We start from the raw sequence: 55,708 nt of genomic DNA on the forward strand, positions 1-55,708 counted from the left end.
GCCGAAGCCGAAGGAGTGACTGACGGCGGCGGTGACCCGCTGCTCGCGCACCGTGCCGGTCACGCAGTCGATGTCGTAGGGGGAGCCGGACGCGCAACCGGAGCCGCCCGCGGCCAGGTTGGCGATCGGCGGCACCTTGGAGTCCCGGATGGCGAGCGCGGTGAGCGCGGCCTCCACGGCGCCGGCGGCGCCGAGGGTGTGGCCGAGCACCCCCTTGGGGGCGGTCACGCTGGGGCCGTGCGGCAGGACGCGTGCGATGAGCTCGGCCTCGGTGCGGTCGTTGAGGGGGGTGGAGGTTCCGTGGGCGTTGACGTGGTCGACGTCGGCCGGGGACAGCCCGGCCTCGGAGAGCGCCGCCCGCAGGGCCGCCTCCGCGTACTCCCCGCCGGGGGACGGCGCCGTCGGATGGTGCGCGTCCGAGGTGAGGCCGGCTCCGGCGAGGTGCGCGTATCCGCGCCGCCCGCGGGCCGCCGCGTCCGCCGGCCGCTCCAGTACGAGCACTGCGGCCCCCTCGGCGATGACGAAACCGTCCCGGTCCGCCGCGAACGGCCTGGAGGCCAGGGCCGGCCGGTCCACCCACCCGGACAGGGCGCCCATCCGGGCGAACCCGGTGGTGACCACCGGGGTCACGGCGGCCTCCGAGCCGCCTGCGATCGCGATGTCGCAGGCGCCGGAGAGCAGCAGGTCCCGGGCGACGGCCAGGGCGGTGGCCCCTGAGGAACAGGCCGTCTCGGTGGCCAGGGAGGGGCCGTGGGCGCCGAGGTCCGCCGACACCTCGCCGGCGGCCATGTTGGGGATGAGCATCGGGACGAGGGAAGGCGAGACCAGGTCGGGTCCCCCCTGGTGGTGGCGCAGGGTCTGGGTCTCCAGATGGGCGGCCCCGGCCAGTCCCGAGCCGATCACCACGGCGACGCGCGCCCCGTCCCAGGAGGCGGGATCGAGTCCCGCGTCGGCCACGGCCTCGCGGGCGGCCAGGACCGCGAGCTGCGTGAAACGGCCCATCCGCCAGGCCTTGCGGCCGCCGATGCGTCCCTGTTCGGGGGTCATGGCGGGGATCCGGCAGGAGAAGTCGACCGGGCAGCCCTTCAGCTCGGGATCGGTGTCCGCGGCCGAGCGGCCCCGGAGCACTCCGGCCCAGGTGTCCTCGCGGCCGATCCCGGCCGGGGTGATCAGCCCCAGGCCGGTGACGGCGACGGCGCGCGGGTGCGGGGAGCCCGTCACAGGGCGTCCCGCTCGGTCCGCTTCGAGTGGAGCACGGCCACGAGCTCGCCGATGGTGGTGCGCTTGGCGGCCTCGTGCTCCTCGACCTTCACACCGAGCTCCTCCTGGAGGGCGAGGGCCAGTTCGGCGAGGGCGAGCGAGTCCAGGTCGAGGCTTTCCAGGGTGGCGTCTGGCACGACGCTCTCGAGGGAGACCTCGAACTTCTCGGTGAGCACGGTGGTGAGGACGGTCTGGACGGGGGGCATGGCGTGGTGTCCTTCCGGGACGGGTGGCGATCGGTGAGCGGGCAGGGTGAAGCGGACAGGGGGAGGTGGGCAGGCGGGAAGCAGCCAGGGGACAAGCGGCAAGGGGACAAGCGGCAAGGAGGAGGCGGCCAGGCGGCAGCAGGGAGCCGGTGCCGGGTAGCAGAGGAGGGATCGGCACTCACGGCCGGGAAGTCGGTCCCCGGGCCCGGGCCTCGGGGGCGAGGGACCGGTGTTCTTCAGGGAGCTGCCCTCAGGGAGCTGCCCTCAAGGCGCCGGTTCGATTCCGGGCACCGCACGGTCGAGCCGCGGCCAGAGCACGGCCGCCGACCCCCAGGTGAGCCCGGCACCGAAGGTGGTGAGCAACACCCTTTCCCCGGCGTGCAGTTCACCGCGCGAGGCGGCGTCGGCCAGGGCGAGCGGGATGGACGCGGCGCCGGTGTTGCCGACCCGCTCGATATTGGTCACCTGGCGCGGACCGGGGACGGGAAGCCGCTCCCCGACGGCCTTCACGATGCGGGCGTTGGCCTGGTGGGCGCAGAACCGGTCCACGTCCTCGGGCGACCAGCCCGCATGCTTCAGTACGGTCTGCGAGGACTGGGTCATCCGGGTCACCGCGTGCTGGAACACCTCGCGCCCCTGCATGCGGAAGTGCCGGTCGTCGGGGCCGTACGCGTCCGGGGCCGACCGCTCCCGGGCCCCGCCGCCCCGCACCTCGATCAGGTCGTCGCCCGAGCCGTCGCTGCCGAGGTCGAAGGCCAGGATGCTCCCCGGCTCCCCGGAGCGGCCCCGGCGCAGGACGACGGCACCCGCGCCGTCGCCGAAGACGATGCCGGCCGAGCGGTCCTCGGGGTCCAGGAGGGTCGAGTACAGATCGGCCGCCACGAGCAGGACCCGGTCCGCGCAGCCGGACAGCAGGGCGCCGGCGGCGGTGGCGAGTCCGTACAGGAAGCCGCTGCACGCGGCGTTCACGTCCCAGGCCGCGGCGCCGCCCAGACCCAGACGGGTGGCCAGCTGTGGGGCCATGGCCGGCATGGGCCGGTCCGGGGTGGAGGTGGCCACGAGCACGGTGTCCACCGGAGCGCCGCCCGCCACGGCCAGGGCGCGGCGCCCGGCTTCGAGGGCGAGCTCGCCGGTCGAGACGCCGGGGTCGGCCCGGCGCCGCTCGCGGATCCCGGTGCGGCGGTGCACCCAGGCGTCGTCTACGCCCCAGGCCGAGGGGAGTGCCGCGTTGGCGACCACCCGGGGCGGAACGTATCCGGCGATGCCCTCCAGCACCGCCGCGGGCGGGGTGGACCGGGTGGCCATCGATGTCAACTGGTCTTCTGAGCAAGGCAAGAGGGAGGTCACGCACGTCTCTCAGGAGGGATCTCGGGGGAGCGGCACGACTGTAGGGCGGGTCAAGATCACGGCGGGCGCGGAGGCGAAGGGGAACGGATGTGCTGGAGGCCCGGTCCGGCTTCATCTCCGCAGCTCAGAGGCATGAAGGAAGAAACGTTACGGCCGATGGTCCATCGGGGTATCGCCCCAAAGGCTGAACCGGGTACGGCTGTCCAGGCGTCCTGCTGACGTCGGGTGGCGTCGCTCCCGGTCCATCAACCGCTTTCGCGGGCCGAGGGCAACGGTGGCGGCGGGGTTCCGCTGTTGAACGTGTTGCACGCGCACGCGCCCCTCCCCGGCCCGCTCCGAGGCACGCGACCACGGGGAGTGGCCGGGAGCGACCGGGGAAACGGCGGGGAGGGAACACGAGGGGCCGGGAGGGAACGGGCCTGAGGAGGCGTCAAGGGGCAGACGCACCCGCGGCCGTCAGTCGACCTGGAGCTCGCCCATCCGGCTCCAGCCGGTCGCGCCCTCGATGGTGGTGCTGACGATCTCCGGCGTCCGGGTCACCAGGGGCCGCATGGTCTCCAGGGCCGCGCGGAAGTGCGTGGAGGTGACGTGCGCTTCCGCGGCGTCGTCCCGGAAGGCCTCGACCAGGACGTAGGTGTCCGGCTCTTCCAGGCTGCGGGACCACTCGAACCACAGGTTGCCCGGCTCGGCGCGGGTGGCCTGCGTGAACTCCGCGACCAGCTCGGGCCACTGCGCGACGTACTCGGACTTGACGGGGAATTTGACCACAATAAAGATCATTCGAGCATTGTAGGCGTGAGCCTCCCAGGCCCTACGGTGCCGTCGCCGGTGCCGCCGTCGGTGCCGGGAAGGCCGTGGCGGTGAGTGCCGCCGCGAGGTCCTCCTTGCGCATCCGCTGGTCGACGTAGATCAGGGCGATGACCAGTTGCGGGAAGCTGAACTGGAACAGTGCGCTGATGACACCGCCGAGCAGCATGGCCGCCGCGTAGATCACGAATCCGACGATCAGGGTGCTGGGCTCCGGTACGGGATCGCCCGCCGCCGGCAGGGTCGGGAAGAGTCCGAACATGCCCACGAAGCCGAACGGCATCTGGATCGCGTACCCCACGGCCGTCGCCACGACATACCCGAGCAGCGAGATGCCGAACACCCGCCACCAGCCGTCGCGGACCAGGTGCGAAGAGCGCCGCAGGGCCGCGACGGGGCCGAGTCCTTCGCACACCGCCGCGGCGGGCGCGAGGCTGAACCGGGCCATGAGCCAGACCGAGAAGGGCACGCACAGGAGCGAGCCCAGCAGGAGCAGGCCGAAGGCGGCCGGCAGGCCGGAGCCGTCCGGATCCGTGGACATGATGATCAACGGGAGGCCGATCCCGTACAGCAAGAGCGCCGGCCCGCCCGCGACCAGCGCGATGAGCAGTACGGCGGCGAGCACCGACGGCAGCCGCGAGCAGCTGCGGCGCCACAGTGAGCCGAAGGTCACGGTGCGGCCGAGCACCGCCTCCTGGATCAGCGCGGGGCACAGGGCGCTGAACATCGCGGCGCCCAACGTCATCACGACGAGCAGCACCACGCCCGCCGGTACGAACGACAGGAAGAAGGCCGCCACGTCCGAGCCCGCGGGGTCTTCCCCCGGAGCGAGATCGAAGACGGCGGAGAACCGGTCGTAGGCCACCGCGAAGGTGACGGCGAGGGTGGCGGCCACGAGCAGGATCCCGATGCCCTGGACGACGGCCATCGCGCCGATCAGGGGCTTCCAGTACCGCCGGAAGGTCCCGAAGGCCCCGCTCAGCACCTCGCCCGTATCGAGCGGGCGCAGCGGTATGACCCCCGGTTGCGGGGCGGGAGGTGGCATCCAGCCACCTCCCCACTGCGGCGGTACGGGCTGGCCCGGGTGGTGACCCCATCCAGTGTGGTGCGACATCGGTGTTCCCCCTCGAATGAAGGGATACGGTAACCCGCCCGCGAAAGCCCTGGCCAAGGCCCCCCGGTCCTCAGGAGGCGTCCCCGTCCAGGGGGACCACGAGCCCGATGCTTTCGGCCGCCACGGCGACGGCGTAGTCGAAGAACGCGGCCTCGTCCCGGACGCTGTCGTGGGTGCGACTGAAGACCTGGAACACCAGGAGGCCGATCAGGCTGCTCCACAGCACGATCCCGCGCTCGATGACGTCCGAGAACGGAGCCGGGGGCAAGCCGCCGAAGGCCTCCACCGCGGCCGGCAGCAGCAGAGGCGGCCCGGGCACCGTCCGCCGGGGCGGGGTGAGTTCGCCGCCCTCCAGGGCCGCGCCCACGATGCGGGCGAGGACGCCGGGCGTGCGCGAGGCGGGCAGGACGGTGTCCTGCGGGGCGTGGTAGCCGGGTACGGGCGATCCGTAGATCAGCGTGAACTCGGCGGGGTGGTCGAAGGACCACTGCCGCAGCGCACGCGTGACCGCGAGCAGCCGGGCACCCGCCGGTGCGCCGACGCCGGCGGCGGCCTCGTCCGCCTGCTCCATGGCGGCGCCGGACGCGTCGTAGGCATCGATGACCAGCGCGGTCAGCAGGTCGTCCCGGTGCGGGAAGAGGGCCTGCACCTCGCCGGTGGCGCGACCGCAGTCCCGCGCGACCGACTCCGGGGACAGCCCTCCGCCGCCCAGCTTCACGAGGTGCACCCGCGCGGTGTCCTTGACCAGTTCTGACAGGATCGCGTCGTCAAATGTCGAATTCGTTGCGCAATCATCCATGCCGAAACCGTACCCGTCGGCGCCAACTGCCGTGCGTGCGGCCTCCGCAGGCCCCGGACCGAGGCCCTGCCCCGCTGCGGCGCCCGAGTGCGCTGATGTCGTCGTACGCCGTCCCTCCCGGGTGCGTGAAGATCGCAGGTGGGTACGACCGCAGACGGAGGGCTCCATGGCATCCAGGGACACGGGCACTGGTCCGGGCACCGGTCCGGGCACGAGTACGGGCACGGATACGGACCGGCCCGGCCGGATCGAGGCCCACGGCATCGACCACGTTCCCGACCGGGAACGCCACGGCCGGGCCCGTGAGCTGTTCCCCGTCTGGGCCGCGGCGAACGTGAACTACCTGAGCATGGTGGTCGGCGGCGCGCTGGTCCTCATGGGCCTGAGCCTCGGGCAGGCGATCGCGGTCATCGTGCTGGGCAGCCTGTTCTGGGCGCCGATCGGCCTGCTCGCCGTCTCGGGCCCGGCCTCGGGCACGCCGAGCGAGGTGATCGCCCGCGCGATGTACGGCATCCGTGGCAACCGGGTGAACATCGCCGTCAACGGCTGGCTGCTCTGCATCTGCTACATCGCCCTCAACCTGGCCGCCGCCGCGGTCGCCGCCTTCGTCCTCGTGGAGAAGGCGGGCATCGCCACCGACAGCGGTGTCAAGGTCGCCGTCGTGGTGGTCATCGCCGCCCTCACCCTGGCCATCGGCGTCTACGGACACGCCACCATGGTGAAGCTCTACCCCCCGATCGCCATCGCCCTCACGGTCACGTTCGCCGTCGTCGCCGTCTTCGTGTGCACCCGCGCCGACCTCGGCCACCAGCCCGCGGAACCACTGACCGGCGGCGCCCTGTGGGCCGCCCTCGCGGCCGGCCTCACGCTCATCGCCTCGGGCCCGCTCTCCTACACCAACAGCGCGGACTTCTCCCGCTACCTGCCGCGAACCACCTCCCCGATGGCCGTCGCGGGCTGGACCGCGCTCGGCGGATTCCTGCCCGGCGTCCTGCTCACCTCGCTCGGCGCCCTCGCCGCGACCGTCGTGGACATGGCCGAACCGCAGGCCGGACTGGAGGTCATCCTGCCCTCCTGGTTCTCACCCGTGTTCCTGTTGGCGATCGTGCTCGGCACGATCGCCAACAACGCCATGACCGCCTACAGCTCCGGCCTCGCCCTCCAGGCCGCCGGCGTCCGCGTCCGCCGCTCCGTCGGAGTCCTGGTCGACGGAGCGCTCGGGGTCGCGGTGACCCTGTACGCGCTCCTCGTCTCCGACTTCCTCGACACGGTCGGCAACCTCCTCCAGCTGACCGTCGTCGTGCTCGGTCCCAGCACGGCCGTCTACGCCACCGACATCCTGCTGCGCGGCTGCCGCTACGACGGCCCCGCACTCACCGACGAAACCCCGGGCAGCCCCTTCTGGTACACCGGGGGCGTCAACTGGGCGGGCGCGCTGGCCCTGACGGCGGGCATCGCGGCAGCAGCCCTCTGCGTGGACACCCTGTACACGGGCCCCGTCGCCCGGGCCCTGGGCGGCCTGGACCTCTCCCTGCCCGCCGGCATCGTCGTGGCGGCCGCCGTCTACTGGCTCCTCGTGCACCGGTCCCTACGGGGCCCGGCCGCCGCGCCGCCGGCCTGACCCGGGGACCCGCGGCGGGGACGAGCACCCCCTACGACGGGGCGTGCAGCTCCCCGCTCCGCGCCACGCGGGCGTACCAGCGCGCACTCGATTTGGGCGTGCGCTCCAGGGTCTCGTAGTCCACGTGGACCGCACCGAACCGCTTGGCGTACCCGTACGACCACTCGAAGTTGTCGAGCAGCGACCAGAGGAAATAGCCGCGCACGTCCACCCCGTCGGCGATCGCCCGGTGCACGGCGTCGAGGTGGGCGTGGATGTAGGCGGTGCGGAGGGGGTCGTGCACCGTGCCGTCCGGACCGACCTCGTCCTCGTACGCCGCGCCGTTCTCGCTGACCACGAGCGGCAGCCCGGGGTACCGGGCGGCGGTCCGCGTCAGCAGTGCGTACAGGGCGCTCGCGTCGACCGGCCAGCCCATCGCCGTACGCTCGCCCGGCGCCCGGTGGAACGCCACGCCCTCCGCGCCGGGCCACGGCGAGTGCTCGCTGTTGCCGTGCCCGTCGTCCTGCGGCACTCCCTCGCCCTCCGCCGCCCGCGAGACGACCGTCGGGGTGTAGTAGTTCACGGCGAGCAGGTCCAGGGGCTGGTGCACCGCCGCGGTGTCACCGTCCCGTACGAAGGACCAGTCGGTCAGGTGCGCGGTGTCCGCGAACAGGTCCTCGGGGTAGGCGCCCTCCAGCATCGGGCCCAGCCAGATCCGGTTCCCCACGGCGTCGATGCGCCGGGCCGCCTCCCGGTCCGCGGCCGACGGGGTCAGGGGGCGCACCTCGTGGAGGTTGAGGGAGACCGCGACCTGACCGTCACGGGGCAGCGCCGCCCGCAGGGCCCGGACGGCGAGCCCGTGACCGAGGTTCAGGTGGTGGGCCGCGCGCAGGGCGGCGACCGGGTCGGTCCGGCCCGGGGCGTGCACGCCGGAGGCGTAGCCGAGGAACGCGCTGCACCAGGGCTCGTTGAGGGTGATCCAGTGCTTCACCCGGTCTCCGAGGGCGTCGGCGACGAGGCCCGCGTACTCGGCGAAGCGCTCGGCCGTCGCGCGCTCGGGCCAGCCGCCCGCGTCCTCCAGCTCCTGGGGGAGGTCCCAGTGGTAGAGGGTGAGGGCGGGGGTGACACCGGCGGCGAGCAGCTCGTCCACCAGCCTGCGGTAGAAATCGAGGCCCTTCTGTACGGCCGGCCCCCGGCCGGTCGGCTGGACGCGCGACCAGGAGACGGAGAACCGGTAGGCGCCCAGGCCCAGTTCGGACATCAGCCGGACGTCCTCGGGGAAGCGGTGGTAGTGGTCCACGGCCACGTCTCCGGTATGGCCTTCGAAGACCTTGCCCGGGGTGTGCGAGAAGGTGTCCCAGATGGACGGGGTCCGGCCGTCCTCACGGGCGGCGCCCTCGATCTGGTAGGCGGCGGTGGCCGTGCCCCACAGGAAGCCGGGTGGGAAGGTGCGGGTGGCGGTGAGCGGCCGGGTCTCGGACGCGGTCATAGGGGAGGGCTCCCAACGCTGGTTCGGATGAGGTCAGTTCTTGACGGCGCCGGCGGTGATGCCGCCCACGATGTGCTTGCCGAGCACGGCGAAGACCAGCAGCAGCGGCAGCGTGGAGATGAGCGCGCCGGTCAGCACCACGGCCTGGTCGACCGTGTGGTCTCCCGCGCCGAGTCCGGCCAGGGCGACCTGGAGGGTCGGGTTCCCGTCCGGGGTCAGCGCGATGAACGGCCAGAAGAAGTCGTTCCAGGCCTGGACGAAGACGAGCATGCCGAGGACCGCCATCGCGGGCCGGGCCACCGGGAACACCACGTGCCAGATGATGCGCAGGCTGTGCGCGCCGTCCATCCTGGCCGCCTCCACCAGCTCCACCGGCAGTGCCTCGATGAGGTACTGGCGCATGAAGAACACGCCGAAGGCGGCGACCAGCGAGGGCAGGACGACCGACTGGAGCTGATCGACCCAGCCGAGATCCGTGATGATCTGGTAGAGCGGGATCACGCTGAGCTGCGGCGGGATCGTCATGGTCGCCACCACCAGACCCAGCAGGGCACCCCGTCCCTTGAAGGGCAGTTTGGCGAAGGCGAAGCCGGCCAGGGTGGAGAACAGGACGGTGGACAGGGCCACGAGCCCGGCCACGACGGTCGTGTTGACCAGCGCCTCGCCCATGTCGACCTGGTTCCAGGCGAAGGCGAGGTTGTCGAAGAGCCGGGGGCCGGGCAGCAGCGGGGCCGGGGCCTCGACCACGCGCTCGCCCGTGTGGGAGGCGGCCACGAGGTTCCAGTACAGCGGGAAGAGGGAGACGAGGGCCGCCAGGCCGAGGAGGACGTACGTCAGCGGTCCCGCATGGTGCTGACGGCCCGCCGACTGGCGCAGCAGCCTGCGGCGCGGCGCCGCCGTGGTGGGCGCGGCCGCGGCCACCGGCGTACGCGCGGACGTGGACGCGGATGCGGGCGTATCGAGAGTGCGGGCCATGAGCTCAGCTCCCCGGCTTCTTGCGCTTGTGGTGCGAGCGGGTGATCAGCGTCTGGACGCCGCCGATGAGCAGGAGGAGCAGCAGCATGACCCACGCGATGGCGGAGGCCTGGCCCAGCGCGCCGGTCACCCAGCCCTTCTCGTACATGAGCAGGCTCAGCGTCTGGAACTGGTTTCCGCTGCCCCCGCTGATGCCGACGCTGCCCCCGAAGAGCATCGGCTCTCCGAAGAGCTGGGTGGCGCCGATGGTGGAGACGATGACCGTGAAGAGGATCGTCGGCCGGATGGAGGGGATGGTGACGCTGAGGAACTGCCGCAGGCGCGAAGCCCCGTCCAGCGCGGCGGCCTCGTAGAGGTCCTGCGGTACGGCCTGCATCGCCGCCAGGTAGATGAGGGCGTTGTAGCCCGTCCAGCGCCAGGTCACGATCGCCGAGATCGCGATCTGCGCGGGCCACTTCGAGGACTCCCAGGCGACCGGATCGAAGCCCACCCAGCCGAGCACCGTGTTGATCAGGCCGTAGTCGGTGTTGAAGAGCTGGGCGAAGACGAGCGTCGCCGCCGCGATCGAGGTGGCGTACGGGGCGAGGACCGCGACGCGGAAGAAACCCCGGGCGCGGAGCCGGTAGTTGAGCAGGTGCGCGAGGCCGAGGGCCATCAGCAGCTGGGGAACGGTGGAGATCACGCCGATGGTGAAGGTGTTGCCGAGCGCGTTCCAGAAGAACTCGCTGGTCGCCAGGGAACCGTAGTTCTCCAGCCCCTTCCACTGCGCGCTGCCGCCGAGTTCGACGCGGTGGAGCGAGAGCCAGCCCGTGTAGATCAGGGGGAAGAGCCCGAAGGCCGCGAAGGTGAGGAAGAAGGGGGCGACGAAGACGTAGGGGACCGCCTTCAGGTCCAGGCGGTAGAGCGTGCTGCGCAGGCCGGTGGGCGGCGGGGAGCCGCCACTCGTCGCCCGTACGGAGGTGGCCACGGGGGCGTCCTTCCGGGTCGGTGCGTACGGAGATGCGTACGGGAGGGGTGCCTCAGGAAGGGACCGTGCGCACGGGCGGGTGCGCACGGGGGGTGCGGGCGGCGGCGGCCCGCCGCGCGCGGGCGGCGACGGGCCGCGCGCGGCCTCCCGCTACTGATCGATCTTGTCCTCGACCAGCTTCCTGACGTTCTCCCAGGCCTTCGCCGGGTCGGTGCCGCGCTGCTCGATGTCGAGGATGCCGTTGTCCGTGAGGAAGGTCTTCACCTGGCCGTCCCAGCGGCTGATCGGGGCGGGCGTGATGCCGGCCGCGGCCTCCGAGTAGATCTTGCCGACCGGGGTCTCGCCGAAGTACGGCAGCTTGGCGTCCTGGACGGCCGCCGAGGTGAGCGTGTCCTTGGTGGAGGGGATGTTGCCGTTCACGCCGAAGACCTTGGCGTGCTGCGCCGGTGCCGTGAGCCAGGCGGCGAGCTCGGCCGCCTCCTTGACGTGCTTGCCCGACTTCGGCACGGCGAGGAAGGAGCCGCCCCAGTTGCCGGCCACGGGCGGCGCGGCGATGTCCCACTTCCCCTGGTTCTCCGGGCCCGCCTGGTCCTTGATGATGCCCGTCATCCAGCTGGGGCAGGCGACGGTGGCGAACTTCGCGTTCTTGAAGGCCGCGTTCCAGCTGCCCTTCTCGTCGAACTGGCGCAGTTTGCCCGTCAGTTCGCCCTTCGCCGCCGCCACGGCGGTGTCCCACGCCTTCTTCACGCCCGGGCTGTTCTCGTAGTCCAGCTCGCCCTTGGCGTCGGCGTACTGCACGGGCTGGCTGGAGATCACCGCGTTGAACAGTCCGCTGGCGGAGTCGTGGAAGGAGGTCCCGGCCGGGGCGCTCTTCTTGTACGTCTCGCCGGTCTGGATGAACTTGTCCCAGTCGCCCGCCCAGAGCCCCGCGACCTCGGTGCGTTCGGTCGGGAGCTTGGCCTGGGCGAAGAGGTCCTTGTTGTAGCAGATGGCCATCGGGCCGATGTCCGTGCCGAGTCCGATGACCTTGCCGTCGGCCGTGGTGGCCTGCTTGACCTTCCAGTCGAGGAACGCGCCGAGGTCCGCGCCGCCCGTCGTGCCGAGGTCGGTCCACTTGTCCGCCATGGCGGAACCGGTCGCCTCGGCGATGTAGCCCACCTCCAGGGCCTGGATGTCCGCGAGGCCGCTGTCGCGGGAGAGGCGCAGCTTGAGCGTGTCCCAGTACTTCTGCCCGTCGGCGACGTTCGACTCTTCGATCTTGATGTTCGGGTGGGCCTTCTCGTACTCGGCGTAGAGCTTGGCCCCGGTGGCGTTGTCGTAGCCGAAGGAGCCGAAGGTTCCGATCCGCAGCGTGATCTGCTCGTCGCCGGCCGCGCCGCCGCCCTTGCCGCCGTCGCCGTCGCTGCCGCAGCCGGTGAGCAGGGCCGTGCCGGTCGCCACGACGGCGAGTGCGGTCACCGCGTTGAGTGCGGTGCGGCGTCCACGCCCGCGTCCGTGTCTGCTGCTGGAAGTGCGCATTCCACTCTCCTCGTCCAAGGTGGTGCTCGTTGTGCGCCAGGGGGTCCGGTGGGCTGTTCGCGGCTCGGCGAGGGCCCGGCCCGGACCTGATGTGAAGGTCGTTCTCGCATCCCGGAGTGGGAGCGCTCCCACGTCGTTGCCGGAAGGTTGCTGCTTGGCGGGTGCGGGTGTCAAGACGTGAACGCGAATTCGTGACGTGGTGGCGTTTGGTGCGCCCCGATCCCCGCTTCCCCGTGCACCCTTGCCGGGTTCCGCATGCGGACGTGGCGGCGCGGTGGGATCATGAGTAATGTGGGAGCGCTCCCATTTGAGCTTCCCGTGCGCCGGATCGGCGTAACGTGTTCCGCGTGAGATGGGGGCGGGGATCCGCTTCTTACCTGATCAGCCGCGCTCCGGCCCGGCACGCACCGGCCCGGCGCGCGAGGGCGCACGAGGGGAGTTCGAGCATCGTGAGCGGACGGCAGAACGGCAGACCCACCCTGGAAGAGGTCGCGGCCCTGGCCGGAGTCGGCCGGGGCACGGTCTCCCGGGTGATCAACGGCTCGCCGCGGGTGAGCGAGCAGGCCAAGGACGCCGTCGCCCGCGCCGTGGCCGAGCTGGGGTACGTACCCAATCAGGCGGCCAGGGCCCTGGCCGGGAGCCGGACCGACGCGGTCGCCCTCGTCATCCCGGAGACCGAGGCCAGGCTGTTCTCGGAGCCGTACTTCCTCGACCTGATCCGCGGGGTCAGCGCCGAACTGGCCGAAGCCGACAAACAGTTGCTGCTCACTTTGGTCCGGACCGAGGCCGAGCGCCGCCGGTTCGAGGACTACCTGGCCGCCCAGCGGGTCGACGGCGTCCTGCTGGCCTCCGTCCACGGCGACGACCCGCTGCCGGACCGGATCGCCAAGCTGGGCCTGCCCGTCGTCATGAACGGGCGGCGCTCCGAGGCCGAACCCGTCGCCTACGTGGACTCCGACAACATCGGCGCGGGACGGGCGGCCGTCGCCCACCTGGTCGGGCGGGGCCGGAGCCGGATCGCGACCATCAGCGGGCCGCTGGACATGTACGTGGCCCGCGCGCGCCTGGGCGGCTACCGCGCGGGGCTCGCCGAGGCCGGGATCCTGCCCGACGAGTCGCTGGTGGCGACCGCCGACTTCACCGAGGAGGGCGGCCGGCTGGCGATGCGCGAGCTCCTGGAGCGCGCCCCCGGCCTGGACGCGGTCTTCGCCGCCTCCGATGTGATGGCGGCCGGCGCGCGCGGGGTGCTCCGCGAGGCCGGACGGCGGATCCCCGAGGACGTGGCCCTGGTGGGGGTCGACGACTCCGCGGTGGCCCGCCTGATGGATCCGCCCCTGACGAGCGTGCGCCAGCCGATCGAGGAGATGGGCCGCACGATGACCCGGCTGCTGCTCCAGAAGATCGCGGAAGGGGCCGGGGCCGGCTCCGTGTCGCCGGAGGGGAAGGGCGAGGAGCCGCGCAGGGTCCTGCCGACGGAACTGGTCGTGCGGGACTCTTCCTGAGGCCGGATCCTTAGAGGCCGGTTCCCCCTCCGACGCCGATCCCCCTCCGAGGCCGATCCTCCTGAGCGTGCCGCGGCCGGAGCCGTACGGAAACCGCTGGTCTCCGTACGGCTCCGGCCCATGAGCGGGGCGGGGTGGGCGGGCCGGTCGGTTCACCGGCGGTGCGTCACAGCGCCGGGTGGGCGTTCTTCACGAGCTCCTGGAACTGTGCCGAGAACCATTGGCCCGACAGCGGCGCGTCCGGGAGGGACCCCGACATGCTGTTGCCGTTGCGCGCGTTGCCCGTGTACGTCGGGTCGCACATCCGGTCGAAGCCCTTGCCCTCGTTGTTCGGGATCTCCTTGCTCGCCCCGTCCGACTCGCCCGGCGGCTTGATCCACACGTAGGCGTCGATGCCCGCCGCCGGGGCGGCCTGCGGCCGCTCGCCGAGGCCGGCGCCCGACTGGTTGCACCAGTTGCCGAGGTGGATGCGCCGGTCGTAGCGACCGCCGTTGACGTAGGTGTCCACGCTCGTCAGCGCACCGGGTCCGGTCGGTCGCGCCGTACCGCCCCAGCCGTTGCGGGAGGTGTCGATCAGCATGCCGAGGTTCGCGTCGAAGCCGAGGGAGACCAGCTTGGTCCGCATGGCCTGGGCGTACGAGAGCTCGTCCGTGTACCGGTTCCAGTCGACCCACTTCGACTGGCGTACGGAGGTGCCGTTGACGGAGTCCTCGATCTTGAAGTGATCCTCCTTCAGGGCGCTGTAGTTGGCCGTGTTCACGATGAAGCCGTGGACCTTGGAGAGCGTGGAGCCCTCGGCGGTCGCCGCCTGCTTGAACATGTCCGCGGAGGAGCCGAAGTTGTCGTCCCAGCCGAGCCAGCCGTGGTGGCCCGCGTCCACGTAGTTGTAGACGTTGGCGATCGAGCCCAGCTTGTTCAGTGCGTAGCCGACGCCCTTGACGTAGTTGCCGTTGGCCTTCATCACGTCGCAGTTGGCCGTGGCCGTCGGGCGCCCGGTCACGTTGGTCACCAGGTTCGGCAGCGAGTCGATCTCGACGGTGGTGACGATCCGCAGCCCCGCGTACTTGGCGTCGGCGAGGATGGCCGCGATCGGGTCGATGTAGGTGGTCTTGTACTTGTCGATCTCGGTCGGTCCCAGCTCGCCGTTGGAGGCGAGCGCGGCGCAGTCCCGTCCGGGCAGGTTGTAGATCACCAGCTGGACGACGAGCTCGCCGCTGCCCTTCTGTGCCAGCGCCGCGTCCAGGTGGGCGCGCAGACCCATCGAGCGGCTGGTACCCGCGATGGCGGCGGTGCGGTCCAGCCAGACGCCGGTGGGCTGGTTCGACACCTTGGTGCCGCCCGGCTCGGCGGCGGCCTTGGCGGACCACTCGGGGTTCACGTACACCTTGGCACCGGCGTACGGGTTGTCGGCCTTGCCGCCCGACGGCGGCGGGGTGGTCGGCGGTGTCGTGGGCGGGGTGGTGGGCGGTGTCGTCGGGGGAGTGGTCGGCGGCTGGGTCGGGTCGGTCGCGCCGTTGCAGGTGACTCCGTTGAGCTTGAACGTCGCGGGCACGGAGTTGGTGCCGCCGTGCGCGCCGTTGAAGCCGAAGGAGGTCGAACCGCCCGTGGCCAGATTCCCGTTGTACGAGAGGCTCTTGGCGGTCACGGCCGCCCCGGACTGGCTGATCGCGGCGTTCCAGCCCTGGGTGACCTGCTGGCCGTTCGCGTAGGACCACTCCAGGGTCCAGGAGGCGACCGGGTCACCGGTGTTGGTGACGATCACGTTCGCGCCGAACCCGGTGTTCCACTGGTTCGTGATCTGGTACTCGACCTTGCAGCCCGCGGTGGCGGCGCCGGCGGAGGTGCCGAACACGGTGGCGGTGGCGCCGGCGGCGGTGACGAGACCGAGGGCCGCCAACAGGGCGGTGCGCCTGGTCGTACGGGACGTGGTGCGGGGAGTCGTGCCGAGTGCTGTGCGGCTCATTTTGGTGGAATGCCTTTCAGTTCAGGGCGCGCAGGTGGTCGCGCAGCCCGGTGCCGAATGCGGTGGGGGTTCCGTCGTACGCGGTGATCAGGGCCGGACCGGAGTTGCAGTTCCAGGTGTTCCAGGTCCAGCCGAGGTACGAGAGGGAGCGGTCGTCGAACCACTTCATGACGCGGTCGATGAACGCGTGCGCGCAGGTGTTCTCCCCGATCTCGCCCGCCACGAGGGGGACCCGGGCGGCGACCGGGGCGAGAGTGGAGTCCCAACATGCTTCGCTGGCACAGGAGTTGAAGTTGTAGACGTGCCAGGCCGCGGCCAGATTGCCCGTCGGATCGGTGGGGGAGTGGCTGAGCCACTGGCTCAGGTCGTTGGAGTAGGCGATGCCGGGGACGAGTACGAGATTGCGGGCGCCGGTCGCGCGGACGGCGTCCACCAGGTCCTGCATGCCGGCGACCTCGTAGCCGATGCCCGGACACGTGCCGCCGTCGCGCCAGCAGGTCCATGCCTGGGCGGCGGTGGGGGTGGCCCGGTCCGGATAGGGCTCGTTGAACAGGTCGAAGACGACCCGCCGGTCGTTCTTGAAGGTGTTCGCCACCGAGGTCCAGAACGCCGGGCTGTACCGGGCGTCCGGCATCGGCTTCTGGCAGGAGGCGTGGACGTCGGCGCACCCCGAGGAATTGCCCGTGTACTGGCCGTACGTCCAGTGCAGTTCGACGACCGGGGTCATGCCGTGCGCGAGGACCCGGTCGACCAGCCCCTTGACGGCGTCGGCGTAGTGCGCGCCGCGGTACTCGGGCTTGATGCTGTCGAGGCCGAGCCAGCACTCCTCGTTGAGGGGGATGCGGACGGTGTTGGCCTTCCAGTCGGCGATGGCGCGCACCGAGGCGTCGTCGACGGGGCCGTCGAAGATGCCGTGGCCCTGGACGCACATGAACTCGCCCCCGGAGCGGTTGACGCCGAGGAGACGTCGGGTGGCACCGTTCCGATCGGTGAGGCGGTTGCCGGTGACGCTCAACTCGGGAGCACCGGAGGCCGGTTGGGTGGGCGTAGGTGTGGGTGTGGGTGTGGGTGTCGGGCCCGTGGGTGTTGGAGTGGGCGTGGGCGTCGGGGTGGGATTCGGGGTGGGTCCGGGCCCGGAGCCGGGGGTGCAGGCGGCTCCGTTGAGCGTGAACGCACTGGGCGCCGTGTTGGCGTCCGACCAGGAGGCGATGAAGCCGGTCGTCACGCTCGCGCCGGTGCCGAGCGCGGCGTTCCAGCTCTCGTTCACGGCGGTGACGGCCGGCCCGGTCTGGGACCACTTGGCGCCCCAGCCCTGACCGATGGCCTGACCGGCCGGGAAGCCGAAGCCGAGGCTCCAGCCGTTCAGCGCGGCGCTGTTGTTGGTGACGGTGACCGCACCCTGGAATCCGCCGGCCCATTGGCCGACGACCGAGTACGTCACCGTGCACGAGGGCGAGGCCGCGGCTCCTGCGGCCGTACCCGTGACGGCGAGCGCACAGCTCACCATCGCGAGCGCTGCCGTCGTGAGCAGCGCGGACGTGCGTGGGGGGTGTCGCATGAGCGAGTCCTTGCAGCGAGGGCGCGCTGGTGACGGCGCGCCGACTGACGGATTCGCTCCCACTGGTTGGGGCCAGACCGTAGCGGCAACTGGCGTCAAGCAACAGAGGAGTTGAGGAAATTCATGGGGGAGGGGCTTCGACTCTTCACGGACCTTGACGGCGCTGAGTCCCGTCTGCACAGTGGGAGCGCTCCCACTGGTTCAGGGCTTGTGCCCATCCTTCCTGTACGCCTTCATCCCCCAGTCGAGAGGAGACCCCTCCCCATGCCGATCCGGCGCCCGGGCCGGCCGATCCCCCTCAGTCCACGCGTGGAGCTTCGAGGCGGCCGACGAGTTCCTCGACGAACGCCTCCAGGTGGGGCGGGCGGGCGCCGGTCCGGGTGGCGACGAACCACGTGCGGGTCAACGGCTTCGCACCCATGCGGACCAGGGCCAGATCGTGCGAGGCCGCGTAGGGGGAAGCCACCCAGTTGGGCAGGACGGCCAGGCCCTGGCCGCCCGCCACCATCTCGATCACCAGGTCGGTCACCACCGGCATCGTGGTGATGCGGGCGGGCCGCGCCCCGGCGGGGATCGGCAGCGGCATCGACGGGATGCGCTTCTGGTCGTAGAAGTCGTAGAGGACCAGGTCCTTGCCGTCGAAGTCGCGGGCGGTCACGTGCGTGCGGGACGCCCACGGGTGCCCGGCGGGCACCACCGCCACCATCTCGTCCTCGAACAGCCGGGTCAGGGACACCCGGTCCATCTGCAAGTCCGGCTTGGTCACCAGGGCCACGTCGACCAGGTCGGCGAGCAGGGCCGGGATCGGGGCGTCGTCGGCGACGGTCTCGATCCGGACCTCGATGTCCGGTTCGCGCGCCCGGAAGGCGCGCAGGACCGGCGGCAGCCACGGGAAGGTGGTGCTGCACTGCGCGGCGAACCGCACGCGCCGGTCCCGCCCGTCGCGCAGCTCCCGCAGGTCGCGCGAGGCCGATTCCAGCTCGCCGAGGACGTGGCGGGCGGCGACCAGGAGCCGGCGGCCGGCGGCGTTCGGGATCAGGCGGCGGCCCTTGCGGTCGAAGAGCGGCATGCCGAGGCGCGCCTCCAGCCGGGTGAGCCGCTGGCTCAGTGCCGGCTGGCTGACGTAGAGGAGTTCGGCGGCGGCGGTCAGCGAGCCGGCCTCGGCCGTGGCCTCGAGGAGTTCCAGGTCGCGCAGGTCCACATCCATAACGCTGGATTATCACATGCTCCATATTCCGTCGTGGTGTTATGGATCGAGGGCTCCTAGGTTTCTGGTGTCGGCCACCGGAACTCCCGGCCGCCGCCCACGAAAGGGACACCTTCCATGAGCGTCACCCGCACCACCACGGCCCTCGTCACCGGCTCTTCCAGCGGGATGGGCCTCGACATCGCCCGTGCCTTCCTGGCGGCCGGCGCGAACGTGGTCCTCAACGGCCGCGACCCCGACCGTCTCGCCAAGGCCGCGGCCCTCCTCGGGCATCCGGAGCGCACCGCCTGCGTCGCGGGCAGCATCGCCGCCCGGGAGACCGGCGAGGCGCTCGTCCGCACGGCGCTGGAGCGCTTCGGGCGGATCGACGTCCTCGTCAACAACGCCGGAACCTTCGAGCCCAAGCCCTTCACCGACGTGACGGAGGACGAGCTCGACGGCTACCTGACGGGGAACCTCAAGGGCACCTACCTCACCACGCAGGCCGTCGTACGGGCCCTGCGCGCCCAGGGCCAGGGCGGCAGCATCGTCAACATCGGCACCGTGCTGGTGGACCACGCGCTGGCGGGCTTCCCGGCCACCGCGCCCGTGGTCAGCAAGGCCGGTGTGCACGCGCTGACGACGAGCCTCGCGGCGGAGCTCGCCGCCGACGGGATCAGCGTCAACCTGGTCGCTCCGGGCATCATCCGCACCCCCCTGCACGAGGCCGCGGACGTGGACTCCTATGGCGGTCTCGCCCTGCAGGACCGGGTCGGCGAGGTCGCCGAGATCTCCGACGCCGTGCTCTACCTCGCGGGCGCCGGGTTCGTGACCGGCCACGCCCTGCGGGTGGACGGCGGCCACGTCACCGGCCGTCGCATCTGACGCCCCTGTCCCCGTCCCCGTCCCTGCCCCAACCTTCACCAGAGCCGACCGGGCCCCGCGCCCAACCTTCACCCGAGCCGACCGGGCCCCCGCGCCCGACCGTCACCGCCAAGAGAAGAGGAACCCCCGTGCCGTACGTCAACGTCAAGATCACCCGCGAAGGCGCCACCGCGTCGCAGAAGGCCGAGATCATCGCAGGAGTCACCGACCTGCTGGTCAAGGTCCTCGACAAGGACCCGGCCACCACCTTCGTCCTCATCGAGGAAGTCGCCCTGGAGGACTGGGGCGTGGGCGGCGTCCCGACGGACGAGTACCGCCGCCGCAACCGCGCCGGCGTCTGAACCCCGCGCCTGGGGCATGAGCCCGAACCCCGCGGTGGGGCCTGTGGCCGGCCAGGGCCCCGTACCGCCGGCGATGCGGGTCAGGCCGGGCGCAGGTCCGCCGCGCACAGGTCCGGGCCGATGAAGGGCAGCAGCCTCACCGTGGTGCCGCTGGATTCCAGCAGGCCGTCCAGGACGCCTTGATGGACGGCGCACACGACCTCGGGCCGGGCCCGGGCCAGCTCCCGGTACGGGCACTCATGCAGCAGTACCCGACGGGTCCCGGGGTCGGGTCCCGCTCCGTCCCGGGGTGCGAAGCCCATCCGGGCGGCCGCGGCGAACACCCGCTCCGCCGCGGGCCCGCTCCCGGACAGCCGCCGCCCCCAGCCGAGGCCGGCCTCGCGGGAGGCGCCGGGGCCGCCTCCGACCGCCTCGGCCAGGGCCTGGGCGAGCTCCCGGTAGGGAGTGTCCGCCGGTTCCTCCTCCGGATCGGGCCGGGTGGCCGCGTACCGCAGCCGGGGACGGCCCCGGCCCGGCCCGGCCGAGGCGGTGGCCGCGACCAGGCCCGCTTCGTCCAAGGCGGCCAGATGGTGGCGGACGGTGGCGACCGAAAGCCCCGTGGCGGCGGCCAAGTCATCCACGCCGAGCAGGCCGTCCGCCTCCCGCAGCAGGGCCATCAGACGGCGCCGCGAGGGTACGGCCAGGGCGTGGTGGACGCGCTGGGCCTCCACATCGCGGGGCATTTCGGGCATGACCCAAATATAAACGATGCCCATGGGTTAAAAGGGGAGGAAGCTGCGGCCGGCCCGTGCGCAACCGCCCCCGCCGGGGCGGATTCCGCGGACTGTTATCGTCCGGTCATGCCCGAGCTGATCACGCCCACCCCCCGTCTGTACGCCTCCTGGCTCGCCGCGCAGGAGGAATGGGGGCCCGACGCCCACATGGACGGCGCCGGGCTCGGCTCCGACGACGACGTGGACAGCCCGGAGGGTTTCGCCGCCTGGACGGAGCGGCTGCGGACGTACGGGGACCGCACGGTGCCGCTCGAACCCGGACGCGTCCACGCCACCTACTGGTGGATCGCCGAGGGGGACGATTACCTCGGCGCCATCGACCTGCGGCACTACCTGAACGGATTCCTGCTCGACGCGGGAGGCCACATCGGCTACAGCGTGCGCCCCTCGGCCCGCCGCCGGGGACTGGCCACCTGGGCCCTGGGCGAGGTCAAGCACGAGGCCCGGCTGCTGGGGATCGACCGGGTGCTGCTCACCTGTGACCCCGGGAACCAGCCCTCGATCCGCACGATCGAGGGCAACGGCGGCGTGCTGGAGGACGTCCGCGAGACCCTGATCGGCCCCAAGCGGCGCTACTGGATCGACCTCTAGCCCGCTACCGCGCCGCCGGATGGTGTGGGTGAGGCGGATGGTGCGGGAGCGCCGGCGCCGCGGGTGCCGGGCCCAGGGTGGTCGTGCCCGGGGCCGCGCGGTGGCCCAGACCCGTGCGGTAGGCGTCCAGCGCCGCCTCGGTGCGGCCGGCCCGGCGCAGCAGATCGCCCAGGAGCCGGCACAGGTCCGCGAGGTCGCCCGTCGCCCCGCTGCGCTCCAGCAGCGCCAGGGCCTGCACGTAGTGCTCCTCGGCGGACTCGTGCGCGCCCCGCTCCTCCGCCATGAGGCCGAGGAGCCGGTGCGCCCCGCCCGCGTGGACCGCGCCGTGGCTGTCGCCGAGGGCCAGCAGCGCCGAGAGCAGCCCGGCGGCTTCCTCGTGCCGGCCGAGCCGGCGCAGTACGTCGGCCAGTTCGACCTCCACCTGCGCCGTGTACAGGGCCGCCCGCCCGGCCGAGAGCATGTCCCGGGCCGTGCGCAATTCCCGCTCGGCGGAGGGAAGGTCCCCGTTCTGGGCGTGTACGTAGCCGCGCATCCAGTGGCAGTGCGCCAGATCGGTCCGCAGCTGTAGCTGTCCGTAGATCGCCTGGGCCTTGGCCAGGGAGGCGTCGGCGTCGGCCACGCGTCCCTCCGTCAGGAAGGTCCGCGCGACCTGCCGGTGCATGCCCGCCACCAGGGCCGGGTCGGTGACCCGGGGGGCCAGCGCCAGGGCGAGTTCGGCGGCGTGGGCGGCGCGGGCGTGGGCGCCCATGTCGATGTACGGCCCGATGACGGCGGCGTAGAGCAGGACCAGCGCCTCCGGGTCGGCCAGCCCGCTCGCCCCCAGCTCGTCGATGGTGGATTCGAGCAGGTAGCAGGCGTAGCGCAGTTCCCCGGCGAGCAGGTGTGCCACGGCGCGGCCGCGGATCGGGCGGGCGCGGCGGGGGAGCGGCTCGTCGGCCAGGAGTCGTTCGGCCGCCTCGAAGTGACCGATGGCGGCGGGGAGTTCACCCGTCTCCAGGGCGCAGTCGCCGAGCCCGAGCAGTGCCCCGACCCGCTCGTCGGTGAGCCCGAGGTCCTCCGCTTCGGCGAGCAGCCGCCGGTAGTGGACGGCGGCCTCGCCCGCGGCGCCGGAGGCCAGGAGCTGCTGCGCGTCGGTGAGGGCCAGGCGCAGCTCGGTTGCCAGCCCGGCGGGGCGTCCGGTGGCCAGCTCCTCGTAGGAGGTGCCCAGCCGCCCGGCCAGGAAGCGCAGTGCGGCCTCCGAAGGGCGCACCTTGCCCGACTCCAGTGTGGAGACATAAGCCGGGGTATAGGCGGGCTCCGCCAACTTGCGTTGGGTCAGGCCGAGTTCGGTGCGCATGCGCTGAACCCTGCGGCCGATCTCGGCCGGTTCGTCCATGGGATCCCCCTGGTTGCTCGAACTGCCCAGTATTCAGGGGCGGCAGGGCATTGCGCACCCGTCGTGCGCCGCCTAATTTAAGCAACCGATTCACTGCACTTACATCTTTGCTTAACTCCCCTCGTCACAGGAGGACTTCATGCACCACGTCAGACGCCCGGCCGCCACCCGGGCGGTCCTGCGGGCAGCCGTCGCGGCGGCCTGCGCGACCGCCGCGCTGCTGGCCGCCGGACCCGTCCGCGCGGCCGATGCCCCGGTCGCGCCCCGGCTGGTGGTGGAGGTTCCGGGTCCGGAGCGCGGAGACGACGCCGGTTCGGGCCACGCCCGGGTGCCCGCACGGGCGGACCGTCCGGCCGGGACCGGCGCCCGGCTCTCCGAAGCGGAGCGGACGGCGGACGGCGAGGTGGTCAAGCTCGTCGACAACGGCCCCACCGCCGACCGGCTGGACGTGGTCGTCATCGGCGACGGCTACACGGCGGCCGAGCTGGCGAAGTTCCACACCGACGCCGAGGCGAAATGGGCCGAGGTGACGGCCGTGGAGCCGTACGCCACGTACCGCAACCTCTTCAACGTCTGGACGGTCGACGCCGTCTCCCGGGAGTCGGGCGTCACCGGCGACCCCGACCGGGCGGCCGTCCGCGACACGGCCCTCGGCGCGTACTTCTGGTGCGAGGAGATCGAGCGGCTCCTGTGCATAGACCAGCCCAAGGTGGACTCCTACGTGGCCAGGGCGCCCGAGGCCGACCTGGTCATCGTCCTGGCCAACAGCGCCAAGTACGGCGGCGCCGGCTACAACGAGCCCAGCGCCACCCTCGGCTACGAGGGCATCTCCACCGCCTCGGCGGACAACGCCAAGTCCGGGCAGGTCGCCATCCACGAGACGGGCCACTCGCTCGGCAAGCTCGCCGACGAGTACTTCTACCCCGGTGTCCCGGACTACGAGAAATACACCGGTCCCGAGCCCGCCGAGTCCAACTCCTCCAAGCTGTCCGCCGACCAGATGGCCGCCCGGCGGGCCAAGTGGCACCGCTGGCTGGGCGAGACCTCCCCCGACGGCGGCACCGTCGGCGCCTACGAGGGCGGCGGGTACTTCGTCACCGGGCTCCACCGCCCCACCGACAACTCGCTGATGCGGGTCCTGGGCAAACCCTTCAATCTGCCCGGCGTCGAGGCGATGATCGGCGGCTTCTACCAGCACGCCCGGACCGTCACCCCGCTCACCCCGACGGACCGCACCCTGCGGACCCGGCACACCGCGAAGGCGGCCGTACCCCGGCTCACCGGCAGTGACGGCCGCCAGCTCGCGGTGCGCTGGTACCTCGACGGCCGGGAGGTCAAGCGACTGGCGGGCCGGACCGACGTGACGGTCGCGGAGCTGCGGCTCCCCGACCTGCGCACCCACACCCTGTCGGTCACGGCCGAGGACCGGACCCCCTCGGTCCGCGACCCGGAGATCGCCCGCACGCTGCGTTCCACCGTCGACTGGAACGTCCGCCGCTAGGCAGCGGCAGGGGCGGCCGAGCGGCCGAGCGGCCGGGCGGCCGCGACGGGCGGTACGCACGACGGCGGCGCGGGAGCCCATCGCTCCCGCGCCGCCACCGTCACCCACCTCGACAGGCCCTACGCCGGCTCACCCACGGGTGCCCCGGCCGGGGCGTCGGCCCGCTCGCCGCTCCGCGGCAGGCGGCGCAGGGCCACGGCCAGCGCGGCCGCCGCGTACGCGCACAGCACCGCGACCCCGGCCCACCAGGGCAGCGGGAAGTACCCGGCGGACGGTGCGTAGTGGGCGGTGACCTGCCGATACTCCACCAGCGTCTGCTGGACGGCGAAACCGGCCGCCGGAGTCACCCGGAGCAGCCACTGCGCGAGTCCGTCGCTCAGCAGGGGGACGGTGCTCACGGCGTACGGGACCACGACCGCCGAGACGGCGACGAGCACCGCGAGCCGGCGGCGCCGGAACACCGCGCCGAGGGCCAGGGCGAGCACGGCCGTGAGGGCGAGCACCGCGGAGACGCCGAGGACCACCCGCGCTCCGGTGAGTGCGGACAGCCCCACGACGGGAACCCCGTTGGACTTCAGGACCGCGATGCCGACCGGAACCACGATGCCCACGGAGAGCAGCCCGGTCACGAAGGTCACGGCTCCCACGACGACGGCCCTCGCCCCGAACACCGCACGGGTGAGCGGCGCGCCGCCGCCCGCCTCCCGGCTGCCCGATCCGCCGTCGGCGAACCGCACCGCCACCACGAGCACGATGAGCAGGGCGAGGCTCAGGCCGGTCAGCATCCCCTCCACGGGGCGGCCGCCCGTGGTGGCCACGGGCCCGATGTCACCGACGCCGGTGACGGTGATCGTGCCGTCCTTCTCCACCGCCCCGGACGCCTGGTGGTACTTCTCCCAGTCGGTGGTGTTCATCTCGCTGACCGTCCCGGGGCGCCAGTCACCGCCCGCGGCAGCGCCCTCCAGGCCGACGTGGTCGAAGGAACCGGAGGCCTGGGTGAAGCGCACCTGTTCCGTGACCCCGCCGAGGCCGACCGGACGCAGCGTCAGGTCGCCGGGGGAGGTGGCGAACATGCCGACCTGCGCGGTGTCGGGCAGCCCATCGACCTTCACCGCGGCCACCTTCACCCACCGCTCGCCGTCGGAGGACTCGTAGCCCGTGATGCTGTCGCCCGCCCGGGTCAGCCGCAGCCACACCGGCGCCTGCCGCGAGACGGAGCCGCCGTTGACGGAGCTCCCGGCGATGTCCTCGTCGTAGTCGTACTGCATCCGCACGCCGTGCTCGCCCGTGACCATCAGGGCCGCGTACGAGGAACCCTGGCGGACCCCGTCCTTGATGATGATCCCGGCCTTCGCCCACGGCACCAGGCCCGGGACGATCTGGTCGTGGTGGGGCGGCGGATAGGTGATGGTGCCCGTCATGGACGTCATCCGGACCGTGATGCTGCCCTCGCGCCCCAGATCCCGGTGCATGAAGGCGAACTGGTCGCTGACCGCGGTGCCGTCCGGACCCGTGGGGTCGGCCGGGCAGGTGCCGGCGCAGGAGGCGTGGTTGCCGAAGGCGTAGAGCAGGCCGAGGGCGAGGACCATCAGGGCCGCCGTGACCAGGGAGATCAGCCGGGCCGGACGCAGGAAGCGGGTCCACTCCTGCCGGAGGAGTTCGTTGTGTGTGAGCATGCTTCGGTTCTACGCAGCCGCCCGTAACGGGGTCCGAACCGTCGCTGTCATGACGCTGTTAGGTGCCGCGGGGCATGCTGGACGCCATCGGACGGGACGGGGAGAGAAGCCATGGCCAGACTGCGGAGCAGGACCGTCGGACGGCGGTTCACGATTCTCTACGCCACGGTGTTCCTGCTGTCCGGGATCGGGCTGATCGCCCTGATCTACCTGTTCTCCCGCTCGGACTTGACCGTGACCGCCCCCGGACAGCCGCCCCCGGGCGGGTCGGCCACGGGCGTCGCGCAGCACGTCCTCGACCTCGAACGACAGCTCGCGGACGTCCACGCCCAGCAGTCCAGGCAGCTCCTGTTCGGCTCCCTGATCGCCATCGTCGTCATGGCCGCCGTCTCGCTCCTGCTCGGCCGGATGCTCGCCGGGCACGTCCTGCGCCCGCTGCGCCTGATCACCGCGGCCACGCGGCGGATCTCCGCCGACACCCTGGACCAGCGGCTCGCCGTGGCCGGGCCCGACGACGAGGTCAAGGAGCTCGCGGACACGGTGGACGGCCTCCTGGCGCGCCTGGAGGCCTCCTTCGCCGCGCAACGGCGCTTCGTGGCCAACGCCTCGCACGAACTGCGCACCCCGCTGACGACGATCCGGGCTTCACTCGACGTGGCCGTCGCCAAACCGCAGCCCGCGGCGCAGACCGTCGCGCTCGCCGGCCGGGTGCGTACCGAACTCGACCGGGTGGACCGCCTGTTGGAAGGCTTCCTCGTGCTCGCCCGGGCCCAGCACGGGGTCCTGCCCGACCGGGTTCCCGTATCGCTCGCCGAGCTGGCGGGAGAGGCGCTGGCCGCCAGGGCCGCCGCCGTCGCGGAGAAGAACCTGACCGTCGAGCACGGGCTGACGCCCCGGGCGTGGACACGGGGCAGCCCGGCGCTGCTGTCCCGGCTGGTGCAGAACCTGATCGACAACGCGATCGTGCACAACCAGGGGGGCGGCTGGATCCGGATCACCACCGAGGACGACGCCCCCTGGGCCCGCCTCGTCGTCGAAACCGGCGGGAGCGTCCTCGATCAGGAGCAGGTGGACCGGCTGACGCAGCCGTTCGAGCGGCTCGGCACCGACCGGACCGGCTCGCAGGAGAGTTCCGGACTGGGGCTGTCGATCGTCGCCGCCATCGTCTCCGCGCACGGCGGCCGCCTCGACCTCCGCGTCCGGCCGGAAGGCGGACTGAAGGTGACGGCCGCGATGCCGGCCGCGATGCCGGCCGCGGTGCCGGCGGCGGACGCCCCCAACGGCTCGGACGGCTCGGACGCCCTGATCGGGGGGACGCCGTGAGGATCCTGGTCGTCGAGGACGCGCGCTCGCTCGCGGAGGTCGTCGCCGAAGGACTGCGCGACCAGGGAATGGCCGTCGACCTCGCGCACGACGGGCTGGCCGCCGCCGCCAAGCTCGACGTCAACGCGTACGACGTGGTGGTCCTCGACCGGGACCTGCCCGGCATCCACGGCGACACGCTCTGCCGGATGATCACGGAGCGGGACGACCGCGCGATGGTGCTGATGCTGACCGCGGCCGGAGCGCCCGGCGACCGGGTCAGCGGCCTCACGCTCGGCGCCGACGACTACCTCGCCAAACCCTTCCACTTTCCGGAACTGATCCTGCGCATCCGCTCCCTGGCCCGCCGCAGGCCCGCGGCCCGGCCCCGCACCCTGCGCGCCGCCGGAATCGAACTCGACCCGGTGCACCGCACCGCCCTGCGGGACGGGACCCGCCTCGAACTCTCCGTCAAGGAGTTCGCCGTCCTGGAGGCGCTGCTCCGGGCCAGTCCGGGCTTCCTGAGCGCCGAGGACCTGCTCGAACAGGTGTGGGACGAGAACGCCGACCCGTTCACCAATACGGTCGCGGTCACCGTGGGCCGCCTGCGCCGCAAACTGGGCGGTCCGCAGATCATCACGACGACCCCCGGCGTGGGCTACCGCATCGCCGCCCCTCCGGAAGGGACTACTTAGAGCGGGTTCAGTTCCCCCAGTCCCAGCGTGCGCAGGGTGTGGTTCGCCATGTGCAGGTGGCCGACCGCGTTGGGGTGGGCGGCGTCGTCGAGCCAGGAGATCGGGTCCGACGTGCCGTGGTGCTCCAGCCAGTGGGCCTCGTGGTCGACGAGCAGTGCGCCGGTGTCCTTCGCGATCTCCCGTACGGCCCGGCAGTACGCGGGGAGTGACGCGCGCCGCTCCCGGCCCGCCAGGGCGACCAGCACCGGTGTGTGCAGGACGACCTGGGTCCGCGGAGCCGCTCCCGCGATGATCCTCCGCATCGCCTCGTGGAAGCCGGGGAGTCCCTCCTCGCCGGCGATGCAGTCGTTGGTGCCGAGGGACACGGACAGCACGTCCGGTTCGAACCGGCCGATGAGGTGGTCGTGGAGCGCGAGGACGTCCGTCGCGCCCCATCCGGAGACTCCGGTGTTGACCACGATGTCGGTGGGCCGGTTCAGCTGCCACCGGACCCGCTCGTGCACGTGCTCGACCCAGCCGCGGGCTCCGTGGGTGTGCAGCGCGGCCTGGGTGATGCTGTCCCCGGTCGCCACCCAGGTCATGGGGCTCTCCGTCAGCCGGATCATCGGTGTGTTCCTTCCCCGTCCGGTCGCCGCGCGCCTCCGTCGGCCGCGGTGCCCCGTCGACGGACCATGCTGCCCGCCCAAGATCATTCGTACAATGCCCTGCCGGCCGGCAGCTCCGTGAAGACCGGGACGGATAATGGCACGGCACGTACCGAGCGGAGAGTTGACGAAGCGATGACGCTGAACGAAGGCCGGCGGGTGCGGCTGGCGGCCGACACCCGGCTGACCGACTGGGTCGCGATGACGGAGGACCCTTCGGGTGCGGCGGGGGCCGTCGCCGGTTCGCTGTCCCTGGCGGCGGGTACCGAGGGCACCGTCGTGCGGGTGGTCGAGCACGACCGGCAGACCGAGGAGTCCCGCGAGTACGAGAGGCTCAAGTCGCTCCTCGACGCCTACGGCGCGGGCATGCCGGCGGAGAGCAAGAAGCAGCTGGAGGAGAAGGTCGCCGGTCTGGAGCCCGCGTGGGCCGCCTACCGTGCGGAGCCCCTCCGAGTGACCGTCCGGGTGCGCTTCGACAACGGATTCATCCTCGACGACGCACACGAGGACGTCTTCGACCCCGCCTGACGACAGGCCCTAGGGGGCCAGGGCCGCGTCCACCGCCGCCTCGGCGTGCAGGCGGGCGGTGGGGAAGAGCGGTACGGGGCTGTCCGCGGGGCCGATGAGGAGCTCGATCTCCGTGCACCCCAGGACGACTCCCTCGGCGCCCCCGGCGACCAGGTCCTCGACGACCCGGCGGTAGGCGGCACGCGATTCCTCGCGGACGACGCCGAGGCAGAGCTCCTCGTAGATCACCCGGTGTACGCGTGCACGTGCCTCGGGGCCGGGGACGATCACGTCGAGCCCGCCCGCGGCCAGGCGGCCCCGGTAGAAGTCCTGTTCCATCGTGAACGCGGTGCCCAGGAGCCCCACCCGGCGCAGTCCGGCGCCGCGGACGGCGGCGGCCGTGGTGTCCGCGAGGTGCAGGAGCGGGACGGAGACGGCGGCCTCGACCTGGTCCGCGACCTTGTGCATGGTGTTGGTGCAGATCAGCAGGAGCTCCGCGCCCGCCGCTTCCAGCGACCGGGCGGCGCCGGCCAGTACCTCGCCGGCTTCCTCCCAGCGGCCCTGGACCTGCAACCGCTCGATCTCCGCGAAGTCCACGGAGTAGAGCACGCAGCGCGCGGAGTGGAGTCCGCCGAGGCGCTCGCGGGTCCGCTCGTTGAGGATCCGGTAGTACTCCGCCGTCGACTCCCAGCTCATACCGCCGATCAACCCGATCGTCTTCATGCGCCAAGCATAAGGGGAAGTTCGCTATGGCCACTCCTCCATAAGCCTGCCTTTGGGTTCATGAAGGGCGGGGCTCAGTGCGTCGAGGACCCGGTGCAAGGGACGGCGCAGGGCAACGGCGACGGGCCGGGGATCCGCGCGGGCGTAGGCGGCCAGCCCGTCGCGGGCGGCGGTCACGGCGGCCGCGGGGTCGTCTCCCGACAAGGCGTCCTCGACGGCCCGCGCGGTGAGCGAGGCCAGTTCGGGAACCCGGAGCCGGGCCCGCGCGAGCTCCGCCGCGAGGTCGTCCCGGCAGGTGAACGCGTCCACCTCACCGGCCAGGGTCGCCACGTGCACGGCGAGCCCGTCGGCGGTCGCGATGCGCTCGGCCCGCAGGCGTACGGTGCCGCGCTGACGGCGGCGCAAGGGGTTGAACCGCAGGGCGCGTTCGGCGTCACGGGCGCGGGCGGCCCCCGCGTGCACCGCTTCGACATGGGCGTGCACCCGGGTGAGGTTGTCGCGGGCGGCGGCCGGACCGCCGCCCAGCACGGCCGCGGTGCCGGTGAGCGAACGGCTCAGGCGCGCGGCGCAGTCGCCGGCGACGGCTGCCAGGACGCGCTGGGGGTCGGGCGGCCACAGCAGCGGAGCGAGGAGGATGGTGACCGCCGCGCCCGCCACGGTCTCCCACACGCGGTCCAGGGCGTAGGAATCGGGGGAGGTGTTGGCGAAGACCAGCAGCGAGGACAGCGCGACCTGGATGTTGTTCGTGCCGCCGGCCCGCAGGACCATGCCGACGCCCAGGCCCAGGGCCACCACCAGCGCCAGGGTGAGGGTGGAGGGCCGCCACAGGTTCAGGACGCCGATGGCGATCAGCACGCCCGCGACGACCCCCAGGATCCGCTGCAGCGAGGTGCCCAGGGCCGTCATCGGATCACCGCGCAGGGCCACCAGGGGGACCATCGCCGCGAACACCGGCGGCTGGTCGGCGCCCAGCCACAGCGCGGCCTGCCAGGCCGCGGCCACGGTGACCACGATCCGGGCGGCGGCCGGACCCTCGGTGCGCAGGAGCTCCCGGGCCCGGCGTGCCCGCCCGGCCCGGTGCACCGGGGAGTCGGCGAGATCGGTCATCCGTCCCCTTCGGTGTTCCGTCCGGCCTCCCGCGCGGTTCGGCCGGGACCCGGCGCGATCCGCCGCCATCGTCGCCCGCACCGCTCAGTGCTGCCACCCGGAGCTCGCGCGCTGGCCCGCTGTGCCCGCTGCGCCCGCCGGTGACGGAACGGCCCGGTACCAGGGGGAGGAGGGCGGACGGCTGCCGAGCGGTGCGGAGCCGGCCGGGGGAGCGGTCGTGACGTGCAGAGCGCCGTCCAGACCGAGAACGGCGCCGACGGCCGTGCCGTCCTGCGCGGTCAGGGCCGCCGGGGCGCCCGTGTAGTGCATCTGGGACTCGTACCAGGTCGGTCCGCCGTCCGTGTCCGATGCGCCGACGGTACCCGCGCCCGCCCGGCCCGCGAGCAGGCCGCCCGCGACGCCGACGGCGCCGTAGCCCCCCTCGCCGCCCGCCTCGGTGACCGCGGAGAACTCCGGTACGGTCCCGCCCGCGGTGACCAGGCTCGAGGCGACGGTGCCGGTGCCGGGGAGGCGGAAGTACAGGGCGACGCCGTCGCCCTTCGCGCTCGCCGAGAGCGGCCCGGTGGTCGCCGGCAGCTCGGTGGTGACGGGGCCGCCGAACTCGGCGTCCGGAGTCGGCTGGACCCAGGCCAGCACGCTCTGGGCCGTGGCCGCGTACACGTGGCGCCGGCCGGCCGCGTCCGTCGCGGTGACGGGGTCGCCCTGCAGGCCCGAGCCGCCCAGGGAATCCCACGCGCCGAAGACGCCGTCGGGTGCCGACTGCGTGCTGGCGCGCAGGGTGCGCCGGGAATCGCGTACGTAGACGGTCATCCGGCCGGTACGGTCCAGGGCCACGGCCGGTGCGCTGATCGCCGAGGTGAGGGACGCGTCGTCCGTGTCCGGGGTGCCCAGCGACAGCCACGGGCCGAAGGCGCCGTCGGGCGCGGCCTGGACGGAGTACACGAGCTCGCGTCCGTACTCCTGGGGGGTGCTGCCCAGTGTGGTCCGGGCGGCGAAGACCGCGACCCTGCCGTCGGGGAGCCGGACCGCCGTCGCACCCGCGTCCATCCCGGTGCCGTCGAGGAACCGGGGCCCCTGCCAAGGGGCCTTGGGTCCGCTGCGGGTCCAGTAGGCCATCCGGCCGTCCAGCACGGTGAAGGCCCACAGCCGGCCGGACACGCCCTCGGTCATCCAGGAGGTGACGTCGCCCCGGCCGTAGCGGATGGTCCGGCTCCAGCCGGAGCCGGCGGGCCGGGCGGCCGTCTTGCGGTCGCCGCAGCCGGCGGGGCTGCCGCACCAGTTCTCGTGGTCGGACCAGGCGTAGGTCTTGAGGTAGCCGAGCTTCTCCTCGGCGGCCTGCGGGTCCAGCGCCGGGGGCAGCGAGCTGTTGGGATAGCTCACGTAGTTCTGCACCGAGAAGTGCGGCCGGTCCGTGGACTTCGCGTAGCGCTCGGCGGCGGCCTGCACGAAGCGGGCGCCGTATATGTGGTCCTGGTGGTCGAGGAAGAAGGCGCCGTTGCGCGTCCGGCCGGGGGTCGGGTCCTGGGTCCGTATGGTGGTCGGCCGGTACAGGGCGAAGACCCCCGCGATGGCCTCCACGACCTGGTCCTTGTCGTACGAGAACCCGGGCTTGACCGGAGTCCCCGAGCTCAGCTGGGCCCCCAGGGCGGGGACCCGGCCGTCCCACAGTCCGCGCAGGCTGTCCGGATTGTCGCCCGACAGGGTGCGGGCCTCCCGCAGCTGCATCCACACCAGGTTGACCTCGGGCCGCGCCACGAGGACGTCCACCTCGGCGCTCCCGCCGCCGAGGGTGGGTATGGAGCGGCGCTGCCAGGCGCTGGTGCGGTCGCCGGTGGCCATCTGCGCGTAGGCGGCCCGGATGCCGTTCTGCCGGGCCTCCGCGTAGGCGGCGTGGTCGGCGGGACCCGCGGGGTCCTGCAGGTGCGGGCTGCGGGCCTCGTTGTGGCCGTCGCCCTCGCCGGAGGTGAGGTAGAGGGTGGTGACCTTGATGCCCGTCGATATGGAGCGGCTCAGATCGGGGTTCATGAAGTAGAGGTCGTCGTCGGGGTGTGCGACGACCTGGAGGACCGTGCCCCCGGTCACGCTCGGGCGCAGCCCCGCCCCGGGGGCCGCGGACTCCGGCGTGCTCTCGTACCCGTAGGCCCAGGTCGTCACGCCGGCGGCGCCGACGGTGAACGCGGCGAGCAGGCCCGCGATGCGGGTGCGGCTGGCCAGGGACATCTGCAACGCCTCGGGGGTCGGTCGATCGGGTGCGGAACCGGGCTGCGGGGCGGGTCCGTGCCCCGTTGGCCCCACCGCTTTCCGGAGACGACCGGGCCCGATTATGCCTCGGGGGCGTGCGCCTGACACACCGTCGGGTCGACTATCAGGTGATATGGAGCATCTCGCGTCGATCACCGGAATGGATGCGCTTTGTCCCGATAGGTCGCGAGGAGAATCCCGCCCCGTGCCCCGCCGGTCCGGGCGGTTCGCGGCGCTGTCGCGCTCCTGGTGCAGGCGGCCGTGCGGGCGGTCGCGGCCCAGGTGGGCGCCGCGGGAGGCCCGGTCCCCGCACCTGACGAGGAGTCGGCGGCCGGAGGTGAATCGTCCGGGGCGGCCGCGCGAGGGGGGCGCCTCCCGTGTGAGCGGATCCACACGGCGGGCGCCGGCTCCGAGGCCCGCGGGCGGAGGGGTGCCCGAGACGGCGACGGCCGGCTCGGATCCGTCGCGCAGTGCGCCCCGACCATGATCAACATACAGCGCACAGGGGGGCTTGCGGCAAGGCCCGGTACATGGCGAAGAATCGCGGACCGAAGCCGGAATGCACGGCGCCCGCCCCTACCGAAATGTGAGGTGCCGCAATGCGTGTGGTGTTGTCGACGTACGGGTCGCGCGGAGCCGTGGAACCGATGGCGGGGCTGGCGGTACGGCTGCGGGAGCTCGGCGCGGAGGTGCGGATGTGCGCACCGCCCGACGAGGAGTTCGCCGTACGTCTGGCAGGTCTCGGCATCGAGCCGGTGCCCGCCGGCAGCCCGGTGCGCCCGCTGGTGACCTCGGTGACACCCGGATCCGCGGAGGGCCTCGCGCAGCGGGCGGCGGACCTGATGACCGCGCAGTTCGACATGGTCGCCGCGGCGGCCGAAGGCGCGGACGCCCTGGTGGCCACCGGCCCCCTGCCGGTCACCGCCGCCGCGCGGTCCGTGGCCGAGAAGCTGGGCCTCCGCTTCGTGCACGCGAGCCACCAGCCGGTCAGCCTGCCGTCGCCGCACCGCCGCCCGCCCGCGCGGCGGGGGAGCCCCCTGCCGCCGGACGCCACCGACAACCAGGCGCTGTGGGACCAGGACGCCGCCCTCGCGCACACCATGTTCGGCGAGACCCTCAACACCCTGCGGGCAGGCGCCGGCCTGCCGCCCGTGCACTCCGTCCGGGACTACGCCTTCACCGCCCACCCGTGGCTGGCCACGGACCCGCTCCTCTCCCCGTGGCAGCCGACGGATCTCGGCGTGGTGCAGACCGGAGCGTGGTGCGCGCCGGACGAACGCCCGCTCCCCGCCGAACTGGTGGAGTTCCTCGACGGCGGCCCGCCGCCGGTCTACGTGGGCTTCGGCAGCACCCCCCTGGGCGCCCCCGGCGAGGTCGCCCGCGCGGCCGTCGCGGCGATCCGCTCGCAGGGCCGCCGTGCGGTCGTCTCCCGGGGCTGGGCCGAACTGGCCCTTGTCGACGGCCGCGACGACTGCGTCCTCGTCGGCGAGGTCAACCATCAGGCGTTGTTCCGCCGGGTGGCCGCCGTCGTGCACCACGGCAGCGCCGGCACCACGACGACCGCCACCCTGGCCGGCGCGCCCCAGGTGGTGGTGGCCCAGGGCGCGGACCAGCCCTACTGGGCCGGCCGGGTCGCCTGCCTCGGCATCGGCGCCGCCCACGAGGGCCCGGTCCCGGCAGTCGAGTCCCTGTCCGCCGCACTGCGCACGGCGCTGACCCCCGAGACCCGCGCCCGGGTGGCCGACGTGGCCGCCGCGGTCCGCGCCGACGGGGCGACGGTGGCCGCGCGGCTGCTCCTCGCGGGGGACGGCCGGACCGGCTGACCGCGTGACCGGTTGACCGCGTGACCGGTTGACCTCAAGTGAGGTCGAGGTCCTACCGTCGGCCCCGTCGGCCGTCACCTGACGGCACGCACGGCGTGAACGGCATGAGACGAGGGGCGGACCCCGTGAACCTTGACACCGGAGCCACCACGGAGCGGGCACTCGTACTGGGACCGGGCGGCCCGGTCGGCACGGCCTGGATGGCGGGCCTGGCCGGTGGACTGCGCCGCACCGGGGTCGATCTCGGCGGCGCCGACCTCGTCGTCGGCACGTCGGCCGGTGCGATCGTCGGCGCCCTGCTGGCCACCGGCCAGGACCCCGGACGGCTCGCCGCCCCCGGAGCCCGGACCGGTCCGGCCGCCCCCGGAGCCGAGGCGGACGCGGCCCGGCTGGGCTCCGTGTTCGCCGTGCTCGGGGAAGCCGGGCTGGACCCGGGAGAGGCCCGGCGCCGGGTCGGCCGGATCGCCCTGGACCACGCCGCATCGGCATCCGGCCCCGACGCCGAGCGGGCGCTGCTCGCGGGCCGGGCCGCACTGATCGGCCACGGCGGCTGGCCGGACCGCCGGCTGCTGATCACCGCGGTGGACGCGGCCACCGGAGAGCCCGTGGTGTGGGACCGTACGAGCGGCGTCCCGCTGGTGCGGGCCGTGGCCGCGAGCAGCGCCTTCCCCGGAGCCGAGCCGCCCGTCGCCATCGGAGGGCGGCGGTACATGGACGGCGCCCTGCGCGCCGGGACCAACGCCGACCTCGCGGCCGGGGCACGCACGCTGGTCCTCGTGGAGCCCCTGGCGCACCTGTTCCCCCGCGCGCCGCTCGAGGAGCAGCCCGAGCACGCCGGGGCGCGGAGCGTCGTGACCCTCGCGCCGGATCCGGACGCCGTGCGGGCGTTCGGACCGGACCTCCAGGACCTGGCGCACTGGGAGCCGGCGTACCGGGCGGGCCTCGACCAGGCGAGCGCCGCCGCCGAACGGCTCCGCCCGGTGTGGAACACGGGAACCGGCACGGCCTGACACGGCCGCCCGCCCCGCCATCCCGCCCCGCCATCCCGGCCCACGCTCCCGCGCCGGCCTCGCGAACCCGGTGAAGCCGAACCGGCGGCCGGGCCCGCGGTCATCCGCTCGGCCCAGCGGGACGGCCCGGCCGGTGTGCGGGCCGAACCGGCAGGCCGAACCCGCAGGCCGGGGCCGTACGTTCCGCATCCCGTCGGGCCCGCCGTCTATCCCGCCCGCCCCACGGATGGGAACCTGAACCTGCCGCTCAGCCGAGCGCGGGCGCCACACCCTTCCCCCCGGAGCCCCTGCGCGCCCCTGCAGTCGACCCGCCATCAAGGGAGTTCACCGCATGCAGACCCGTTTGGCCGACGATGCGCGCAAGCGAGTGGTCTGGGGGATAACCCTCGTCCTGATCGCCGTCACCGCGCTGCTCGGAGCCCGGCCCGGGGCCGCCACGGCCACCGCCCTGCCCGCCCCGCCCGTGCCCGTCCTGTCCTGGGGACCCTGCTCCGACGGACAGGGCGACGGCTTCGAGTGCGCGACCGCACAGGTACCGCTCGACTACCGCAGGCCCACCGGAACCACGATCGCGCTGGCCGTCACCCGGCGGCTCGCGGCCGACCCGGCCCACCGCACCGGCGTCCTCGTCCTGCACCCCGGCGGCCCCGGCAACTCGGGCGTGAACTTCGCCCGCAACAGCTACGCCGCACTCCCCGCCGCCCTCCGCGACGGCTTCGACGTCGTCGGGTACGACATGCGGGGCGTGGCCCGCAGCGGCCAGGTGGAGTGCTGGAACGACACGGAGTACTCGGCCGCCGTCGACGCCGCGCGCGGCGTCCCGGGACCGGGCGCCCTGCGGACCGCCGTCCGGCAGGGCCAGGAGTTCGCCGCCGCCTGCCGGGAACGCGCCGGCGGCCTCGTGCCGTTCATCGGCACCGCGTCCAACGCCAAGGACCTCGACCTGCTGCGCCAGGCCCTCGGCGAGGAGACGCTCACCTTCTACGGCCGTTCCTTCGGCAGCTACGTCGGCACCGTGTACGCCGCGCAGTTCCCGCGGCGGGTGCGCGCCATGGTCCTGGACGGGGCCTACGATCCGCGCCGCTACGCCGACGTGCCCTATGCCTACGACGCCGCGCAGTTCACCGCCCTGGACGCGGCGGTCGGCCGGTTCCTCGACTGGTGCGCACAGAACGCCACCGCCTGCGGATTCGGCGCGGGCCGGCCCCACCAGGCCTTCGAACAGCTCAAGCGGGACCTCGACGCCGATCCCGTCATCACCGCGAGCGGACGCCCGGCCACCGGCTACACCCTGGCCTACCGGCTGATGTTCAACATCAACTCGGGCAAGGAGATCTGGCCCTACCTGGGAGAGGCCCTGGCCTTGGCCCAAGCGCACAAGACCTCCTTCCTCCTCTCACCCCCCTCACCGGGGTCCTTCGACTTCCTCAACGTCAACCTGGCCGTCGAGTGCGCCGACCGTGTCTACCCGGCCGGCCGCCTTCTCCTGGGGGCCCTGGTCGGCGCGGAAGCCGCCTCGGCGCCCCTGCTCGGTCCGCCCATCGGCCTGGGACCGCCCACCTACGACCACAACCACGCGCCCACCTGCGCGCAGTGGCAGGCGGAACGCCCCAGCCGCTACGAGGGCTCCTACCGGGCGGCCGGTTCGGCCCCGATCCTGGTCCTCGGCACCACCGGGGACCCGGACACCCCGTACCAGGACGCGGTGGCGCTGGCCGGGACGCTGGACGCGGGGCGGCTCCTGACCTTCTCCGGCGAGGGCCACACGGCCTACAACCGGAGCGCGTGCGTCAGCGCCCTCGTCAACGACTACCTGGCCACCCTGGCCCTGCCCGCCCGGGGCACGGTCTGCGCGGACGAGACACCCCCGGAGCCCCTCGCCCGCCGCACCACGGCCCCGCCGACAGCCGACGAAACGAACGACGTGATCCCCACCCTGCGCTGACCCCGCCGGTCCCCGAGCAGCTCGCGCCGCACATCCCGAGCTCCCGTTCAGCCGAAAGGCCGGACGGGATCTCGGTGTTCGCGCAATCCCCCGGCCGCGTAAAAGCGATCAGCTCCCCGGTGTGGGTGGGGCGGGGTGGGTCAGGTGGGTGAGGTAGGCGGGTAGGCCGGTCGCGTCGTCGGCCGCCCAGCCGACGTAGCCGTCGGGGCGGATCAGGAAGAGGCCCTTGCCGTACGGCTCGTACGGGGCGATCCGGTGGACGTGCAGGAACTCCTGACTCAGGGGCGGCAGTTCGGCGTCGGTGCCGACGGCGAGCAGGGTGAAGTGCGGTCCGCGGAACAGGTCGAAGAGCCTGCGGCCGTCCGGCAAGGGCCCGTCGGGGGCGCGGTCCCCGGCCTCCAGGGCGCCCGCGGCTCCCTGGGAGAGGGGGCCGCCCCGGTAGCCCAGGCCGAGCTGGCGGGTGGCGCCGCCGCGCTCTTCCTGGCCGCGGTGGATCCGGGTGGACAGGCCCAGTACGTGCGCGGCGACGGGTTGGCGTTCCTCCTCGTAGGTGTCCAGGAGCGCGGGATCCGCGCCGTGGCGCAGCACCTGTCCGAGCTTCCAGCCGAGGTTGTAGGCGTCCTGCACGCTGGTGTTGAGGCCTTGGCCGCCGGCGGGGGAGTGCACGTGCGCCGCGTCGCCCGCGAGCAGCACGCGGCCGGCGCGGAACCGGTCGGCCATGGCGGCGCGCGGCCTGAAGTCGGAGGCCCACCGGACCTCGGTGACGTCCTGCGTGCTCAGGTGGGTGAGGGCGGCGACCGCGGCCGGGACGTCGAGATCGTCCGTCCGCGCCACGAACTGGTGCTCGTCGGTGCCGGGCAGCGGGCACAGCGCGGCGAAGCCGCCGTCCGGGCCCGGGAACAGGTGCCAGTGGTCGCGGTCCAGGGCTCCGGGGCGCAGCCGGACGTCGGCCACGACCATCGGGGCGGGATCCACGGTCTCGCCGGTCATGCCGATGTCCAGCGCCTTGCGGACGGTGGAGCGTCCGCCGTCGGCGGCGACCAGGTAGGCGGCGCGCAGCGTGCTGCCGTCCGAGAGGTGCGCGCTCACCCCGTCGGCGTCCTGGTCGAAGCCGGTCAGCGCGGTGCCGAAGCGGACGCGGCCGCCCAGCCCGGTGAGGCGCTCGAACAGGATCTCCTGGGTGCGCCACTGGGGCAGGAGCCGGGCGCGCGGATGCGGCTCGGTGTCCGTGGGGCCGCCGACACCGCTGTCGCCGAGCATGTCGTGCTCGCCCACGGGCCGGCCGTCCTGCCAGATCTGCCCGATGGGCGCGTGGGCGCTCGCCTCGCGCACCGCGTCCCCCACGCCGAGGTCGTCGAAGACCTCCAGGGTCCTGGGCTGGAGCCCTTTGCCCCGCGAGCCGGGGAAGAGGTTCTCGGCCCGCTCGACGACCAGGGCGTGGACGCCGCGGCGGGCGAGGTCCAGGGCCAGGGCCAGTCCGGTGGGGCCGGCGCCGACGACGAGCACGTCGGGAGCCCCGTTTTCCTTAACGCTGTTAAGTGCGGTCATGGGTACGAGAATGTGCTTAACGCTGTTAAGTTGTCAAGGTGGTGAGAGAAGAACGAGAAGCGAAACCCGAACGGGCCCGGCTCGACCGGGCGACGGTGGCGGCCACCGCCCTGCGGCTGCTCGGAGACGTGGGCCTGGACGGGCTCACCCTGCGGGCCATCGCCAAGGAGCTGGACGTCAAGGCGCCCGCCCTGTACTGGCACTTCAAGGACAAGCAGGCGCTGCTCGACGAGATGGCCACCGAGATGTTCCGCAGGATGACGGCGGACCTGGACGCGGCCCGTCCGCCCGGCGACTGGTCCCAGGCGCTGGAGGCCGCGATGCGGGGGTTGAGGGGGCACCTGCTGCGCTACCGGGACGGAGCCAAGGTCTACAGCGGTACGCATTTCACCGACATGAGCTACGCCGCTCCGATGGAGGCCCACCTGCGGACGCTCGTCGCGGGCGGCTTCACGGCCGCGGGGGCGGCCCGGGCCTGGTTCACCGCGTACAGCTACACCATCGGGTACGTGATCGAGGAGCAGTCGATGGGCCCGCTGCCCGGATCGGACGGCGAGGGCTACGACCTGGAGGCCCGCGCCGAACGGCTCGCCGGCTACCCGCTGACGGCCGAGGCGGGCCCGGAGATGTTCCGCGATCAGGACGCCGGCTTCGAAGCGGGCCTCGCGGCGGTGCTCGCGGGCATCGCCACGACCCTGCTCCCGCCGGCCGCGCGGCCGGGCCCGCAAGCCCCGTAGGTCCTACCGGGTCCGCCGACCTCACAGGCCCCGAAGGTCAACCGCGCCCCGTCAGGGCGTCGGGGCCGCGACCGCCGCGCCCCGCATCTCGCGACGGGGCGCGGGCGCCGGTGCGGTGACCATGACGGCGGCCGTGGCGGCGCCCAGGAGCATGATGCCGGCCGCCCACCAGAGCGCGACCCCGAAGCCGTGCACCACCCCCTGGGCCTCGATCAACCGCTGCGCCGGGGACGCGGTGGCGCCGTCGGCGGCCTGCGCCGGTCCCGCGAGGTGCGCGGCGACGTACGCCGTCGCGGCCGTGCTCGCGATGGTGTTGAGCAGCGCCGTCCCGATCGCCCCGCCCACCTGCTGGGCCGTGTTGACGGTGGCGGAGGTGATTCCGGAGTCCTTGCGCGCCACGCCCTGGGTGGCCGTCGACATCACGGGCATGAAGACCAGGCCCATGCCGAAGCCGAGGACCAGCATGGCGGGGAGCACGTGCGTCGCGTACGAGGAGTCGACCGTCAGCCGCGTCAGCAGGACCAGCGCCAGGGTGGCCAGGAGCAGCCCGGGAACGATCAGCAGGCGCGGGGCGAGCCGGTCGAGGAAGCGCGCGGAGACCTGGGTCGCACCGGTGATGATCGCCAGGGTCATCGGGAGGAAGGCCAGCCCGGTCCTGACGGGGGAGTAGCCGAGGACGAGCTGGAAGTAGTAGGTCATGAACAGGAACAGCGCGAACAGGCCGATGGTGGCCAGCGCCATCGTGACGAGGCAGCCGGCCCGCGTCCGGTCCCTGATGATGTGCGGGGGGAGCATGGGGTCGCTCGCCCGCGTCTGCCACCAGCCGAAGGCGGCGAGCAGGATGCTCCCGCTGACGAGGAGGCCGAGGACCAGGCCGTCGGACCAGCCGCGCGCTTCGGCCTCGCTCAGCCCGTAGACGATGGCCACGAGCCCGCCGCAGCCGAGGACCGCTCCAGGGACGTCGAGCCTGGCTCCCGTACGGCCCGTGCCGCGCAGCACGGCGAAGGCGCCGATGACCGCGATCGCGGCGATGACCACGTTGACGTACAGGCACCAGCGCCAGTTCAGGTACTCGGTGAGCAGGCCTCCCGCGATCAGGCCCACGGCTCCGCCGCCGCTCGCGATCGCGGCGAACACGCCGAAGGCCTTGGCGCGTTCCCTCGGAGTGTCGAAGGTGGTGGCCAGCAGCGACAGCGCGCACGGCGCGAGGAGCGCCGCGAAGACGCCCTGCAGCGCCCGGGCCGCGAAGAGCGTGCCCGGTCCGCCCGCCGCGCCGCCCAGGGCGGAGGCGACGGCGAAACCGCTCAGGCCGATGACGAACGCCCGCCTGCGCCCGATGAGGTCCGCGATGCGCCCGCCCAGCAGGAGCAGCCCGCCGAAGGCCAGCGAGTAGGCGGTGATCACCCACTGCCGGTTGCCGTCCGACATCCCCAGATCGCGCTGGGCGGAGGGGAGGGCGATGTTCACGATCGTCGCGTCGAGGACGACCATCAGCTGAGCCAGCCCGATGACGGCGAGCGCCCACCAGCGCCGGGGGGCGGGCGGAGCCGACGGTACGCCGCCCGCGGGCCGGGGTGCGGCGTCGGGCATCGGGCCGGATGGGGTTCCGCTGGCGGACGTCATGCAGTCAGCCAAACACGGATCGTGATGTTCAGCCCGCCTGGAGATCCGGCGGTGGGACCCGGCGGCCCCAGCCGGAACGGCCGGACGGGTGAGGGGCCCGGCGGCGCCGGTGGAGTCGGTAGTGGCGGCGGTGCCGGTGGACGCTGCCGGGACGGCCCGGCCGACCCGCCCGTGCGCCCGGCCCGGAGCCCCGTACCGCACGCACGGCGCCCGGCGCGGCCGCCGCCCGCTGCCGGCGGACGTGGCGGCGGCGCAGGGCCGTGTACAGGGCGGCCGTGGCCACGCTCGCGGCGCACCAGGCGCCGAGGATGACGAGGATCGTGCTGAGGACGGCCACGGGGACTCCTCGGGTGTGAACGGCAGCGCCTGGACGCTGCCGGGCAAGGTGGTGCTCGCCGTGACCGACCAGTACCCGGAGGAGGCGGACTTCACGCCCGCCGCCCCCGACGCGGACGGCCGTTACGGCGCGATCGGCAGCTGCCGCTTGTGCTCGGTCAGGCGGTAGCGGCGGACGATCGTGTCGAAGGCGCGCTCCCCGACCGGCTTGCCCTCCAGGAAGTCGTCGATCTCGTCGTACGTGACACCCAGTGCGTCCTCGTCTGCCTTGCCCGGGTCGAGGGTCTCCAGGTCCGCCGTCGGCGTCTTCCAGACCAGCTCCGCCGGCGCGCCCAGGGCATCGGCGCAGGCCCGCACCCGGCGCTTGGTCAGCCCGGTCAGCGGCACCACGTCGGCCGCCCCGTCCCCGAACTTCGTGAAGAAGCCGGAGACCGCCTCGGCGGCGTGGTCGGTGCCGACGACCAGGCCGTCGTGCGCGCCGGCCACCGCGTACTGGGCGATCATGCGCTGGCGGGCCTTGATGTTGCCCTGCACGAAGTCCTGGTGGTGGGCGTCCCGGAAGACGGTCCCGCCGGCCAGCGAGGCGGCCAGCGCCGCGTCGCTCGCGGGCTTCACGTCCACGGTCAGCACCCGGTCGGCGTTGATGAAACCGAGGGCGAGCTGCGCGTCCCGCTCGTCTGCCTGGACCCCGTAGGGCAGGCGCATGGCGTAGAAGGTCGCCTCGTGCCCGGCCGCCCGGACCCGCTCCACGGCGAGCTGGCAGAGCCGGCCGGCCGTGGTGGAGTCCACCCCGCCGCTGATCCCGAGCACCAGGGAGCGCAGGCCGGTGGACGTGAGCCGCTCGGCGAGGAACGCCACCCGGCGCTCGATCTCCCGCTGGGCGTCGAAGCTCTCGGCCACCAGGAGCTCCCGGGCGATCTCCTGCTGCAGGGCGGTGGACGCCGGCTGGCTCACGGTTGCTCCTCATGATGGTGCGTCGGTTCGCGACGCGACGGGATGCGATGCGCTGTCCCGCCGACCCTAACCGAGCGCGCGGGTGAGCCGTGTCTCACCCTCGCGGCGGCGCTTGTCTATGCAACGAGTTGCATAGAAAGATCAGGGCATGGCACTTGAGCACGCGATCCTCGTCTCCCTGCTGGAGCAGCCGGGGTCCGGATATGAGCTGGCCCGCCGGTTCGACCGGTCCATCGGCTACTTCTGGACCGCGACCCACCAGCAGATCTACCGCGTGCTCAGCCGGATGGAGGGCGACGGACGGCTCGACGTCCGCGAAGTGCCGCAGCGGACCCGGCCGGACAAGAAGGAGTACTCCGTCACGGCCGCCGGCCGCGCCGCCCTCTCGGCCTGGCTCCACGAGCCGATCCAGGCCGACACCGTCCGCCACGAGCTCGCCGTGAAGATCCGCGGCGCGGCCTTCGACGATCCGGCCGCCCTGATCCGCGAGGTCGAGCGGCACCACCGGACGCACGCCGACCGGCTCACGCACTACCTGGCGGGCGAGCTCCGCGATTTCACCGGACCGCAGGCGCCGGCTCCGGACCCCTCCGACGCCGGGCGCGAACTCCAGCACGTCGTGCTCCGCGGCGGCATCGCCTACGAGCGCATGCAGCTCGCCTGGCTGGAGGACGTCCTGGCCACCCTCCACGGCCTGGCCCCTTCCTGACCCGGCGCCGCCGAGCCCTCCCTCCTCCTCCCCCTCCTTCGTCACCCCTCATCCTCCGAATCCTCCGACCGGAAGGCGAACGCCCATGAGCGACCAGCTGCTGTTCAACCCGCGCACCTACGACCCCGCGCACTTCGACCCCGAGACCCGCCGCCTGCTGCGCGCGACCGTCGACTGGTTCGAGGAGCGCGGCAAGCGCCGGCTGATCGAGGACTACCGCACCCGCGCCTGGCTGGGGGACTTCCTCGCGTTCTCCGCGAAGGAGGGCCTCTTCGCGACCTTCCTCACCCCCGAGCCGGCCGCCGGCCAGGACGGGCCCGACAAGCGCTGGGACACCGCGCGCATCGCCGCCCTCAACGAGATCCTCGGCTTCTACGGCCTCGACTACTGGTACGCGTGGCAGGTCACCATCCTCGGACTCGGCCCCGTCTGGCAGAGCGACAACGCCGCCGCCCGCGACCGCGCCGCGCAGCTCCTCGACGCGGGCGAGGTGTTCGCGTTCGGCCTGTCCGAGAAGACCCACGGCGCGGACATCTACAACACCGACATGCTGCTGGAGCCCGCTGCCGACGGCGGCTTCCGGGCCACCGGCTCGAAGTACTACATCGGCAACGGCAACGCCGCCGGCCTCGTCTCCGTCTTCGGCCGCCGCACCGACGTCGAGGGCCCCGACGGCTACGTCTTCTTCGCCGCGGACAGCCGCCACCCCGCGTACGACGTGGTGAAGAACGTGGTCGACTCCTCCAAGTACGTCAGCGAGTTCCGCCTCACGGACTACCCGGTCGGCGCCGAGGACGTCCTGCACACCGGCCGCGCCGCCTTCGACGCCGCCCTGAACACCGTCAACGTCGGCAAGTTCAACCTCTGCACCGCCTCGATCGGCATCTGCGAGCACGCGATGTACGAGGCCGTCACCCACGCCCAGGGCCGCATCCTCTACGGCCGCCCCGTCACCGCCTTCCCGCACGTGCGCCGCGAGCTGACCGACGCGTACGTCCGCCTCGTCGGGATGAAGCTGTTCAGCGACCGGGCCGTCGACTACTTCCGCTCCGCGGGCCCCGACGACCGCCGCTACCTCCTCTTCAACCCGATGACCAAGATGAAGGTGACCACGGAGGGCGAGAAGGTCATCGACCTGATGTGGGACGTCATCGCGGCCAAGGGCTTCGAGAAGGACACCTACTTCGCCCAGGCGGCCGTCGAGATCCGCGGCCTGCCCAAGCTGGAGGGCACGGTCCACGTCAACCTGGCGCTCATCCTCAAGTTCATGCGCAACCACCTGCTGGAACCGGCCGACTACGCCCCCGTCCCGACCCGCCTCGACGCGGCCGACGACGGGTTCCTCTTCCGGCAGGGCCCGGCCCGGGGTCTGGGATCCGTACGGTTCCACGACTGGCGCCCGGCCTACGAGGCGTACGCCGCCGTGCCCAACGTCGCCCGGTTCCGCGCCCAGGCCGATGCCCTCTGCACGTTCGTCGAGACCGCCGCCCCCGACGAGCGGCAGAGCCGCGACCTCGACCTCCTCCTGGCGGTCGGCCAGCTCTTCGCCCTGGTCGTGCACGGGCAGCTCGTCCTGGAGCAGGCCCGGCTGACCGGTCTGGACGAGGACGTGCTCGACGAGCTGTTCGGAGTCCTCGTACGGGACTTCTCCGCGCACGCCGTCGAACTGCACGGCAAGGACTCCGCCACCGCGGACCAGCAGGCCTGGGCCCTGGACGCGGTCCGCCGCCCGGCCGTGGACGCGGACCGCTCGGCGCGCGTGTGGGCGCGGGTGGAGGCCCTGGCGGGGGCGTACGAGATGAAGGCCTGACGCGGGCCCTCCCCGGCCCGGCACCCGGCGGCCGCCCGCCGGGTGCCGGGTGCCGGGCCGGGACTTTGGACCCGGGTCTCGCGTGGACCGCTCCGGCCTTTCGGCCGGTGTGCGGGCCGCCCTCCGGGGTGTTGGCTGGAAGGAGTCGTAACAGCCGGAGCACCCACCCCGAGAGGCTGGAACACCACGATGTCGACGTCCACGGAACAGAGGACGGAGGTGATCGCAGAGAACCGCACCCGTACGGGTCTGCTGCCGCTGTGCCTGAGCGAAGCAGCGGAGCGGTTCTCCTTAGCGGTCCTTCTACGGAATGCGAGCGGTACTGGCGCTCTTCCTGATCGACACCGCCCACGGCCTCGGCATGTCGAAGACCACGGCGGTCGCCCTCGTCGGCGCCTACCTGTCCGCCTGCTACTTCACCGCCCTGCCGGGCGGCTGGATCGCCGACCGGCTGCTCGGCGCCCGTAAGACCGCCCTCACCGGCGGGGTGGCCATCCTGGCCGGACACATCGCGCTCGCCTTCGAGGCCGGAGCGGCCGGCGTCTACACCGGCCTCGTCCTCATCGCGGTCGGCACCGGCCTGCAGAAGCCCAACATGACCGCCCTGGTCGGAAAGCTGTACGCGCAGGGCACCGACCAGGAGCGGGACGCGGCCTACAGCAAGTTCTACGCCAGCGTGAACGTCGGCGGCCTGGCCTCGACCCTCCTCGTGGGCTGGCTCGGACTGCACTTCGGCTGGAACGTCGCCTTCGCCACGGCGGCCGTGGCCATGGCCGTCAGCCTGTGCGTCTTCCAGGCCTCGGGCAGCCTCCGCGAGGCCGCCGACGCACCCGGCCGCCCGCTCACCCGCGCCGAGGCGCGCACGGTGGCCGCCCGGGCGCTGTGCTGCGTGGCCGGCCTCCTCGCGGCGGTCGCCGCCGCCCGGGCGACCGGCACACTGACCCTGCCCCACGCACTCACCGCGTTCGCGGTCCTGGCCGTCGTCGTACCGGTCGGCTACCTCGTCACCCTGCTGCGCCGCCCGGACCTCGACGCGCGGGGACGGGCGGGCATCCGCGCCTACGCGCGGCTGTTCGCGGCGGCCGTCGCCTTCTTCTGCATCTTCGACCTGGCCGCGTCCACGTGCAGCTGTTCGCCGCGGACCACGTGGACATGGAGGGCATCCCCGTCACCTGGCAGGCGGCCCTGAACCCCGTCATGACCATCGCCTTCGCCGGGGTCCTCGCGTACGTGTGGCGCAAGGTGCGCATCTCCTCCCCGGCGAAGTTCTCCACGGGACTCGTCCTCGGCGGACTGTCCTTCCTCCTGCTCGCCGTTGCCGCCGGCCAGGCCGCCGGCAACGCCCACATCTCCCTGCTCTGGCTGGTCGGCCTCTACGTCCTGCTGAGCACGGGCGAGCTGTTCCTCTGCCCCACCGGACTGTCGATCAGCCACAAGCTGGCCCCGGCCGGCACCGGGTCCCAGCTCGTGGGCCTCTTCTTCCTGGCCGCCGCGGCGGGCGACGCCATCGGCAGCCAGGTCGCCACCCACCTGACCGGCGCCGCCCTCTACATCGCCCTCGGCGGCCTCGCGCTGGCAGCCGGCCTCGCGATGGCCGTGGCTACACCGAAGCTGCGGGTGCTCACCGGCGAGTGAACCGGCCGCACGCCCAGGCGGCCGTCCCGCCCAGCCGATCTTGCTATCCGATGGCCTCGAAGGAGGCGACGAGGTCGGTGGGCGAAGGCAGCGCGACGATCTCGGACCGCGTGGCGGCGGCCCCCTTGCGGAGGGCCTCGTCGGTGAGCAGCCGGCCGAGCAGGGCGGCGTCCACCTCGGCGCCGGTCGTGCGCAGGGCGAAGCCCAGGCCGGTGGCGGCCTCGGCGTTGATGAAGTGGTCCGCGCCCTGCGGGAGGATCAGCTGCGGGACGCCCAGAGCGGCGGCGGTGAGCATGGTCCCGGCGCCGCCGTGGTGCACGATCGCGTCCGCGGTGTCCAGGAGCTGGGCCAGCGGCACCCAGGGCAGCGCCCGGACGTTGCCGGGAAGCGTGCCGAGCGGGCTCAGGTCGATGTCACCGACCGCGAGCAGGAAATCGGCGTCGACGGAAGCGGCCTCGGAGATGACCCGGGCGACCGGGTCGACCCCGGCGAACGCGGTCACCACGGTCCCGAGGGTCACGGCGATCCGGGGCCGGGAGCCACGGGCCACGAGATCGCCCGGAACCGAGCCGCCGCCGTTGTGCGGCACGTAGCGGACGCGCCAGCCGGTGCCGTCCCCGCCCAGGGAGGAGGGCACGACGTCGAGGACGGTGTGGGTGGCCGGGCCTTCGATCCCGCGGGCCGCGTACTCGTCCGCCAGCAGGCCGCCGAGCCGGCCGACCATGCCTAAGCCGGACATCACGCCGAAGTTGTGGACCACGGCCGGTATGCCGAGGGCCGCGGAGACCAGGGGCGCGGCGGCCTGGAAGGCGGCGTGGACGATGACGTCCGGCCGCCAGGCGGTGGCGAGGGCGAGGAGGTCGTCGATGGTGACCCGGCCGTGCTCGGCGAAGCCGGCCGCGGCGAGCCGCTCGGTGTCCTCGGGGCTGTTGCCGTCCGTGACGAACTGGAGGTCCGAGCCGTTCTGGGCGCGCTTGAAGGTGTCCATCAGCGTCGAGCCGTCACCGATCTCGACGGTGGGCAGACCGGCCTGCCGCATCTGGTCGTACGGTGCCGAGACCGCGAACAACACCTGGTGCCCGGCGGCCTGGAGGGCCTGGGCGGTCGGCACCATCGGGAACAGATGGCCCACCGAAGCGGGGCCGGTGAAGAGGAAGCGCACGGTATGACTCCTTGGGCGGGGCCCCGAATTTCCGCTCGGTCAGGGCCCCTTGAGGGTTCTGGCACCTGTTCGAACGAATCCGCTCTCAGCTCGGTTTCCACTAAGATGATCGAATTTCGGACGATTCTGGCCTGCATCCGACCCTCCGGAGGCGGGTGCTGAGGATTCGCCGACCCGACCCGACCCGACCCGACCTGACCTGACCTGACCCGACCCGACCACCGGCTGCCCCGATGGCCCGCGGCCCGTCGGTCAGTCCTGGGGCGGGCCCTGTACGAGGAGGCGGGCCGCCGCGTGATCGGCGCGGTCCGCCTCCTCCGACGCGTCGATGTAACCGTAGGCATCGTCGCCGATCGGGATCCGCAGGGGCGTGGGGCCCTCGGCGGCGACGATGTCCAGGACCTGCGCGGCGAAGTACTCGGGGCGTCCGGTCTCGGGACTGTCCGCGAGGCCCCGGGCCCCTTCGAGCATCTCGCGGTTGGTGGCGTCGTAGGCGGGGACCCGGTGGGCGGCTTCGGCCATGGAGGTGCCGTAGCGCGTCGCGAACATGCCCGGTTCGACGACGGTGACTCGGATGTTGTGGGGAGCCGCCTCCATCGCGAGGGTCCGGCTCATGCCCTCCAGGGCGTGCTTCCCGGCGGTATAGGCCGCCAGCCCGGGGAAGGCCAGCCGGCCGACCACGGACGAGACGTTGAGGATGTGGCCGTGCCCCTGGGCCCGCATCAGCGGCAGCACGAGCCGCGCGAGCCGCCAGGGGCCGACGACCAGCGTCTCCAACTGGTCGCGGAGTTCGGCGTCCGAGACCTCCTCGACCGCGCCGAACAGGCCCACGGCGGCGTTGTTGACGAGGATGTCGATGCCGCCCAGGCGTTCCACCGCGGTGCGGACGGCCTCCTCGCAGGAAGCGGCGTCCCGCAGTTCGAGCGGGACCGGGACGATGCGGCCGGGCCAGGCGGCGGCCAGATCCTCCAGGTCGGCGGTCTTGCGGGCGGTGACGGCCAGTTCGTCCCCGGCCCGGGCCGCGGCGGTGGCCAGTGCGTACCCGAGCCCCGAGGAGCATCCCGTGACCAGCCAGCGTCGTCCCATGGTTCCCCCGTGATGGCCGAGTTGCCCCTGTTGGTGGCGGCAGTTCATGGTCGGGGCGGCTCCGGTCCGGGGTCATCCCCGCTGCGGGGGCGCGCGGAGGCGCGCAGGCGCACGTCGGGGCGCGCGCACGCGCCGGGCGCTGCCTGCCGCCCGGCGGGTCCGCCGGACCGGGTGCTGCGACCGGAGCGGAGGCCTGCGTGAGCGGACCGGAGGCCTGCGTGAGCGGACCGGACGCCTGCGTGACCGGACCGGACGCCTACGCGACCGGGCCGCACGCCTACGTGACCGGGGCGCCACCGCTCGCCCGGGCGGCGCGGCGCAGCCGGGAGCGGGCCGGATCCTGGGCGGAGTGCGAGGCCGTGGCGGTGTGTTCCCGCGGGTTCGGGCGGACGAAGAGGGTGACCGTGACCTGCTCGGCGAACCCGTTGCGCCGCATCATCGCGGCGGAGGCCGCGTTGCCGCTCTCCACGTCGGTGATGATCCGGGACGCCCCCGCCGCGAAGAGCGCGGCGCAGCAGTGCTCGACCAGGGAGCTCGCGACACCCCGACCCCGGGCGCGCTCCTCCAGCGCGATCCACTCCAGGTAGCCCCAGTCCTCCCGCTCGTCGTAGGACAGCGATCCGAGAACGAATCCGAGCAGCCCCTCCTCGTCGCGGGCGATCCAGCAGGCGTCCGGCTGGGCGTCCCAGTGCGCGGCCACCGACGACAGGGACCAGGAGGTGTAGGGCATCGCCTTTACGTCGAAGGACCGGTAGCCGAGAGCGAGAACGGCATCGAGGTGGGTCAGTCGCAGCGGGAGGATCTCGACTTCACTCATGAAAGGGATGATGACATACAGGCATATGTCTTCCCGTCACCTCGTCGAGAGGACCTCGGGGTCCGCCACCCGATCCCGGGCGGGCTCCGCCGCCGGGTTCTTCGGGCCGCGGGCGAGGACGTAGAGGAACAGGACGCCCATGACGGCCACCCCCGCCCACATGGCCTGCTGCCAGCCCTCGACGAAGGACTGCCGGGCGGCGTCGACGAGGGCCTGCGCCCGGGGGCCCGCACCGCCCGCGGCTCCGACGGCGTTGGCGACGCCCTCCCTCGCGGCGTCGGCGGCGTCCCGGGGAATGCCCTGGAGCCGCTCGTCGATGGCGTCCCGGTAGCCGGCCGACAGCAGCGCTCCGAGCAGGGCCACCCCCAGCGCGGTGCCGAACTCGCGGGTGACGTCGTTGAGCGCGGAGGCCACGCCCTGGCGCTCCCGCGGCAGGGAGCCGGTGATGGCCTCGGTGGAGGGCGTCATCGCCAGACCCATGCCGATGCCCATGGCGAGCATGCCCGGGAGGACGGACGGGTAGCCGGCGTCGACGGAGACGATGCCCGCCATCAGGGCCAGACCGGCGCCCGCCAGCAGGATGCCGGTCGCCATGGTCGCGCGCGCACCGAAGCGCGGGGCCAGCCGGGGAGCCAGACCGGAGGCCGCCATCATGGCCACGGCCATGGGCATGAGGGCGAGCGTGGACCTGATGCCCGACCAGCCCAGAACGGCCTGGAGGAAGGGGAACAGCACCACGAAGATCCCCGCCTGCACGCCGAAGACCGTGAGCAAGGTGAGGGAGCCGCCGGCCAGGCCCCGCTCGCGGAACAGCCGTACGTCGAGCAGCGCGGCGTCCCGCAGCCGCAGCTCCCAGCCCACGAAGACGACGGCGGCGAGGAGCCCCGCGGCGAGGCCGGTCAGGGTGGCGGGATCGGACCAGCCGCGCTCCGGCCCTTCCTGGAGGGCGAAGATGAGGCCGACAGAGGCGACGACCGAGGTCAGCGCCCCGACGGTGTCGAAGGGGTGCCCCGGCGTCTCGCGGGAGTCGGGGATCGCGCGCAGCGACATGGCGAGGGCCACGACGACCAGCGCGACGGGCAACACGAAGAGGTAGCGCCAGTTCGCCACGTCGACGAGCGCCGCGGAGAGGAACATGCCGAGGATGCCACCGCCGCCGGCGACGCCGGTCCACACGCCGATGGCCCGGCCGCGCTGGTCCTCGGGGAAGGTGGAAGTGATCACGGCGAGGGTGATGGGCATGATCATCGCGGCGCCCACACCGCTGAGCAGCCGGGCCGCGAGCATGACCTCCGCCGACGGGGCGAGGCCCGCGAGGGCGCTCGCGACGCCGAAGACGGTCAGGCCGGCGATCAGTGTGGGCTTGCGGCCCAGCCGGTCGCCGAGTGCTCCGAGCGGGAGCAGGAGCGCGGCCAGGGTGAGGGTGTAGAGGTTGATGATCCACAGGACGGTGCTCTGCGAAGCGCCGAACTCGACGGCGAGGTCGGGCTGAGCGACGTTCAGTCCGGACACCGAGGCGATGACGGCCATCAACGCGATGCACACGGTGATCAGAATGGTGCGCAGCCGTCGCGGGTCCGGGCCGTCCTCGCCGTGGACGGCGCCGGGTGCGTCTGGGACTGCGGCCCCTGCGGGCTGGTTCGTACTCATGGCTTCCTCTCGGAAAAGGGCATGCGGAAGGCAGCGCCGGACCAGGTCCGGCGCTGCCGGTGAGGGAGGGGAGCGAGGGGGGAGAGGGACAGGGGAAGCGCGGGCGTTCGCGTGCCCGCTGCGCGTCAGGCGAGGGCGGCGACCGCCGCGACCGCCGCGACCGCCGCGACCGCCGCGTCGGTGTCGGCGACGGCGAGGAGGGCGTTGATGTGGGCGCCCGCCAGCGCCCCGGCCGCGGCCGAGGCCCCGACCTGGGCGATCGGGTCGGTGACGTTGCCCGCCACCCACACCCCCGGCACGTCGGTGGCACCGGCCGCGCCGGAGACGAAGCGGCGGCCGCCGCCGGGCAGGTCCTCCATCGGCAGACCCAGGCCCGCCAGGCCCTCGGTCCGGGCCACGAGCGTGGTCGCCACCGCGAGGACGCGTCGGGCGAGGACCCGGCCGTCCGTCAGGCGGACACCGCCGATCCCGCCGTCGCGGTCTCCTACGACCTCTGCGACCGGGGTGTCGACGACCCGGATGCCGCGTGCGGCGAAGCGCGCACGGGTCTCGTCGTCGAGCTCGGTGCCGTGCGCGAAGTAGACGAGGTCGTCGGTGAGCTGACGGAACAGCAGGGCGTGGTGGATCGATGCGGGGCCGGTGGCGAGGACGCCGATCGGCTCGTCGCGCACCTCCCAGCCGTGACAGTACGGGCAGTGCACCACGCTGTGCCCCCAGTGCTCGGCCAGGCCGGGCAGTTCGGGCAGCACATCGCGCAGACCGGTGGCCACCAGCAGGCGGCGCGCGGTCAGGACGCGGCCGTCGGTCAGGGTGACGGCGAAGCGCAGGTCGCCGTCGGCGGACGGAGCGGCGTGCGCGGCGGCGGAGACCTCGCCTGAGACGACGAGGCCGCCGTAGCGGCGTACTTCCTCGCGGCCCCGCCCGTACAGTTCCGCCGGCGGGGTGCCGTCCAGGGCGAACAGGCCGTGCACGCCCTCGGCGGGTGCGTTGCGGGGGGTGCCGCTGTCGATCACGACGACCGAGCGGCGGGAGCGGGCGAGCATCAGCGCACCGTTCAGACCGGCGGCGCCGCCGCCGATCACCACGGCGTCGACGGTCCCGTCCGGCAGCGCGTCGGTCGCGTATGCGGTAGTCATCGCGGACATGTCGTCGGATTCCTTCCTGGGTGTTCCTTCGTACCGGCCCGGTGGTCCGGGGCCGTCTGCACACGACGCTAACCGCGACTTGCAGCACGGGCATACAATGTTGCCTATGACGCAAGAAGACGGCGACCTGGACAGCCTCGTACGCAAACGCATCCGCGCGCTGCGGGTGGCGCAGGGCTGGTCTCTGGAGGAACTGGCCGTGCGGGCCCGGCTCAGCCAGTCCACGCTCAGCCGCATCGAGAACGGTCAGCGCCGCCTGGCCCTGGACAGTCTCGTCACGCTCGCCCGCGCGCTGGACACCACCTTGGACCAGCTCGTGGAGACCGCGACCGACGATGTGGTCACCAGCCCGATGATCGACGCCGCCCGCGGGCAGATGCGCTGGCCGATCAAGGGTGAGCCGGGCATGACCGTCATTCGCCAGCGCATGACCGAGCCGCCGCCCGACAACCCCTCCCGCATGCGTGCGCACCCCGGGCGTGAATGGCTCGTGGTCCTGTCCGGCACCGCGATCCTCCTGCTGGGGCACCGCCGCTTCCGCATCGAGGCGAACCAGTCGGCGGAGTTCCCCACGATGATGCCGCACGCGATCGGCGCCGAGGGGGGACCGTGCGAGATCCTGGGGATCTTCGACCGGGATGCCCGCCGCGGCCACCAGCGGGACAGCGGCGTCGGTGACGCGGGCGGCGACGGGGCCGGTGGCGGGGTCGGCGACGGAGGAAGCGAAGGCACTGCTCAGGGGTCGGCTCGCTGAGGGCGCGCGGTGACCCTTCCCGGCCCGTACGGGGTGTCGGGCGCGGGCGTCTTGCGCGTCCTGGGGGCCACCGGGTCATCTTCTTGCCTAACCGGCAAGATTCAATGCGGCAAGCGCATGAGGCCCTACCGTGGAGCCATGACCCACGCACCGCACACCCCCCAGCACGGCCACGCTCAGCACGACGACGCCCACCACGCTGACGCCCACCAGGGCGCCGGCCACCACGGCCAGGGCCACCACGTTGACGCCCACAGCGGCGGAGCACACAACGGCGACGCCCACCACGGCCAGGGCCGCCACGGCGACGCCCACCACGGCCATGATCACGGCCATGCCCGCCAGGACCTGGAGGGCCAGGCGGAGATCCTCGACCTGGACGCGGAAGTCCTCGCCGAACACATCACCGACATCACCAACTGGCTGCCCCTGAGCGAGCCCCCTCGCCACATCGTGGACCTGGGCTGCGGCACGGGAGCCGGCACCTTCGCCCTGCTCGACCGCTTCCCCGACGCGCACGTCACGGCCGTCGACTCCTCGGCCGCGCACCTGCAGCGCCTGCGGGAGAAGGCCTGCGCCCGGGGCGTCGAGGACCGCGTCCGCACCGTGCAGGCCGACCTCGACGCAACCGAGTGGCCCGACCTCGGCGTGCCCGACCTGGTGTGGGCCTCGGCCTCGATGCACCACATGGCCGACCCGGACCAGGCCCTGCGCACGGTCCGCGAACTGCTCGCCCCCGGCGGACTGTTCGCCGTCGTCGAGCTGGCGGGCTTCCCCCGGTTCCTGCCCGAGGGCGCCCCCGAGGGCCGGCCCGGACTGGAAGAGCGCTGCCACACCGCGAGCGAGAGCTACCACGCCGAGCACGTGCCCCACCGGGGCGCCGACTGGGGACCCAAGCTCACCGCGGCGGGATTCACCCTCGACGGCGACCGCGTGCTCAGCGTGAACATCGAAGGCGCCCGCAGCGAGGCGGTCGGCGCGTACGCCCGCGGCAGCCTGCTGCGCCTCCGCAGCAGCATCGCCGAGGTCCTCCCGACCGAGGACCTCGCCGCACTCGACCGGCTGCTCGACACCGACGGACCCGGGAGCATCCTGCGCCGCGAGGACCTCGCCGTGCGGACCGAACGCACCGTCTGGGCGGCACGCCGCACGAACTGATCCGTGCGGCGGGGCCGGCCGTCGGCTTCCGCGCCGCGACGCCACCCGCGGGGGGTGTCGCTCGCGGAGCGGCCCGAGCCGTCCGCCTAGGCCGTCTCTTTCGGATCTTGCCTGGCCCGCGTCGCCCGGCAAGATCCGAAAGAGACGGCCTAGCCTGCTCGGGTGGCACGAACCCGGCTCTACCGCGACGGCGTCCTGGCCCTGGAGGGGTTCCCCACCCAGGACCTCTCCGCCTACGCGGGCCAGCCCGCCTGCACCGTCTGGCTGGACCTCTGCGATCCCACCGAGGCGGACTTCGACCTGATCGCCGAGCAGTTCGGGCTGCACGAGCTGGCAGTCGAGGACGCCCGGCACGCGCACCAGCGCGCCAAGCTCGACCGCTACCGCACGCACCTCTTCCTCAGCGCCTACGCCGTCTGCACCGACACCCCCGACGGCCCCCTGCGGACCCGCGAGATCGCCGCCTTCATCACCGCCAACGCCCTGATCACCGTCCGTGCGAGCGGCCACTTCGACATGGACCGCGTCGTCGCCCACTGGGACGACTCCGCCGACCTGGCCAAGGAGGGCGTGGTGCTGCCCATGCGCGAGGTCGTCAACACCCTGCTGCGCCGCGACCTGCACACCGTCAGCCCCGCGATGCTGCCGTACTACCAGGACGTCTACGACCACGTCCTGCGCGCCACCGAGTGGACCGAGTCCCTGCGCGACCTGGTGAACTCGGTCATGGACACCAATCTCAACGTCCAGGGCAACCGGCTGAACCTGATCATGAAGAAGGTCACCAGCTGGGCCTCCATCATCGCCGTCCCGACCGCGATCACCGGCTTCTACGGCCAGAACGTCCCCTTCCCGGGCGACGGCACCCGCACCGGCTTCCTGGTCTCCTCCGCCCTGATGCTCACCCTCTCCGTGGCCCTCTACTTCGGTCTGAGCGGTAGGCGATGATCAAGGGATGAGCGAAATAGTCTTGATGTCGGACCCGAAGGTCGCTGCGATACCCGTCGAGGAGTCCGGCGAACCCCTCGTGGACGTCCGCAGCGGCGGCCACCTGCTGGTCGACGCACGCAAACAGGACCCGGCGGACGCCTTCGCGTACCTGCGGGAAGGCGTGCTGGCGCGCCTGCTGGCCGCCCAGAAGACCCTTCCCCGCG

The 55,708-nt window shown here is 73.0% G+C and carries 51 protein-coding genes (2 of these 51 cut by a window edge); 22 read left to right on the forward strand and 29 right to left on the reverse strand.

Annotation, left to right across the window (positions count from 1 at the left end; all coding sequences use genetic code 11):
- From AC3IX6_RS37810 to AC3IX6_RS37835, 6 genes are all read right to left on the reverse strand, one after another.
- Positions 1–1,221, reverse strand: the 5' portion of a protein-coding gene (locus AC3IX6_RS37810) for a beta-ketoacyl-[acyl-carrier-protein] synthase family protein (protein ID WP_489367823.1). 36 nt of this gene lie to the left of the window's left edge; 1,221 of the gene's 1,257 nt are visible here — the first part of the coding sequence; it begins with the start codon at positions 1,219–1,221; the stop codon falls past the left edge of the window.
- On the reverse strand, positions 1,218–1,466 hold the full coding sequence (locus tag AC3IX6_RS37815) for a phosphopantetheine-binding protein (protein WP_489367824.1): 249 nt from the start codon (positions 1,464–1,466) through the stop codon (positions 1,218–1,220). Before AC3IX6_RS37815 ends, AC3IX6_RS37810 begins: the two co-directional genes overlap by 4 nt.
- Before the next feature lie 264 nt (positions 1,467–1,730).
- Positions 1,731–2,771, reverse strand: a complete 1,041-nt coding sequence (locus AC3IX6_RS37820; RefSeq protein ID WP_489371684.1) for a beta-ketoacyl-ACP synthase 3 — start codon at positions 2,769–2,771, stop codon at positions 1,731–1,733.
- Positions 2,772–3,269: 498 nt separating this feature from the next.
- Positions 3,270–3,593 carry a putative quinol monooxygenase gene (locus AC3IX6_RS37825; protein ID WP_489367826.1) on the reverse strand — a complete coding sequence of 108 codons (324 nt, stop codon included), beginning with the start codon at positions 3,591–3,593 and terminating at the stop codon, positions 3,270–3,272.
- Between the two features lie 31 nt (positions 3,594–3,624).
- Positions 3,625–4,665 (reverse strand): DUF7847 domain-containing protein, encoded by a 1,041-nt coding sequence (locus AC3IX6_RS37830; RefSeq protein WP_489367827.1) that lies wholly within the window; start codon positions 4,663–4,665, stop codon positions 3,625–3,627.
- A 139-nt stretch (positions 4,666–4,804) separates the two neighbouring features.
- Positions 4,805–5,533 (reverse strand): TetR-like C-terminal domain-containing protein, encoded by a 729-nt coding sequence (locus tag AC3IX6_RS37835; RefSeq protein ID WP_489367828.1) that lies wholly within the window; start codon positions 5,531–5,533, stop codon positions 4,805–4,807.
- A gap of 166 nt (positions 5,534–5,699) precedes the next feature.
- Here AC3IX6_RS37835 and AC3IX6_RS37840 point away from each other — a divergent pair, with 166 nt between their 5' ends.
- A complete protein-coding gene (locus tag AC3IX6_RS37840) occupies positions 5,700–7,154 on the forward strand; it encodes a purine-cytosine permease family protein (protein ID WP_489367830.1) in 1,455 nt (484 codons plus the stop codon).
- A 31-nt stretch (positions 7,155–7,185) separates the two neighbouring features.
- Here the strand turns inward: AC3IX6_RS37840 and AC3IX6_RS37845 are convergent, their stop codons facing one another.
- From AC3IX6_RS37845 to AC3IX6_RS37860, 4 genes are all read right to left on the reverse strand, one after another.
- Positions 7,186–8,622 carry a GH1 family beta-glucosidase gene (locus AC3IX6_RS37845; protein ID WP_489367831.1) on the reverse strand — a complete coding sequence of 479 codons (1,437 nt, stop codon included), beginning with the start codon at positions 8,620–8,622 and terminating at the stop codon, positions 7,186–7,188.
- Between the two features lie 33 nt (positions 8,623–8,655).
- Positions 8,656–9,597, reverse strand: a complete 942-nt coding sequence (locus AC3IX6_RS37850) for a carbohydrate ABC transporter permease (RefSeq protein WP_489367832.1) — start codon at positions 9,595–9,597, stop codon at positions 8,656–8,658.
- Between the two features lie 4 nt (positions 9,598–9,601).
- On the reverse strand, positions 9,602–10,564 hold the full coding sequence (locus AC3IX6_RS37855) for a carbohydrate ABC transporter permease (protein ID WP_489367834.1): 963 nt from the start codon (positions 10,562–10,564) through the stop codon (positions 9,602–9,604).
- A 150-nt stretch (positions 10,565–10,714) separates the two neighbouring features.
- On the reverse strand, positions 10,715–12,082 hold the full coding sequence (locus AC3IX6_RS37860) for an ABC transporter substrate-binding protein (RefSeq protein WP_489367835.1): 1,368 nt from the start codon (positions 12,080–12,082) through the stop codon (positions 10,715–10,717).
- A gap of 449 nt (positions 12,083–12,531) precedes the next feature.
- Here AC3IX6_RS37860 and AC3IX6_RS37865 point away from each other — a divergent pair, with 449 nt between their 5' ends.
- Positions 12,532–13,584, forward strand: a complete 1,053-nt coding sequence (locus AC3IX6_RS37865; RefSeq protein ID WP_489367836.1) for a LacI family DNA-binding transcriptional regulator — start codon at positions 12,532–12,534, stop codon at positions 13,582–13,584.
- A gap of 166 nt (positions 13,585–13,750) precedes the next feature.
- On the opposite strand, the gene AC3IX6_RS37870 is transcribed toward AC3IX6_RS37865, so the two are convergent.
- The 3 genes from AC3IX6_RS37870 to AC3IX6_RS37880 form a co-directional block, all read right to left on the reverse strand.
- Positions 13,751–15,547, reverse strand: coding sequence for a glycoside hydrolase family 6 protein (locus AC3IX6_RS37870; RefSeq protein ID WP_489367837.1), 1,797 nt, complete (start codon positions 15,545–15,547; stop codon positions 13,751–13,753).
- A gap of 16 nt (positions 15,548–15,563) precedes the next feature.
- Positions 15,564–17,105, reverse strand: a complete 1,542-nt coding sequence (locus tag AC3IX6_RS37875; protein WP_489367838.1) for a cellulase family glycosylhydrolase — start codon at positions 17,103–17,105, stop codon at positions 15,564–15,566.
- Positions 17,106–17,403: 298 nt separating this feature from the next.
- Positions 17,404–18,312 (reverse strand): LysR family transcriptional regulator, encoded by a 909-nt coding sequence (locus AC3IX6_RS37880; protein ID WP_489367839.1) that lies wholly within the window; start codon positions 18,310–18,312, stop codon positions 17,404–17,406.
- Positions 18,313–18,429: 117 nt separating this feature from the next.
- Here AC3IX6_RS37880 and AC3IX6_RS37885 point away from each other — a divergent pair, with 117 nt between their 5' ends.
- Entirely contained in the window at positions 18,430–19,176 is a 747-nt protein-coding gene (locus AC3IX6_RS37885) for an SDR family NAD(P)-dependent oxidoreductase (protein WP_489367840.1), read from the forward strand.
- Positions 19,177–19,304: 128 nt separating this feature from the next.
- Positions 19,305–19,517, forward strand: coding sequence for a tautomerase family protein (locus AC3IX6_RS37890; protein ID WP_489367842.1), 213 nt, complete (start codon positions 19,305–19,307; stop codon positions 19,515–19,517).
- Between the two features lie 80 nt (positions 19,518–19,597).
- On the opposite strand, the gene AC3IX6_RS37895 is transcribed toward AC3IX6_RS37890, so the two are convergent.
- Positions 19,598–20,248, reverse strand: coding sequence for a helix-turn-helix transcriptional regulator (locus AC3IX6_RS37895; protein WP_489367843.1), 651 nt, complete (start codon positions 20,246–20,248; stop codon positions 19,598–19,600).
- A gap of 108 nt (positions 20,249–20,356) precedes the next feature.
- Between AC3IX6_RS37895 and AC3IX6_RS37900 the strand changes: the two genes are divergently transcribed.
- A complete protein-coding gene (locus tag AC3IX6_RS37900) occupies positions 20,357–20,881 on the forward strand; it encodes a GNAT family N-acetyltransferase (RefSeq protein ID WP_489367844.1) in 525 nt (174 codons plus the stop codon).
- Between the two features lie 4 nt (positions 20,882–20,885).
- Here AC3IX6_RS37900 and AC3IX6_RS37905 read toward each other — a convergent pair whose 3' ends face one another.
- The gene (locus tag AC3IX6_RS37905; protein ID WP_489367845.1) at positions 20,886–22,256 is read right to left on the reverse strand and encodes a helix-turn-helix domain-containing protein; all 1,371 of its coding nucleotides are present in this window, start codon (positions 22,254–22,256) and stop codon (positions 20,886–20,888) included.
- A 139-nt stretch (positions 22,257–22,395) separates the two neighbouring features.
- Here AC3IX6_RS37905 and AC3IX6_RS37910 point away from each other — a divergent pair, with 139 nt between their 5' ends.
- Positions 22,396–23,757 (forward strand): M64 family metallopeptidase, encoded by a 1,362-nt coding sequence (locus tag AC3IX6_RS37910; RefSeq protein WP_489367846.1) that lies wholly within the window; start codon positions 22,396–22,398, stop codon positions 23,755–23,757.
- Positions 23,758–23,876: 119 nt separating this feature from the next.
- Here the strand turns inward: AC3IX6_RS37910 and AC3IX6_RS37915 are convergent, their stop codons facing one another.
- Positions 23,877–25,433 carry a DUF1349 domain-containing protein gene (locus tag AC3IX6_RS37915; RefSeq protein WP_489367847.1) on the reverse strand — a complete coding sequence of 519 codons (1,557 nt, stop codon included), beginning with the start codon at positions 25,431–25,433 and terminating at the stop codon, positions 23,877–23,879.
- Between the two features lie 111 nt (positions 25,434–25,544).
- Here AC3IX6_RS37915 and AC3IX6_RS37920 point away from each other — a divergent pair, with 111 nt between their 5' ends.
- The gene (locus AC3IX6_RS37920) at positions 25,545–26,756 is read left to right on the forward strand and encodes a sensor histidine kinase (protein ID WP_489367848.1); all 1,212 of its coding nucleotides are present in this window, start codon (positions 25,545–25,547) and stop codon (positions 26,754–26,756) included.
- Positions 26,753–27,430, forward strand: a complete 678-nt coding sequence (locus tag AC3IX6_RS37925) for a response regulator transcription factor (protein WP_489367849.1) — start codon at positions 26,753–26,755, stop codon at positions 27,428–27,430. The genes AC3IX6_RS37920 and AC3IX6_RS37925 overlap by 4 nt, the downstream gene beginning before the upstream one ends.
- Here AC3IX6_RS37925 and AC3IX6_RS37930 read toward each other — a convergent pair.
- Positions 27,427–28,035 (reverse strand): SGNH/GDSL hydrolase family protein, encoded by a 609-nt coding sequence (locus tag AC3IX6_RS37930; RefSeq protein ID WP_489367850.1) that lies wholly within the window; start codon positions 28,033–28,035, stop codon positions 27,427–27,429. The genes AC3IX6_RS37925 and AC3IX6_RS37930 overlap by 4 nt on opposite strands.
- A gap of 174 nt (positions 28,036–28,209) precedes the next feature.
- On the opposite strand from AC3IX6_RS37930, the gene AC3IX6_RS37935 reads away from it, so the two are divergent.
- Positions 28,210–28,602 (forward strand): hypothetical protein, encoded by a 393-nt coding sequence (locus AC3IX6_RS37935; protein ID WP_489367851.1) that lies wholly within the window; start codon positions 28,210–28,212, stop codon positions 28,600–28,602.
- Positions 28,603–28,611: 9 nt separating this feature from the next.
- Here the strand turns inward: AC3IX6_RS37935 and AC3IX6_RS37940 are convergent, their stop codons facing one another.
- The 3 genes from AC3IX6_RS37940 to AC3IX6_RS37950 all read right to left on the reverse strand — a co-directional run bounded on the left by AC3IX6_RS37940 (position 28,612) and on the right by AC3IX6_RS37950 (position 32,631).
- Positions 28,612–29,304, reverse strand: coding sequence for an aspartate/glutamate racemase family protein (locus AC3IX6_RS37940; protein ID WP_489367852.1), 693 nt, complete (start codon positions 29,302–29,304; stop codon positions 28,612–28,614).
- 24 nt (positions 29,305–29,328) lie between these two features.
- A complete protein-coding gene (locus tag AC3IX6_RS37945; RefSeq protein WP_489367853.1) occupies positions 29,329–30,411 on the reverse strand; it encodes an FUSC family protein in 1,083 nt (360 codons plus the stop codon).
- 84 nt (positions 30,412–30,495) lie between these two features.
- On the reverse strand, positions 30,496–32,631 hold the full coding sequence (locus AC3IX6_RS37950) for a PIG-L family deacetylase (RefSeq protein WP_489367854.1): 2,136 nt from the start codon (positions 32,629–32,631) through the stop codon (positions 30,496–30,498).
- A 620-nt stretch (positions 32,632–33,251) separates the two neighbouring features.
- On the opposite strand from AC3IX6_RS37950, the gene AC3IX6_RS37955 reads away from it, so the two are divergent.
- The 3 genes from AC3IX6_RS37955 (at position 33,252) to AC3IX6_RS37965 (ending at position 37,430) form a co-directional block, all read left to right on the forward strand.
- Positions 33,252–34,475 carry a glycosyltransferase gene (locus AC3IX6_RS37955; RefSeq protein WP_489367855.1) on the forward strand — a complete coding sequence of 408 codons (1,224 nt, stop codon included), beginning with the start codon at positions 33,252–33,254 and terminating at the stop codon, positions 34,473–34,475.
- 125 nt (positions 34,476–34,600) lie between these two features.
- The gene (locus AC3IX6_RS37960; RefSeq protein ID WP_489367856.1) at positions 34,601–35,485 is read left to right on the forward strand and encodes a patatin-like phospholipase family protein; all 885 of its coding nucleotides are present in this window, start codon (positions 34,601–34,603) and stop codon (positions 35,483–35,485) included.
- A 331-nt stretch (positions 35,486–35,816) separates the two neighbouring features.
- On the forward strand, positions 35,817–37,430 hold the full coding sequence (locus tag AC3IX6_RS37965; protein WP_489367857.1) for an alpha/beta hydrolase: 1,614 nt from the start codon (positions 35,817–35,819) through the stop codon (positions 37,428–37,430).
- A gap of 108 nt (positions 37,431–37,538) precedes the next feature.
- Here AC3IX6_RS37965 and AC3IX6_RS37970 read toward each other — a convergent pair whose 3' ends face one another.
- Positions 37,539–38,978 carry an FAD-dependent monooxygenase gene (locus AC3IX6_RS37970; protein WP_489367858.1) on the reverse strand — a complete coding sequence of 480 codons (1,440 nt, stop codon included), beginning with the start codon at positions 38,976–38,978 and terminating at the stop codon, positions 37,539–37,541.
- A gap of 38 nt (positions 38,979–39,016) precedes the next feature.
- Between AC3IX6_RS37970 and AC3IX6_RS37975 the strand changes: the two genes are divergently transcribed.
- A complete protein-coding gene (locus tag AC3IX6_RS37975) occupies positions 39,017–39,715 on the forward strand; it encodes a TetR/AcrR family transcriptional regulator C-terminal domain-containing protein (RefSeq protein WP_489367859.1) in 699 nt (232 codons plus the stop codon).
- A 51-nt stretch (positions 39,716–39,766) separates the two neighbouring features.
- Here AC3IX6_RS37975 and AC3IX6_RS37980 read toward each other — a convergent pair whose 3' ends face one another.
- Together AC3IX6_RS37980 and AC3IX6_RS37985 are read right to left on the reverse strand one after the other, a co-directional pair.
- Positions 39,767–41,338: an MFS transporter gene (locus tag AC3IX6_RS37980; RefSeq protein ID WP_489367860.1), complete on the reverse strand. Its 1,572-nt coding sequence runs from the start codon at positions 41,336–41,338 to the stop codon at positions 39,767–39,769.
- Between the two features lie 28 nt (positions 41,339–41,366).
- Positions 41,367–41,675 carry a hypothetical protein gene (locus AC3IX6_RS37985; RefSeq protein ID WP_489367861.1) on the reverse strand — a complete coding sequence of 103 codons (309 nt, stop codon included), beginning with the start codon at positions 41,673–41,675 and terminating at the stop codon, positions 41,367–41,369.
- Positions 41,676–41,690: 15 nt separating this feature from the next.
- Between AC3IX6_RS37985 and AC3IX6_RS37990 the strand changes: the two genes are divergently transcribed.
- Entirely contained in the window at positions 41,691–41,843 is a 153-nt protein-coding gene (locus tag AC3IX6_RS37990) for a hypothetical protein (protein WP_489367863.1), read from the forward strand.
- Here AC3IX6_RS37990 and nadE read toward each other — a convergent pair.
- Entirely contained in the window at positions 41,798–42,628 is an 831-nt protein-coding gene (gene nadE, locus AC3IX6_RS37995) for an NAD(+) synthase (RefSeq protein ID WP_489367864.1), read from the reverse strand. The two genes, AC3IX6_RS37990 and nadE, sit on opposite strands and share 46 nt — an antisense overlap.
- A 148-nt stretch (positions 42,629–42,776) precedes the next feature.
- Here nadE and AC3IX6_RS38000 point away from each other — a divergent pair, with 148 nt between their 5' ends.
- The 4 genes from AC3IX6_RS38000 (at position 42,777) to AC3IX6_RS38015 (ending at position 46,782) form a co-directional block, all read left to right on the forward strand.
- The gene (locus AC3IX6_RS38000) at positions 42,777–43,337 is read left to right on the forward strand and encodes a PadR family transcriptional regulator (protein ID WP_489367866.1); all 561 of its coding nucleotides are present in this window, start codon (positions 42,777–42,779) and stop codon (positions 43,335–43,337) included.
- An 85-nt stretch (positions 43,338–43,422) separates the two neighbouring features.
- A complete protein-coding gene (locus AC3IX6_RS38005; protein ID WP_489367867.1) occupies positions 43,423–45,147 on the forward strand; it encodes an acyl-CoA dehydrogenase family protein in 1,725 nt (574 codons plus the stop codon).
- A 310-nt stretch (positions 45,148–45,457) separates the two neighbouring features.
- A complete protein-coding gene (locus AC3IX6_RS38010; protein ID WP_489367868.1) occupies positions 45,458–46,336 on the forward strand; it encodes an oligopeptide:H+ symporter in 879 nt (292 codons plus the stop codon).
- Complete coding sequence (locus AC3IX6_RS38015; protein ID WP_489367869.1) at positions 46,300–46,782, forward strand: POT-type proton-dependent oligopeptide transporter; 483 nt, start codon at positions 46,300–46,302, stop codon at positions 46,780–46,782. Before AC3IX6_RS38010 ends, AC3IX6_RS38015 begins: the two co-directional genes overlap by 37 nt.
- A gap of 43 nt (positions 46,783–46,825) precedes the next feature.
- Here AC3IX6_RS38015 and AC3IX6_RS38020 read toward each other — a convergent pair whose 3' ends face one another.
- The 5 genes from AC3IX6_RS38020 to AC3IX6_RS38040 form a co-directional block, all read right to left on the reverse strand.
- A complete protein-coding gene (locus AC3IX6_RS38020; RefSeq protein WP_489367870.1) occupies positions 46,826–47,944 on the reverse strand; it encodes a glycosyltransferase in 1,119 nt (372 codons plus the stop codon).
- Positions 47,945–48,196: 252 nt separating this feature from the next.
- Positions 48,197–49,030 carry an SDR family oxidoreductase gene (locus AC3IX6_RS38025; RefSeq protein WP_489367872.1) on the reverse strand — a complete coding sequence of 278 codons (834 nt, stop codon included), beginning with the start codon at positions 49,028–49,030 and terminating at the stop codon, positions 48,197–48,199.
- 277 nt (positions 49,031–49,307) lie between these two features.
- Entirely contained in the window at positions 49,308–49,847 is a 540-nt protein-coding gene (locus AC3IX6_RS38030; protein ID WP_489367873.1) for a GNAT family N-acetyltransferase, read from the reverse strand.
- A 36-nt stretch (positions 49,848–49,883) separates the two neighbouring features.
- Entirely contained in the window at positions 49,884–51,497 is a 1,614-nt protein-coding gene (locus tag AC3IX6_RS38035; protein ID WP_489367875.1) for an MFS transporter, read from the reverse strand.
- A gap of 125 nt (positions 51,498–51,622) precedes the next feature.
- Positions 51,623–52,642, reverse strand: a complete 1,020-nt coding sequence (locus AC3IX6_RS38040) for an NAD(P)/FAD-dependent oxidoreductase (protein WP_489367876.1) — start codon at positions 52,640–52,642, stop codon at positions 51,623–51,625.
- Between the two features lie 97 nt (positions 52,643–52,739).
- Here AC3IX6_RS38040 and AC3IX6_RS38045 point away from each other — a divergent pair, with 97 nt between their 5' ends.
- From AC3IX6_RS38045 to AC3IX6_RS38060, 4 genes are all read left to right on the forward strand, one after another.
- Complete coding sequence (locus tag AC3IX6_RS38045; protein ID WP_489367878.1) at positions 52,740–53,396, forward strand: helix-turn-helix domain-containing protein; 657 nt, start codon at positions 52,740–52,742, stop codon at positions 53,394–53,396.
- Positions 53,397–53,534: 138 nt separating this feature from the next.
- Positions 53,535–54,554, forward strand: a complete 1,020-nt coding sequence (locus AC3IX6_RS38050) for a class I SAM-dependent methyltransferase (protein ID WP_489367879.1) — start codon at positions 53,535–53,537, stop codon at positions 54,552–54,554.
- Positions 54,555–54,716: 162 nt separating this feature from the next.
- Positions 54,717–55,502 carry a magnesium transporter CorA family protein gene (locus AC3IX6_RS38055; protein ID WP_489367880.1) on the forward strand — a complete coding sequence of 262 codons (786 nt, stop codon included), beginning with the start codon at positions 54,717–54,719 and terminating at the stop codon, positions 55,500–55,502.
- 7 nt (positions 55,503–55,509) lie between these two features.
- A protein-coding gene (locus tag AC3IX6_RS38060) for a M15 family metallopeptidase (RefSeq protein ID WP_489367881.1) crosses the window boundary here: on the forward strand, positions 55,510–55,708 show its beginning. 527 nt of this gene lie beyond the right edge of the window; 199 of the gene's 726 nt are visible here — the first part of the coding sequence; the start codon lies at positions 55,510–55,512; its stop codon lies beyond the right edge, outside the window.

It is taken from the genome of Streptomyces sp. GL_141, assembly GCF_057834385.1.

Excerpts from the sequence above, each read along its gene's own strand:
- AC3IX6_RS37815 (WP_489367824.1), bottom strand. The coding sequence starts at position 1,466 with ATGCCCCCCGTCCAGACCGTCCTCACCACCGTGCTCACCGAGAAGTTC.
- AC3IX6_RS37820 (WP_489371684.1), bottom strand. The coding sequence starts at position 2,771 with ATGGCCACCCGGTCCACCCCGCCCGCGGCGGTGCTGGAGGGCATCGCC.
- AC3IX6_RS37825 (WP_489367826.1), bottom strand. The coding sequence starts at position 3,593 with ATGATCTTTATTGTGGTCAAATTCCCCGTCAAGTCCGAGTACGTCGCG.
- AC3IX6_RS37830 (WP_489367827.1), bottom strand. The coding sequence starts at position 4,665 with ATGCCACCTCCCGCCCCGCAACCGGGGGTCATACCGCTGCGCCCGCTC.
- AC3IX6_RS37835 (WP_489367828.1), bottom strand. The coding sequence starts at position 5,533 with ATGGATGATTGCGCAACGAATTCGACATTTGACGACGCGATCCTGTCA.
- AC3IX6_RS37840 (WP_489367830.1), top strand. The coding sequence starts at position 5,700 with ATGGCATCCAGGGACACGGGCACTGGTCCGGGCACCGGTCCGGGCACG.
- AC3IX6_RS37845 (WP_489367831.1), bottom strand. The coding sequence starts at position 8,622 with ATGACCGCGTCCGAGACCCGGCCGCTCACCGCCACCCGCACCTTCCCA.
- AC3IX6_RS37850 (WP_489367832.1), bottom strand. The coding sequence starts at position 9,597 with ATGGCCCGCACTCTCGATACGCCCGCATCCGCGTCCACGTCCGCGCGT.
- AC3IX6_RS37860 (WP_489367835.1), bottom strand. The coding sequence starts at position 12,082 with ATGCGCACTTCCAGCAGCAGACACGGACGCGGGCGTGGACGCCGCACC.
- AC3IX6_RS37870 (WP_489367837.1), bottom strand. The coding sequence starts at position 15,547 with ATGAGCCGCACAGCACTCGGCACGACTCCCCGCACCACGTCCCGTACG.
- AC3IX6_RS37875 (WP_489367838.1), bottom strand. The coding sequence starts at position 17,105 with ATGCGACACCCCCCACGCACGTCCGCGCTGCTCACGACGGCAGCGCTC.
- AC3IX6_RS37880 (WP_489367839.1), bottom strand. The coding sequence starts at position 18,312 with ATGGATGTGGACCTGCGCGACCTGGAACTCCTCGAGGCCACGGCCGAG.
- AC3IX6_RS37885 (WP_489367840.1), top strand. The coding sequence starts at position 18,430 with ATGAGCGTCACCCGCACCACCACGGCCCTCGTCACCGGCTCTTCCAGC.
- AC3IX6_RS37895 (WP_489367843.1), bottom strand. The coding sequence starts at position 20,248 with ATGCCCGAAATGCCCCGCGATGTGGAGGCCCAGCGCGTCCACCACGCC.
- AC3IX6_RS37900 (WP_489367844.1), top strand. The coding sequence starts at position 20,357 with ATGCCCGAGCTGATCACGCCCACCCCCCGTCTGTACGCCTCCTGGCTC.
- AC3IX6_RS37905 (WP_489367845.1), bottom strand. The coding sequence starts at position 22,256 with ATGGACGAACCGGCCGAGATCGGCCGCAGGGTTCAGCGCATGCGCACC.
- AC3IX6_RS37910 (WP_489367846.1), top strand. The coding sequence starts at position 22,396 with ATGCACCACGTCAGACGCCCGGCCGCCACCCGGGCGGTCCTGCGGGCA.
- AC3IX6_RS37915 (WP_489367847.1), bottom strand. The coding sequence starts at position 25,433 with ATGCTCACACACAACGAACTCCTCCGGCAGGAGTGGACCCGCTTCCTG.
- AC3IX6_RS37920 (WP_489367848.1), top strand. The coding sequence starts at position 25,545 with ATGGCCAGACTGCGGAGCAGGACCGTCGGACGGCGGTTCACGATTCTC.
- AC3IX6_RS37930 (WP_489367850.1), bottom strand. The coding sequence starts at position 28,035 with ATGATCCGGCTGACGGAGAGCCCCATGACCTGGGTGGCGACCGGGGAC.
- AC3IX6_RS37935 (WP_489367851.1), top strand. The coding sequence starts at position 28,210 with ATGACGCTGAACGAAGGCCGGCGGGTGCGGCTGGCGGCCGACACCCGG.
- AC3IX6_RS37940 (WP_489367852.1), bottom strand. The coding sequence starts at position 29,304 with ATGAAGACGATCGGGTTGATCGGCGGTATGAGCTGGGAGTCGACGGCG.
- AC3IX6_RS37945 (WP_489367853.1), bottom strand. The coding sequence starts at position 30,411 with ATGACCGATCTCGCCGACTCCCCGGTGCACCGGGCCGGGCGGGCACGC.
- AC3IX6_RS37950 (WP_489367854.1), bottom strand. The coding sequence starts at position 32,631 with ATGTCCCTGGCCAGCCGCACCCGCATCGCGGGCCTGCTCGCCGCGTTC.
- AC3IX6_RS37955 (WP_489367855.1), top strand. The coding sequence starts at position 33,252 with ATGCGTGTGGTGTTGTCGACGTACGGGTCGCGCGGAGCCGTGGAACCG.
- AC3IX6_RS37965 (WP_489367857.1), top strand. The coding sequence starts at position 35,817 with ATGCAGACCCGTTTGGCCGACGATGCGCGCAAGCGAGTGGTCTGGGGG.
- AC3IX6_RS37970 (WP_489367858.1), bottom strand. The coding sequence starts at position 38,978 with ATGACCGCACTTAACAGCGTTAAGGAAAACGGGGCTCCCGACGTGCTC.
- AC3IX6_RS37980 (WP_489367860.1), bottom strand. The coding sequence starts at position 41,338 with ATGACGTCCGCCAGCGGAACCCCATCCGGCCCGATGCCCGACGCCGCA.
- AC3IX6_RS38000 (WP_489367866.1), top strand. The coding sequence starts at position 42,777 with ATGGCACTTGAGCACGCGATCCTCGTCTCCCTGCTGGAGCAGCCGGGG.
- AC3IX6_RS38005 (WP_489367867.1), top strand. The coding sequence starts at position 43,423 with ATGAGCGACCAGCTGCTGTTCAACCCGCGCACCTACGACCCCGCGCAC.
- AC3IX6_RS38010 (WP_489367868.1), top strand. The coding sequence starts at position 45,458 with ATGCGAGCGGTACTGGCGCTCTTCCTGATCGACACCGCCCACGGCCTC.
- AC3IX6_RS38015 (WP_489367869.1), top strand. The coding sequence starts at position 46,300 with ATGGAGGGCATCCCCGTCACCTGGCAGGCGGCCCTGAACCCCGTCATG.
- AC3IX6_RS38025 (WP_489367872.1), bottom strand. The coding sequence starts at position 49,030 with ATGGGACGACGCTGGCTGGTCACGGGATGCTCCTCGGGGCTCGGGTAC.
- AC3IX6_RS38030 (WP_489367873.1), bottom strand. The coding sequence starts at position 49,847 with ATGAGTGAAGTCGAGATCCTCCCGCTGCGACTGACCCACCTCGATGCC.
- AC3IX6_RS38035 (WP_489367875.1), bottom strand. The coding sequence starts at position 51,497 with ATGAGTACGAACCAGCCCGCAGGGGCCGCAGTCCCAGACGCACCCGGC.
- AC3IX6_RS38040 (WP_489367876.1), bottom strand. The coding sequence starts at position 52,642 with ATGTCCGCGATGACTACCGCATACGCGACCGACGCGCTGCCGGACGGG.
- AC3IX6_RS38045 (WP_489367878.1), top strand. The coding sequence starts at position 52,740 with ATGTTGCCTATGACGCAAGAAGACGGCGACCTGGACAGCCTCGTACGC.
- AC3IX6_RS38050 (WP_489367879.1), top strand. The coding sequence starts at position 53,535 with ATGACCCACGCACCGCACACCCCCCAGCACGGCCACGCTCAGCACGAC.